Origin of the sequence: Thaumasiovibrio subtropicus, assembly GCF_019703835.1 — a bacterium.
GTDB classification, from domain to species: domain Bacteria; phylum Pseudomonadota; class Gammaproteobacteria; order Enterobacterales; family Vibrionaceae; genus Thaumasiovibrio; species Thaumasiovibrio subtropicus.
This window is the reverse complement of sequence record NZ_AP023055.1, coordinates 1-57,671: the sequence shown is the minus strand read 5'-3', so window position 1 is coordinate 57,671 and position 57,671 is coordinate 1. Positions and strand designations below refer to the sequence as shown.

The 57,671-nt window shown below is 46.9% G+C and carries 49 protein-coding genes and 4 pseudogenes (1 of these 53 running past the window's edge); 31 read left to right on the top strand and 22 right to left on the bottom strand.

Annotated elements, in window-relative coordinates:
• From TSUB_RS16570 to TSUB_RS16545, 6 genes are all read left to right on the top strand, one after another.
• A protein-coding gene (locus tag TSUB_RS16570; RefSeq protein ID WP_087024260.1) for a vWA domain-containing protein crosses the window boundary here: on the top strand, nt 1-469 show its final stretch. Its footprint begins 1,265 nt before the window's first position; the window shows 469 of its 1,734 coding nt (coding positions 1,266-1,734); its start codon lies beyond the left edge, outside the window; it ends in the stop codon at nt 467-469.
• Between the two features lie 3 nt (nt 470-472).
• A complete protein-coding gene (locus TSUB_RS16565) occupies nt 473-1,060 on the top strand; it encodes a sigma-70 family RNA polymerase sigma factor (protein ID WP_246616502.1) in 588 nt (195 codons plus the stop codon).
• Nucleotides 1,057-1,734: a hypothetical protein gene (locus TSUB_RS16560; RefSeq protein ID WP_087024264.1), complete on the top strand. Its 678-nt coding sequence runs from the start codon at nt 1,057-1,059 to the stop codon at nt 1,732-1,734. The genes TSUB_RS16565 and TSUB_RS16560 overlap by 4 nt, the downstream gene beginning before the upstream one ends.
• A gap of 351 nt (nt 1,735-2,085) precedes the next feature.
• Nucleotides 2,086-4,059 (top strand): methyl-accepting chemotaxis protein, encoded by a 1,974-nt coding sequence (locus tag TSUB_RS16555; protein WP_159064826.1) that lies wholly within the window; start codon nt 2,086-2,088, stop codon nt 4,057-4,059.
• Nucleotides 4,060-4,212: 153 nt separating this feature from the next.
• Entirely contained in the window at nt 4,213-5,094 is an 882-nt protein-coding gene (locus tag TSUB_RS16550) for an alpha/beta hydrolase (RefSeq protein ID WP_087018026.1), read from the top strand.
• A 213-nt stretch (nt 5,095-5,307) separates the two neighbouring features.
• Nucleotides 5,308-6,768 carry an HD domain-containing phosphohydrolase gene (locus TSUB_RS16545; RefSeq protein ID WP_087018028.1) on the top strand — a complete coding sequence of 487 codons (1,461 nt, stop codon included), beginning with the start codon at nt 5,308-5,310 and terminating at the stop codon, nt 6,766-6,768.
• Between the two features lie 55 nt (nt 6,769-6,823).
• Here TSUB_RS16545 and TSUB_RS16540 read toward each other — a convergent pair whose 3' ends face one another.
• Nucleotides 6,824-8,365 carry a glutamate synthase-related protein gene (locus TSUB_RS16540; protein ID WP_087018044.1) on the bottom strand — a complete coding sequence of 514 codons (1,542 nt, stop codon included), beginning with the start codon at nt 8,363-8,365 and terminating at the stop codon, nt 6,824-6,826.
• A gap of 193 nt (nt 8,366-8,558) precedes the next feature.
• On the opposite strand from TSUB_RS16540, the gene TSUB_RS16535 reads away from it, so the two are divergent.
• Nucleotides 8,559-8,777: a hypothetical protein gene (locus tag TSUB_RS16535; protein WP_087018030.1), complete on the top strand. Its 219-nt coding sequence runs from the start codon at nt 8,559-8,561 to the stop codon at nt 8,775-8,777.
• Nucleotides 8,778-8,787: 10 nt separating this feature from the next.
• Nucleotides 8,788-10,008 carry an MFS transporter gene (locus TSUB_RS16530; protein ID WP_087018032.1) on the top strand — a complete coding sequence of 407 codons (1,221 nt, stop codon included), beginning with the start codon at nt 8,788-8,790 and terminating at the stop codon, nt 10,006-10,008.
• A gap of 70 nt (nt 10,009-10,078) precedes the next feature.
• Here the strand turns inward: TSUB_RS16530 and yghU are convergent, their stop codons facing one another.
• Nucleotides 10,079-10,939, bottom strand: a complete 861-nt coding sequence (yghU, locus tag TSUB_RS16525; RefSeq protein WP_087018034.1) for a glutathione-dependent disulfide-bond oxidoreductase — start codon at nt 10,937-10,939, stop codon at nt 10,079-10,081.
• 468 nt (nt 10,940-11,407) lie between these two features.
• On the opposite strand from yghU, the gene TSUB_RS16520 reads away from it, so the two are divergent.
• Nucleotides 11,408-12,943 carry a DEAD/DEAH box helicase gene (locus TSUB_RS16520; RefSeq protein WP_087018036.1) on the top strand — a complete coding sequence of 512 codons (1,536 nt, stop codon included), beginning with the start codon at nt 11,408-11,410 and terminating at the stop codon, nt 12,941-12,943.
• A gap of 121 nt (nt 12,944-13,064) precedes the next feature.
• Here the strand turns inward: TSUB_RS16520 and TSUB_RS16515 are convergent, their stop codons facing one another.
• From TSUB_RS16515 to TSUB_RS16495, 5 genes are all read right to left on the bottom strand, one after another.
• Nucleotides 13,065-13,421 (bottom strand): YibL family ribosome-associated protein, encoded by a 357-nt coding sequence (locus tag TSUB_RS16515; protein WP_087018038.1) that lies wholly within the window; start codon nt 13,419-13,421, stop codon nt 13,065-13,067.
• Nucleotides 13,422-13,498: 77 nt separating this feature from the next.
• Complete coding sequence (locus TSUB_RS16510; RefSeq protein WP_087018040.1) at nt 13,499-14,062, bottom strand: DJ-1/PfpI family protein; 564 nt, start codon at nt 14,060-14,062, stop codon at nt 13,499-13,501.
• Between the two features lie 206 nt (nt 14,063-14,268).
• Nucleotides 14,269-15,462, bottom strand: coding sequence for a Na+/H+ antiporter NhaA (gene nhaA, locus TSUB_RS16505; protein ID WP_221274622.1), 1,194 nt, complete (start codon nt 15,460-15,462; stop codon nt 14,269-14,271).
• A 194-nt stretch (nt 15,463-15,656) separates the two neighbouring features.
• On the bottom strand, nt 15,657-16,682 hold the full coding sequence (locus TSUB_RS16500; protein ID WP_221274520.1) for an IS110 family RNA-guided transposase: 1,026 nt from the start codon (nt 16,680-16,682) through the stop codon (nt 15,657-15,659).
• 829 nt (nt 16,683-17,511) lie between these two features.
• Nucleotides 17,512-17,862, bottom strand: coding sequence for a phage integrase N-terminal SAM-like domain-containing protein (locus TSUB_RS16495; RefSeq protein ID WP_087018770.1), 351 nt, complete (start codon nt 17,860-17,862; stop codon nt 17,512-17,514).
• A gap of 285 nt (nt 17,863-18,147) precedes the next feature.
• On the opposite strand from TSUB_RS16495, the gene TSUB_RS16490 reads away from it, so the two are divergent.
• Together TSUB_RS16490 and TSUB_RS16485 are read left to right on the top strand one after the other, a co-directional pair.
• The gene (locus TSUB_RS16490) at nt 18,148-18,501 is read left to right on the top strand and encodes a DUF6864 domain-containing function (RefSeq protein ID WP_087026384.1); all 354 of its coding nucleotides are present in this window, start codon (nt 18,148-18,150) and stop codon (nt 18,499-18,501) included.
• Nucleotides 18,494-18,835 (top strand): hypothetical protein, encoded by a 342-nt coding sequence (locus tag TSUB_RS16485; protein WP_087026387.1) that lies wholly within the window; start codon nt 18,494-18,496, stop codon nt 18,833-18,835. The genes TSUB_RS16490 and TSUB_RS16485 overlap by 8 nt, the downstream gene beginning before the upstream one ends.
• 414 nt (nt 18,836-19,249) lie before the next feature.
• On the opposite strand, the gene TSUB_RS16475 is transcribed toward TSUB_RS16485, so the two are convergent.
• Entirely contained in the window at nt 19,250-20,368 is a 1,119-nt protein-coding gene (locus tag TSUB_RS16475) for an IS110 family RNA-guided transposase (RefSeq protein ID WP_087026393.1), read from the bottom strand.
• 103 nt (nt 20,369-20,471) lie between these two features.
• Between TSUB_RS16475 and TSUB_RS16470 the strand changes: the two genes are divergently transcribed.
• Complete coding sequence (locus tag TSUB_RS16470; RefSeq protein WP_087026396.1) at nt 20,472-21,056, top strand: hypothetical protein; 585 nt, start codon at nt 20,472-20,474, stop codon at nt 21,054-21,056.
• Between the two features lie 83 nt (nt 21,057-21,139).
• A complete protein-coding gene (locus tag TSUB_RS16465) occupies nt 21,140-21,421 on the top strand; it encodes a hypothetical protein (protein ID WP_087026399.1) in 282 nt (93 codons plus the stop codon).
• Nucleotides 21,422-21,889: 468 nt separating this feature from the next.
• Here TSUB_RS16465 and TSUB_RS16460 read toward each other — a convergent pair.
• A pseudogene (locus tag TSUB_RS16460) lies at nt 21,890-22,075 on the bottom strand (IS110 family transposase); the annotation flags it as partial.
• Nucleotides 22,076-22,150: 75 nt separating this feature from the next.
• On the opposite strand from TSUB_RS16460, the gene TSUB_RS16455 reads away from it, so the two are divergent.
• Both TSUB_RS16455 and TSUB_RS16450 read left to right on the top strand, forming a co-directional pair.
• The gene (locus tag TSUB_RS16455; protein WP_087026402.1) at nt 22,151-22,633 is read left to right on the top strand and encodes a MazG-related protein; all 483 of its coding nucleotides are present in this window, start codon (nt 22,151-22,153) and stop codon (nt 22,631-22,633) included.
• Nucleotides 22,634-22,809: 176 nt separating this feature from the next.
• The gene (locus TSUB_RS16450) at nt 22,810-23,154 is read left to right on the top strand and encodes a hypothetical protein (RefSeq protein WP_087026405.1); all 345 of its coding nucleotides are present in this window, start codon (nt 22,810-22,812) and stop codon (nt 23,152-23,154) included.
• 156 nt (nt 23,155-23,310) lie between these two features.
• On the opposite strand, the pseudogene TSUB_RS16445 reads toward TSUB_RS16450, so the two are convergent.
• Nucleotides 23,311-23,544: pseudogene (locus TSUB_RS16445) on the bottom strand (IS110 family transposase); the annotation flags it as partial.
• Nucleotides 23,545-23,641: 97 nt separating this feature from the next.
• Between TSUB_RS16445 and TSUB_RS16440 the strand changes: the two are divergent.
• Both TSUB_RS16440 and TSUB_RS16435 read left to right on the top strand, forming a co-directional pair.
• Entirely contained in the window at nt 23,642-24,013 is a 372-nt protein-coding gene (locus tag TSUB_RS16440) for a hypothetical protein (RefSeq protein ID WP_087026408.1), read from the top strand.
• A gap of 110 nt (nt 24,014-24,123) precedes the next feature.
• Entirely contained in the window at nt 24,124-24,525 is a 402-nt protein-coding gene (locus TSUB_RS16435) for a bleomycin resistance protein (RefSeq protein ID WP_087026411.1), read from the top strand.
• Here TSUB_RS16435 and TSUB_RS16430 read toward each other — a convergent pair.
• Both TSUB_RS16430 and TSUB_RS25070 read right to left on the bottom strand, forming a co-directional pair.
• Nucleotides 24,500-24,889, bottom strand: a pseudogene (locus TSUB_RS16430) (transposase); the annotation flags it as partial. The gene TSUB_RS16435 and the pseudogene TSUB_RS16430 overlap by 26 nt on opposite strands.
• Nucleotides 24,877-25,134, bottom strand: a pseudogene (locus TSUB_RS25070) (IS110 family transposase); the annotation flags it as partial. The pseudogenes TSUB_RS25070 and TSUB_RS16430, both read right to left, overlap by 13 nt.
• Nucleotides 25,135-25,233: 99 nt before the next feature.
• Between TSUB_RS25070 and TSUB_RS16425 the strand changes: the two are divergent.
• The 3 genes from TSUB_RS16425 (at nt 25,234) to TSUB_RS16415 (ending at nt 27,486) form a co-directional block, all read left to right on the top strand.
• Complete coding sequence (locus TSUB_RS16425; RefSeq protein WP_221274621.1) at nt 25,234-25,602, top strand: hypothetical protein; 369 nt, start codon at nt 25,234-25,236, stop codon at nt 25,600-25,602.
• Nucleotides 25,603-25,911: 309 nt separating this feature from the next.
• On the top strand, nt 25,912-26,883 hold the full coding sequence (locus TSUB_RS16420; RefSeq protein ID WP_202819718.1) for a DUF4241 domain-containing protein: 972 nt from the start codon (nt 25,912-25,914) through the stop codon (nt 26,881-26,883).
• 126 nt (nt 26,884-27,009) lie between these two features.
• Complete coding sequence (locus TSUB_RS16415; protein WP_087016378.1) at nt 27,010-27,486, top strand: HNH endonuclease; 477 nt, start codon at nt 27,010-27,012, stop codon at nt 27,484-27,486.
• Between the two features lie 109 nt (nt 27,487-27,595).
• Here TSUB_RS16415 and TSUB_RS16410 read toward each other — a convergent pair whose 3' ends face one another.
• Together TSUB_RS16410 and TSUB_RS16405 are read right to left on the bottom strand one after the other, a co-directional pair.
• Nucleotides 27,596-28,912 carry a DUF1501 domain-containing protein gene (locus TSUB_RS16410; protein ID WP_087016379.1) on the bottom strand — a complete coding sequence of 439 codons (1,317 nt, stop codon included), beginning with the start codon at nt 28,910-28,912 and terminating at the stop codon, nt 27,596-27,598.
• Nucleotides 28,909-30,594: a DUF1800 domain-containing protein gene (locus TSUB_RS16405; RefSeq protein WP_246616501.1), complete on the bottom strand. Its 1,686-nt coding sequence runs from the start codon at nt 30,592-30,594 to the stop codon at nt 28,909-28,911. Before TSUB_RS16405 ends, TSUB_RS16410 begins: the two co-directional genes overlap by 4 nt.
• A gap of 327 nt (nt 30,595-30,921) precedes the next feature.
• Here TSUB_RS16405 and TSUB_RS16400 point away from each other — a divergent pair, with 327 nt between their 5' ends.
• Together TSUB_RS16400 and TSUB_RS16395 are read left to right on the top strand one after the other, a co-directional pair.
• Nucleotides 30,922-31,341 (top strand): VPA0510 family protein, encoded by a 420-nt coding sequence (locus TSUB_RS16400; protein ID WP_087016381.1) that lies wholly within the window; start codon nt 30,922-30,924, stop codon nt 31,339-31,341.
• 133 nt (nt 31,342-31,474) lie between these two features.
• Nucleotides 31,475-32,338: an SMP-30/gluconolactonase/LRE family protein gene (locus TSUB_RS16395; protein ID WP_087016382.1), complete on the top strand. Its 864-nt coding sequence runs from the start codon at nt 31,475-31,477 to the stop codon at nt 32,336-32,338.
• 107 nt (nt 32,339-32,445) lie between these two features.
• Here TSUB_RS16395 and TSUB_RS16390 read toward each other — a convergent pair whose 3' ends face one another.
• The 3 genes from TSUB_RS16390 to TSUB_RS16380 form a co-directional block, all read right to left on the bottom strand.
• Entirely contained in the window at nt 32,446-33,915 is a 1,470-nt protein-coding gene (locus TSUB_RS16390) for a DASS family sodium-coupled anion symporter (RefSeq protein WP_087016383.1), read from the bottom strand.
• Nucleotides 33,916-34,658: 743 nt separating this feature from the next.
• The gene (locus TSUB_RS16385) at nt 34,659-35,327 is read right to left on the bottom strand and encodes a hypothetical protein (protein ID WP_087016384.1); all 669 of its coding nucleotides are present in this window, start codon (nt 35,325-35,327) and stop codon (nt 34,659-34,661) included.
• A gap of 378 nt (nt 35,328-35,705) precedes the next feature.
• A complete protein-coding gene (locus tag TSUB_RS16380) occupies nt 35,706-37,712 on the bottom strand; it encodes a DUF3857 domain-containing protein (protein ID WP_159064753.1) in 2,007 nt (668 codons plus the stop codon).
• A gap of 232 nt (nt 37,713-37,944) precedes the next feature.
• Between TSUB_RS16380 and TSUB_RS16375 the strand changes: the two genes are divergently transcribed.
• From TSUB_RS16375 to TSUB_RS16350, 6 genes are all read left to right on the top strand, one after another.
• Entirely contained in the window at nt 37,945-38,682 is a 738-nt protein-coding gene (locus TSUB_RS16375) for a 4'-phosphopantetheinyl transferase family protein (RefSeq protein WP_221274620.1), read from the top strand.
• A gap of 202 nt (nt 38,683-38,884) precedes the next feature.
• Nucleotides 38,885-39,820: a phosphate/phosphite/phosphonate ABC transporter substrate-binding protein gene (locus TSUB_RS16370; RefSeq protein WP_087025381.1), complete on the top strand. Its 936-nt coding sequence runs from the start codon at nt 38,885-38,887 to the stop codon at nt 39,818-39,820.
• Nucleotides 39,821-39,823: 3 nt separating this feature from the next.
• Entirely contained in the window at nt 39,824-41,983 is a 2,160-nt protein-coding gene (locus TSUB_RS16365; RefSeq protein ID WP_087025384.1) for a putative bifunctional diguanylate cyclase/phosphodiesterase, read from the top strand.
• A 159-nt stretch (nt 41,984-42,142) separates the two neighbouring features.
• A complete protein-coding gene (locus tag TSUB_RS16360; RefSeq protein ID WP_087025387.1) occupies nt 42,143-42,610 on the top strand; it encodes an OsmC family protein in 468 nt (155 codons plus the stop codon).
• A gap of 199 nt (nt 42,611-42,809) precedes the next feature.
• On the top strand, nt 42,810-44,033 hold the full coding sequence (locus tag TSUB_RS16355; RefSeq protein WP_087025390.1) for a serine hydrolase domain-containing protein: 1,224 nt from the start codon (nt 42,810-42,812) through the stop codon (nt 44,031-44,033).
• 217 nt (nt 44,034-44,250) lie between these two features.
• Nucleotides 44,251-45,135 carry an alpha/beta fold hydrolase gene (locus TSUB_RS16350; protein WP_087025394.1) on the top strand — a complete coding sequence of 295 codons (885 nt, stop codon included), beginning with the start codon at nt 44,251-44,253 and terminating at the stop codon, nt 45,133-45,135.
• 69 nt (nt 45,136-45,204) lie between these two features.
• On the opposite strand, the gene TSUB_RS16345 is transcribed toward TSUB_RS16350, so the two are convergent.
• Both TSUB_RS16345 and TSUB_RS16340 read right to left on the bottom strand, forming a co-directional pair.
• The gene (locus TSUB_RS16345) at nt 45,205-47,646 is read right to left on the bottom strand and encodes a beta-mannosidase (RefSeq protein WP_087025397.1); all 2,442 of its coding nucleotides are present in this window, start codon (nt 47,644-47,646) and stop codon (nt 45,205-45,207) included.
• Nucleotides 47,647-47,862: 216 nt separating this feature from the next.
• On the bottom strand, nt 47,863-48,198 hold the full coding sequence (locus TSUB_RS16340) for a hypothetical protein (RefSeq protein WP_087025400.1): 336 nt from the start codon (nt 48,196-48,198) through the stop codon (nt 47,863-47,865).
• 420 nt (nt 48,199-48,618) lie between these two features.
• On the opposite strand from TSUB_RS16340, the gene TSUB_RS16335 reads away from it, so the two are divergent.
• From TSUB_RS16335 to TSUB_RS16325, 3 genes are all read left to right on the top strand, one after another.
• Nucleotides 48,619-49,785, top strand: coding sequence for a glutathionylspermidine synthase family protein (locus TSUB_RS16335; protein WP_087025403.1), 1,167 nt, complete (start codon nt 48,619-48,621; stop codon nt 49,783-49,785).
• Between the two features lie 186 nt (nt 49,786-49,971).
• Entirely contained in the window at nt 49,972-50,367 is a 396-nt protein-coding gene (locus TSUB_RS16330; protein ID WP_087025406.1) for a glycine zipper family protein, read from the top strand.
• A gap of 78 nt (nt 50,368-50,445) precedes the next feature.
• Nucleotides 50,446-50,982, top strand: a complete 537-nt coding sequence (locus TSUB_RS16325; RefSeq protein WP_087025409.1) for an outer membrane beta-barrel protein — start codon at nt 50,446-50,448, stop codon at nt 50,980-50,982.
• 45 nt (nt 50,983-51,027) lie between these two features.
• Here TSUB_RS16325 and TSUB_RS16320 read toward each other — a convergent pair whose 3' ends face one another.
• The 3 genes from TSUB_RS16320 to TSUB_RS16310 form a co-directional block, all read right to left on the bottom strand.
• Nucleotides 51,028-51,969 carry an alpha/beta fold hydrolase gene (locus TSUB_RS16320; protein WP_087025412.1) on the bottom strand — a complete coding sequence of 314 codons (942 nt, stop codon included), beginning with the start codon at nt 51,967-51,969 and terminating at the stop codon, nt 51,028-51,030.
• 252 nt (nt 51,970-52,221) lie between these two features.
• Nucleotides 52,222-54,477: a patatin-like phospholipase family protein gene (locus TSUB_RS16315; protein WP_087025414.1), complete on the bottom strand. Its 2,256-nt coding sequence runs from the start codon at nt 54,475-54,477 to the stop codon at nt 52,222-52,224.
• A 156-nt stretch (nt 54,478-54,633) separates the two neighbouring features.
• Nucleotides 54,634-56,610 carry a replication initiator protein RctB domain-containing protein gene (locus tag TSUB_RS16310; RefSeq protein WP_087025418.1) on the bottom strand — a complete coding sequence of 659 codons (1,977 nt, stop codon included), beginning with the start codon at nt 56,608-56,610 and terminating at the stop codon, nt 54,634-54,636.
• Nucleotides 56,611-57,671: the final 1,061 nt, after the last annotated feature.

The following is a 57,671-nucleotide window of genomic DNA, read 5'->3' as shown; positions in this document are numbered from 1 at the left end:
TCAACTACGCGATGAAGACTTTAACAACGATCACGTCGATGCGGGTGAAATTGGTGTAGGTCATACCGTCACTGCACTTTACGAGCTCACGCTCGCTGGCGACAGAGGGCAGATTGATGCGCTTCGCTATCAACATGGCCACGCCTCAGAAACGTCCGTGCCCACACCGCATGCCAACGAAGTGGCGCAGATTAAAGTGCGCTATAAATTACCCGATGAAAAGCACAGCCAATTAATCAGCAAGCAAGTTGAACTTAGCGACTTACATACGCGGTTTGAACAGGCGAGCACGGATTTTCAATTCGCCACCGCCGCGGCCGCCTTCGCACAAAAGCTGAAGACCGAACGCTATGTGAATGCGCTGACCTTCCAAGAAATTGCCGACATCGCTCGCAAAAATCGTGGTGAAGACCCCTTCAACTATCGCGGTGAGTTTGTACAATTAGTGGAACTAGCACAGAACCTCTAACCAATGCGCCTGTTAAACCAAGCCGAATGCACATCAAGACCGATGACAGAAACCAGTGATGAAGTCCTGATGACCCAATACTGTGAAGGCGACCATGCTGCCTTCACAACTTTGTATCATCGGCATAAAGGGCCGCTTTATCGCTATTTCTGCCGCCAACTGGGCTTATCTCAACAGAGTAGAGCCGAAGAGCTATTCCATGAAACATGGGCGCGTTTAATCGAAAAGCGACACACTTATACGCCGACAGCCAAGCTCACTACCTTGCTTTATCGGATTGCGCATAACCTAGTCATCGATGAATCACGTAAAACTGCCCACGCCGATCACTACCTCGAATCGGCAGAACCCGAGCATCAAGGCATGGATACAGACATTGCGGCGCGCAAGTCAGAGGCAATTCGATCCTGTATGGCCCTGCTACCTGACAAGCAACGTGAAGCGTTCCTGCTCCGCCATGAAGCAGGTCTCAATAGCGACGATATCTGCTCAATCGTATCCATCAAAGCAGAGGCATTGAAAACTCGCCTTCGCTACGCGATGTCCCAACTACGAGAGTGCCTGACGCGTAAACTAGGAGATCGGCAATGAAGACACCATTTACCGATGAAGAGGTGCTCACTCAATACCGCAAGGATGCAACAGAATCTCCCTCGGCTGACCTTGATAACCGCGTCCTTCAAACCGCAAAAGCGGCATTAGAGAACGCATCCAATGTCACCTCTTTACCCAAAAAGCGCCGTTGGCCGCATCGCGCTATCGGCATCGCTGCTGGCATCATACTCGTCACCTTACTCGCGCCATGGCGTTGGCTAGACGATAACCCCAGCATGGAGTTGCAAGGACTACCACCAGAAAATCAGCGTGGGTTAAGCGAGGAAACTGAGCTACAACAAGCGCCTTTGTTTCTAAAAAAGCGCAGCTTATCCGACTCAGAAACACCTGAAGCAGCGCTGTCTGCCCCCGCCTTATCGGTAGGTACTCAGATGCAAAGTGGCGATGTCCTTCAAATGGGAGAAGTCCAAGAACAACACGGCACAACACCTTTTTCTTACGGTACTGAGGAGGGTCGAGTCCCAACACTGTTAGCTGTAGAGGCTGGCGAGTATTTTATCGCGCAGGAGAAACTCAGACGCTTGCTCATCAAGTTAGACAATCACCCAGAAAGTGATGCGCTCGAGGAAATCAACGCGCTTTTAAGCACGTACCCAGAACTCGAAGACGCCATCCCCGAAGAGGTACGAGCGCAGTTAACATCGCAATAGCGTGCGCGTCATAAGGCTCATGTTGAGCTCTGCTCTGCAATTAGGACAAGACACTGCCCATTGTGCCTGCCAGTGTCTTGCCCTTGTCAATCAATAGGTGGAAAGAGAGTCACAACGCAACAACGCATCACTCCAAACCTATCCAAACGTATGCACTCAAGCCCACCCGCTAAAACCCACCCAAACCCGCACAACATATAAAAAATGATAACGTTTACATATAGACGCTACCTTTATGACAAAATAGCAAACATTCTCTTTCATATAGTCAATATCACCAGTAACATCAACAAGTTCCAGTTTCATAATCGAAACAAATAAGCGTACTTGATATTTTTTATTGGAGGGGTTGTGTTTAAGGATTCAATCATCAAACGAACCATGGTTATCGTCGCGCTGATACTGTTATGTAATGCCGCGGTGATCAGTTTCTATTCGGTCAATATGGTGACAAAATCGACGCGTGTCGGCATCAACAACGCGCTCGCCTCAGAAGTCACAGAAAAAGCGACCTTTACTGAAGGCTTCTTCAGTAAATACAACGCTTACGTCGAGTCACTCATTGCCAGTCCAGAACTGCGAGCGCTCGTCACCGCGAAACGAAATGGTACTGCCACGGACGCAGACGACCAAGCCATGATGGCACTTATCGCTGACCTTAACCGCCGCGATGACAATATCGAGACCTTGTTCTTCGCGCTGCCAGATCGCGATGAATACTTCAACAAAGAAGGGAGCTATCAATCACCCGACTACGTCATTGCCAACCGGGGTTGGTATCAGGAAACAGAGCGACTTAGAAAACCCTTTGCCATCACCTTGATGGACATTTTGACTGGCGCTTTTGGCACCTCCATCTACTCTCCGGTGATCATTGATAATCGCATCGATCATGTGGTTGGTATCGACATCAACAGTGAAGAAGTGCAGCAGCTCGTGCTCAACAACATGAAGTATCAAGGGCAAGGGATCGCCTTCATCTACGATGACAATGGCAATGTCATGTTATTTAGTGGCAAAACGGGTAAAGAAGTCGAAAATCTCACCCTGGCACAACTTGATCGACAACATAATGGCTTTAACACATTGCCACGACAAGCGGGCCGCAGTGTCGCGTTCCATGACGTCAACTGGCAGGGTGAACCACAAACTGTTGCTATTCATCCTATTCACTCCGAACAACCACACCTACGTTGGCATCTCGCCTTAATGGTACCGACATCAGTGCTAGAAGATGCCGTTACATCAGCAGCCATGGGTGAACTCACCATTATCCTCGGCGCGGCCATCGTGCTGATTCTCTTGATTGCTTTCTTGCTCTCCAAAATGTTGGCGCCGATCATCACAACCCGTGATGCCATTTCACGCGCAGCAAGCAGCGAGGGTGACTTAACGGGTAGACTCGACGAGAGCCGAGCCGATGAGCTAGGACAACTGGCTGTCTCCTACAACGCATTTGTTGCAAAGATAGGGCAATCGATCAACGAAACCCGTTCTGTCAACAACGCGCTGAATCACTCTTACCAAGGATCGCAATCTGCCATTCATGCGGCACAAAGTGCATTAACTGAACAGCGCACGGGCATTGAGCAGGTCAGTGTTGCGGTAGAGCAGATCAGCAATGCCGTTGAAGGGATTTCTGACAATGCGGAACAGACAAAACGCATGGCAACGGAAACGGATAAGCTCGTCGGAGAGGGCGTCAGTCACCTTCAACAAACGTTAGCCGGTGTCAGTACGTTAAGTGAAGAAGTTCGCCAATCTGAGCTACTCATCAACCAGCTTCAATCTGATGCCGATAGCATTGGCGGTGTGTTACAAATCATTCGCGAAATCGCTGACCAAACCAACTTGCTGGCGCTAAATGCCGCGATTGAAGCCGCACGTGCCGGCGACGCTGGGCGAGGCTTTGCTGTGGTTGCCGATGAAGTTCGCCAACTTGCAACCAAGACCAGTGAATCAACCGACAGTATCGAAACCTTAATCGCTAACCTACAACAGAAAACGGGTGCTACCGCTGAAGCGATGGTGAACACTTTAAGTAACGCGCAAGCCATGGATCAAGATGCCAATAAGGTACAGGGATTACTCGGCGATATCGCGGCCTCCGTCTCTGAAGTGCAAGCCCAAGCAGAACTCATCGCCGTCTCCACCCATCAGCAAAATACCGCGATAGACGATGTGAACAAGAACACGCATCAAATTCATACTCTTGCCCAACAAACGGCAGAATCCATGGCGGCACTCGAAAACGCGAATGATGCCCTAAGCAGCCACATTCACGCGCTCACCACCGTCGCCAACTCGTTTAAAACACTCGACTAATCGCCCTGCTAGCAGCAACCCCAGCGTTGCTGCTTCTTCCACTGTCTCTGCACTGAGAGCGCGAGGCAAACGAGTCAACTCACCAGTTGTCACCTTGGCCTAAAAAATGCAACTATATGCATTCTTTTTATTTTCAAGAAGCATAGCCTTGCCATGATCAAACAAGAGTTTATCGCAACACAACACGGTGATCTTGAATGCCTCAGCTTGTGTCCGCCGGAAACGGTGGCCTCGGCGTCACCCGTCATTCTCGTTCATGGCATTTTTACCGGTGCATCGCTGTTTTCTCATCACTTTATGCCAGCCATCGCGCATGCGGGTTACCCTTGCTACGCACTTAGCTTACGCAGCCATGGCAATAGCCACAATAATGCCAGTGACAGCCCGTTGGAAAGCTATGTCGAAGACTTACGCTCGCTCTTCGACCTCGTGTTACAACGACATAAGCAGCCACCCATTATTGTCGGATACTCTATGGGAGGACTGGTCGCGCAACATTTTGCTTCAAAACTCAGTACCAAATACCCTGTCATGCCGCTCTCCGGCCTCTGTCTGCTCGCGTCAGTGCCGCCACACGGTTTTAATCATCTCAATAATCACTTGGTGTGCTCACAGCCTTTTGAGGCCAGTGTGCTCAGCCAGTTTATGCTCATGCCAGAACTCTTGGTTCAAAACGCCTATGTGCGTCGTTCTCTGCTCAATGCCCTGTTCCATGACGGAGCAACAAAGGCCCAAGCGGAGAAAATTTTGGCCGGCTTCTGTCCTGAAGACCTGAATTTATTCTCCTCGGCGCAGCCCGTCGCCTTAGACTTTGCACAGAAGCTCCCAGTCTTGGTCATAGGGGCGCAAAACGACAAGATTGTTCCGGTTAAAATTGTCAACGATACCGCCAACGCTTATGGTGTGAAGGCGGAAATCATTCCGCTATGTGGTCATGCGATACCACTGGAAAATCAGTGGCCCAACGCGATGGAACGTCTGATTACATGGGTTCATGAGCGTCATCCAAGCCACCAGCTGATAAAGGCATCTTAACGATAGGTTGTCCGCTAAGGTATCACGACAACACATGTTGTCATTTACAAACAACAAACCCGTCTGCTTAAGTCGCGAAGTCAAGAAAGCGTTGCAATAATTAGTCAGAGGAATCGGTCTTGTTGGTGTGCGAATGACGTCGCACGCGTCAAGCCCGATGCATCCTGAGGTCGTTAGAGAATAAATTAAGCAACAAAATAGGCTAGGTACACTATGCAAACGGAACAAAGAGCACATCTGACTACCATCGTCGTGCATTACATCATCGCAGCGACTGTTTTTGGTTTTTATGGCGCGCGCGTTTGTCCCATGCTCGACTCATTATCCGCATGGCAAACTTTTCAATATGTCGCTGTCACCTTTGGCATTATGTTACCGCTGCGATTAGTGACACTCATCAAAGACAAACAAGACTGTTTTAGTTTGCGTAATGACCTTTTCATCTTCACTACATCAGGCATTCTCTTGGCCCTCGTCTTTAATCACAGTTACCTCTTTCCGCTCGATTCAAATCTCAAAACGGTTTTTGGTATGGCGGCATTGGGACTCCTTGCGGGGCTAGATATCCGCTGGCGTCAGCAACATCGTAACTATGTGTCCAACGTCGAATCTTGCTCAAGCAGCGAATTGGCGCAGAAGCAGCACTCTATTGCGACGCGGCTTGGATGGGCTTTTTCAGGGCTCATTGTGCTGCTGACCGTCATCTTAGGCATGATCGTCGTGAAAGACTTAGAGTGGTTAGCTCGCAATCCTTCCGCCATCCATGACGGCAGTGGCGGCCTCAGTATCATCAAAGAATTTTTTTATGTCGCTGCGGTACTCTTAGCTTATACCTCAACGATTCTCTACCAATGGCTGGCTTTTTTACGTGAGCTTATGCGTTCACAACAAGAAGTGCTCTCTGCCACCTCCTCAGGCGATTTCTCTAAGCGGGTCCCAGTCTTCTATCGTGATGAAATTGGTCATATTGCGACATTGACCAACCACATGGTGGAACAGTTGATCGCTCAAAAACAAGAAGTCGAAGACACGCGCGATGTGGCGATTGTCGGACTCTCCGCACTGGCCGAGTCGCGAGACAATGAGACAGGGGCGCACATCGTGCGTACCCAAGAGTACGTCAAAGCCATGGCGCTCAAACTGCAGCAACACCCGGACTTCAAAACTCAACTTGATGACGAAACGATCGAACTGCTTTATAAGTCCGCTCCCTTGCACGATATCGGTAAAGTCGGCATTCCAGACGCCATTTTGCTTAAGCCGGGTAAATTGACCGACGATGAGTTCGAAATAATGAAACAACACCCCTACATCGGTGCGCAAGCGCTCGAAACTGCGCAAGCGCGCGGTGGCAATAATGGCTTCCTCCACTTTGCGAAAGAAATTGCCCTTACTCACCATGAAAAGTGGAATGGCTCAGGGTATCCGGCGGGGTTAAGTGGCGATAACATCCCACTCTCAGGGCGTTTAATGGCAATAGCGGATGTCTACGACGCCTTGATTTCGAAGCGTGTTTACAAGCCGGCGTTTTCACACGAAAAAGCGATGGGCATCATTGAGGAAGGACGTGGCAGCCACTTTGATCCACGTATTGTCGATGCCATGTTTGAAATTGAGGAGCAAATCAAAGCCATCGCCGCCCAGCACAAAGATCAAGAGACGCTAGCGGCGTAGCCATCGGATAAATAGGGGGATCGCCACAAGGTTTTAATCCCCCAAGTTGAGAGGGTTAAGTGAGGTCTATTCCGCTATAGCGAATGCCAGCAAGGTGGGCCATCTCTCGCTGCCATGTCGCCAAATCATTCTGATCAAAATCCTTAAGGGCTCGATGACCACACGCTCTCGCCAACACCTGCATTAACTCCACGGAGGCATTAAAAAAATTCGCCAGTTGCTGTGCAGACTTATCGACATTCAAACGCTGACGCAAGTCCGCTTTTTGCGTTGCGATCCCTGCTGGGCAGTTATTGGTGTTGCACATCCTTGCTGCGACACACCCTATCGATTGCATCGCTGAATTTGAGACGGCGACCCCATCAGCACCTAACGCCATCGCTTTCACAAAATCAGTGGGGACACGTAGCCCACCTGTGATGATCAAGGTGACATCACCAGAGACGCCTTTCTCGTCGAGATAGCGCCGCGCCCTCGCCAGTGCAGGAATCGTGGGCACACTGATATGATCCCGGAAGATAACAGGTGCTGCCCCTGTCCCACCGCCACGACCATCCAAAATGATGTAATCTGCGCTGGCATCGAGTGCAAACTGAATATCCTCTTCAATGTGATTTGCGCTGAGCTTAAAGCCTATCGGAATGCCGCCAGACACCTCGCGTACTCTATCGGCAAAACGCTTAAAATCATCACAACTGTGCAAATCTCGAAAGGTGGGAGGAGAGATGGCGGATTCCCCCGCTTCTATACCCCGCACCTGCGCAATCTTACCAATGTTTTTACTGCCGGGAAGGTGCCCCCCCGTTCCCGTTTTTGCCCCTTGCCCTCCTTTAAAATGAAACGCCTGCACGCGCGTTAATAGTGATTCCTCATAACCAAACTGCGCGCTGGCAAGCTCATAGAGATATCGGCTGTTCGCTGCTTGCTCCTCGGGTAGCATGCCGCCCTCACCGGAGCAGATACCGGTCCCGGCAAGCTCTGCACCTTTCGCCAGTGCTGTTTTTGCTTCTTCGGACAGGGCGCCAAAGCTCATGTCAGAAACAAACAACGGAATGTCCAACCGCAACGGCTTATCCGCTCTAGGACCAATGATCAAAGAGGTATCGACCGTTTCTTCTTCCAGCAGCGGCTTGGTTGCCATCTGCGCGACCATCAACTGAATATCATCCCAATGTGGCAACAGATGACGAGGAACCCCCATGGATGTCATTGGGCCATGATGACCTAAACTTGACAGTCCTTCGCGAGCCAGTTGGTGGATTAACTCAACGGTTGGCTCCTCTTGCGTCGCTTGCGCAATCGGGGCTGCATCACTCGACGGGGCAACACCAGGCCCCTCTTGACCAACTTGCTCGGTAGTAAACTGCTTATGTGTCCCATCGCAATAAGGCAAGTTACGACTGTGTTTACAGCGACACAAATAGGCATCACCACTTTCCGTTGCCTTAAAGGCTTGTGGTGAGAACCCTGTGCCTTTATGTGAACCGTCACAAAAAGGTTGCTTAGCCGAACGGCCGCACGCGCAGAAGTAATAGTCCTCACCTTGATTCAATTGCACTTTAATCGGTTTGTTGTCAGCGATTATTGGATTGCTCATCATTGCGTCTCTTTATTGTTGTTGACATTGATTGCTCCAGTTAAGCGTAGGTCAAACCGACCTCAGACCAATAAAGCCCATGTCTCTTTATTAGAACATGCACAACATGCATGACTTACTTGCAAATAAGTCACTATTCGCATAGCAATGAAATTACTACACTCCGTGACTTAAATCACACTGGAGTCACCCCATGTTTCAGCAAACGCTTAGCGCCCAATTGGCGCGGATGGCCGCCTTGCTGTTGATGAGCTTGGTTGCTGTACACCATTGCCAACCTCTCCTCCATGCGCTCGCTGAACAAGCGATGGCAAGCGGCTGTCACGCGATGGAAGCAACAGAGCATCACGGTTTACATCACAGCATGCATCACGACATGTCGTCACCCGTACATCATTCACCTATTGAGTAACAACAACATTATGAGTATTTTCCGATTTCCATTGATGGTATGGCTAGGGATAGGCACGCTAATCATCAGCTTAGGGATTCGACAGTCATTCGGCATTTTTATGATGCCCATTTCCGACTTTTTTATGACCGGGCGAGAGTTCTTTAGCCTCACCATTGCGATGCAAAACTTGCTATTCGGTCTGTTCCAACCTTTTGTGGGCATGGCCGCCGATCACTACGGCGCACGCCGGGTGATCAGTTTAGGCGCCATCGCTTATGCGTTGGGGCTTTACCTTACCTCGATCACCACCACCTCATCGGTTCTTTACCTCTCTTTGGGTGTCTTGGTTGGCCTAGGGCTTAGTGCAACCAGCTATGTCATCGTGCTTGGTGCGATATCAAAAGTCGTTCCGCCGCAACATACCGCAAAAGCCTTTGGCTTGACGACGGCAGCAGGCTCCTTTGGCATGTTTGCCGTGATCCCCGGCGCTCAGTCTTTGCTGACACATTTTGAATGGCAAACCGCCATGCAAGTCTTCGCTATGGGCTGTTTTGTCATGTTGGCCTTTTCGGTATTTATGAAAAACAGCCATGGTGGTAGCGATACGACACAACAGAGCCAACCCGAACAGACACTAAAGCAAGCCTTAGCTCAAGCATTTCGTCATAAGGGCTACTGGTTGATCCACGCGGGCTTCTTCGTCTGCGGTTTCCATGTCATGTTCATTGCGACCCATTTACCCAGTTATCTCGGTGACAAAGGTCTCCCTGCCAATACCGCAGCCATGGCTCTTGCCTATGTCGGCATCTTTAATATCTTTGGGTCGTACTTTTGGGGCTTGATGGGTGACAACTTCAGCAAACGTCACGTTATGTCCGTACTCTACCTGGTCAGAACCGCTGTCATTGCAGGATTTGTTACCTTGCCCATTACCGAAACGACGGCAGCGCTTTTTGGGGGAGCCATTGGCTTTTGTTGGTTAGGCACCGTTCCGCTCACCTCTGGGCTTGTCAGACAAATTTTCGGGGCTCGCTACATGTCGACACTGTATGGATTGGTGTTCTTTACTCACCAAGTCGGTAGTTTCTTGGGCGCTTGGATGGGAGGGCGTATTTACGATTACTATGGCAGTTACGATCCTATCTGGTGGTCGACCGTCGTTCTCGCTTTTGCCGCCGCACTCATTCATTTACCGATCAATGACGCGCCTATCAATGACGCACCGCACAAGGCGCCAGCAAAAGCCTAATCGCGGCAAGCCATCAAATGAAAAACCCTCAGCATCACACTGAGGGTTTTTCATTCTCGTTACCGCATACTCAGTCTGGCTTTTTGCTCAGCACCTCATCAATATCAGCAGCGCTGTGCCTTGACGGCAACTGCTCCCACTCTTCGCCCCAAGTACGATTCACGATACGGCCACGTTGCACTGCTGGACGCATCTCAATCATACGTGCCCATCGCAACACGTTGGCATACTGCTCAACATCTAAGAACTCAGCCGCATCATAAATTTTACCGAGCACCAAGTTGCCATACCAAGGCCAAGTCACAATGTCTGCGATTGAGTAGGTCTCTCCGCCGAGATAGGTGTTTTTACTTAACTGCTTATCGAGTAGGTCAAGCTGGCGCTTGGCTTCCATGGTAAAGCGATTAATGGGGTACTCGAACTTTTCTGGTGCGTAGGCGTAAAAATGCCCAAAACCGCCACCTAAATAAGGTGCAGCGCCTTGTAACCAGAATAACCAGTTCATCACTCGGGCTCGCGCCGCTGCATCTTCAGGTAAGAAGTGCCCAAACTTCTCCGCCAGATACAGCACGATGGCACCAGATTCGAACACATTGATCGCCTCATTGCCGCTGCAATCAACCAGTGCCGGGATTTTCGAGTTGGGATTCACTGCCACAAAGCCGGTCGAAAACTGATCGCCATCACCGATATTGATCAGGTGTGCATCATATTCTGCTGCTTTCACCCCAGCGGCGAGTAACTCTTCGAGCATGATAGTGACCTTTTGACCATTTGGTGTCGCCAAAGAGTAAAGCTGAAGAGGGTGATCACCCGCCGGGAGTTTTTGATCGTGGCGCGCCCCTGCCTCAGGCCGATTAATGCTGCCCCAAGTGCCGCCATTTTCGCTTTCCATTTGCCAAACTTTCGGTGGAACGTATTCGTTCGTCATAGTGATTCCTTTTGAGACTGAGTGCGGTATCGCCGCGAAGAATCGATGCACGATGCATCGAGTGCCCTGCCTATCCCCGATGATGTGGGTTGCCATCTCGGAAGAAAATTATCGTTTACGCATAATTAGCATTGATGGTTCATTGGGTATTTTTCAAGTCAGGTACATCAAAAAATGGAGACCGCACTAGATGATTTTTGCTTTCACGCACGAAGAAAAAAGCCTCCTTGAAGCTTCAAACGCCGCCATTTCGGCTCGAAAGCCTTTAAAAGGAAGTGTCATCTCTTCACGCCTTGCGCGCGATCGGCGAGTCTGCCTCTGATTCCAGCAGCTTGAACTGGATATATTGATGATTCACACAGGTATTGATTGATGTTCCTCACCAAACCCTTCAGAATGTCGCCTCTTTTGCTCACCCGGCGGGAATAACGAGCAATACCTGTCCACTACTAAATGAGAACTTACACTATGGGTTTTAACTCCCTCGGCCTCTCTGCTCCTATTCTTAAAGCGATCGAAGAGCAAGGCTATGAAACGCCCTCTCCAATTCAAGCACAATCGATTCCAGCCGTACTTGAAGGCAAAGATGTGATGGCGGCGGCACAAACAGGGACAGGTAAAACAGCCGGCTTTACGTTGCCTATTTTGGAGCAATTAAGCCAACGACAAGGGGTAAAAGGCAATCACGTTCGCGCACTGATCCTAACGCCGACGCGTGAGCTAGCGGCGCAAATCAACGACAACGTCGTCAATTACAGTCGCCACCTTCGTCTTCGCTCCCACGTAGTATTTGGTGGGGTGAAGATCAATCCTCAAATGCTGACCCTGCGCAAGGGCGTGGACGTGCTGGTAGCCACACCGGGGCGCCTCCTTGATCTCCACAGCCAAAACGCGGTGAAGTTCTCGCAACTCGAAGTCTTAGTCCTTGATGAAGCCGATCGCATGCTTGATATGGGCTTTATTCGCGACATCAAGAAGATCCTTGCGCTATTGCCAGCCAAACGCCAAAACCTGCTTTTTTCAGCCACTTTCTCAGACGAGATCCGTGAACTGGCTAAAGGCTTGGTGAACAACCCCGTTGAGATCTCTGTCGCCCCTGCTAACTCAACAGCGCGCACGGTAGAGCAAAGTATCTATCCTGCAGATAAGAAAAAGAAAGCACCGATGCTTGCCAAACTCATTGATGAAGGTAACTGGCAGCAAGTGTTGGTATTTAGTCGTACCAAACACGGCGCCAACCGTTTAGCGCGCTTTCTCAATGAAAACAAGATTACGGCTGCGCCTATTCACGGCAATAAAAGCCAAGGCGCACGCACCAAAGCACTTGCTGATTTTAAATCTGGCGCAGTACGCGTGTTGGTTGCGACCGATATCGCCGCTCGTGGTATCGATATTCCGCAGTTGCCTCAAGTGGTTAACTTCGACCTTCCCCATGTTTCAGAAGACTACGTTCACCGTATCGGCCGCACAGGCCGTGCTGGCGAGACAGGCATGGCCATTTCTCTGGTTTGCGCCGACGAGTTGAGTGAACTAAAAGGCATTGAGCGTCTGACTAAGCAAGTGTTAACCCGTAAGGTCTTAGCCGGGTTTGAGCCGACTAACGCCCTACCGGAGACAACACTCGATACGCGTCCAATCAAACCTAAGAAGCCAAAGAAAGCCAAAAAGCCGCGCACTGAGCACCAAGATGGGCAACGCTCAGGTGAAAATGCACGTGGTCACAAACCGCAGGGCAAGAATCGTCGCCATCAAGGAAAGCAAAGTCAGGGGACAGAGCAAGGCAATCGCGGCAGAGCGCAAACACAGTCAGCGGCGTCGAATGGTAAGCCGAGAAACGCTAATTCTGCAAATAAGCCTCAATCGGAAAACCAGAAACCACGCCGCAGAAACAACGATAGTCGCAATCAAAGTGACGCGGGTAATACCGCACCTCGTCGTCCACGCAGGCCGAACAATCAATCTGGCAATCGACGTCCAAACAACAAGCAAAACCCGACATCGTAAAGACAACAAAGCCGCGGTCAATACCGCGGCTTTCTTCTATCCAGAGACCCCACACCAACACATGACAGCGATGCACCGTAGGCTTTGCTCAATCGGGTGAGGTCATTCGATACTTGTTCGTTTAGAACGCTTTAGGTGCGTAGCCTGTCATCACTTCCAAACGTAACTCTTTGCCCAACTTCGTCATCGGGTGAACAATCACTAAGCCACGCACTGATTTCTTCAGCTTACCGAGATCGGCTTGCTCTGCTTTGGTAATTTCACGTGAGAAAGCCATATCCATCAAGCTTTTACGCTCTTTGTTTAGGTCAAAGCTCTGCTTATGGTTCATTTGCGCTAACCGTTTTTCGATCTTAGCAATCTCTTCCACAAACTGCGTCACAATCGGTTGATCACCACGAGCGCGCGCTGCTGCGAGCTTGCGCTTGCAGTTCTCTAGGCGATTACGCTGTTTCTGCATTTCATTTTTCATACTCATGGTGATTTAACTCTCAGCAATAAAAAGGGCGCGAATTGTAGCACAATCGCACCCCTATTACCTACGCTGTTTTTCGACTAGCCAACGAGTAACTGTTGGAACTGACGCAGCCATTCGGGATGAGCTGGCCAAGCGGGTGCTGTCACCAAATGGCCATCCGTCACGGCGCCATCAATGGCGATATCGGCATAATCACCGCCTGCCAAAGTCACTTCTGGTGCACATGCCGGATAGGCTGAAATATGCTTACCAGAAACAATGCCTGCCGCAGTCAGTAACTGAGCACCGTGGCAGATCGCCGCAATCGGTTTTTTACCCGCATCGAACGCTTTAATGAGCTCAAGCACTGTTGGATTTAAACGAAGGTACTCCGGCGCACGCCCACCCGGCAGTAATAAAGCATCAAACTGGGATTCTGAAACATCAGAAAAATCGCCGTTCAGGGCAAATAGGTGGCCCGGTTTTTCGGTGTAGGTTTGATCACCTTCGAAATCATGAATGGCGGTTTTCACTGTGTCACCTGCCGCCTTGTCAGGACAAACCACAGTCACGTCATGACCAAGTACTTGCAGCGCTTGAAATGGCACCATTAACTCGTAATCTTCAACAAAATCGCCTGCAACAATTAATATCTTACTCATTGCTTCCTCTCTTTATTTAATGTCGGCAGTATCCTTGCCGTAGATGGAAACTCGTCGAAAACCGAATTTCCTAACCAAAATATCAAGAGTTATCCTAATGGCTATTGACTACTATATCGTTCACAAATGAAAACTTATCGAGACAGATCGCCCCCTTACTCAACAAGTTGAAATAGCTTGACCATCAATGTGGTACAAGTCGCATATCAGCGATGTCGCGCCGACTTCGTCGCTCGTACCACCAAAGTTGCGTGTTTCGCGCTTTGCGCTGAGGTTAACAGCACTGCCCCTAACAGGCACGATAACGACGATCCTATTAATACCGGAATTTGATAAGGAATCTGGACACTGTCTAAACTCAACTCGCCAATGAAACAGCTCATCGTAAAGCCAATGCCACACATGCAGCAGGTACCAACAAACTGGCTACGTGATGCGTCGGGCCTTACCGCAAACCCCAATCCAACCAGCAACATCGTCGTTAAAATAATGCCTAGCGGTTTTCCTATCACCAAGCCAAACACAACCCCCAAAGAGAAATCATTCAGCAAATCAGCTTGGCTGACGCCACCAAGGTAGATCCCCGCATTAACAAAGGCAAAAAGCGGTAATATAAAAAGTTCGACATAGAGTTTTAGTGCTTTAAAAATCAGCCTGCCATCTAATGCTGTGGCGATATTTTCGGTTCTTGTCGCCAATGGAAAAGTAAACGCCAGCATGCAACCGGCTAAAGTGGGATGTACACCACCATAGATAAGCAAAGACCAGATACAGATACCACCAGCAGCATAAACAGTGCCAGAAAACCGTTGATAATGATAAACCAGTCTCGTTTTGCTGAACTCCCTCAGAATAAAAAGCAAGATTAAAGAAAATAGTATTGCCAAAGCGTGCACACTACTGGAATAAAACAGGGCAATGATGATTAGCACATAGATATCGTCAAAAATGGCGATCGACAGAAGAAATATTTTCATCGATTTAGGCACTGTTTTTATGAAAGCCAGCATACTGACAGCAATCGCAATATCCGTGGCAGCAGGAATCGCCCAGCCTTGCTCCGTCGGGGTATCGGCATTAAAAAAATAGTAAATGGCTGCGGGTACGACAACGCCGCCGAGAGCCGCCAAAGCGGGAAGGGCAACGGCTTTACGCTGTTTAAACTCCCCTTCAATGAACTCCAACCTCAGTTCCAGTCCGACGATTAAAAAGAACAGAGAAAGGGCAATATCGTTGACGACAAATTTGATATCAAATGGCGCTAGTGCGTCAAAAAAGGGAACAGAAAGCGGCGTGTGAATGAATGATTCATATAAGAAATAGAAATAGCTATACTCATATATGGTCTTCCCTCTATTGGCAAGATACCAATGTCGATAAAAGGGACAGGTTGCTTTCATATATCCGGCCTATGCGTGAAGCTCGTGTGGCTTCTGGCCTTGATGACACTTCGCGCATATAGCCCTTATCAAATTAACGGTTTTGGTAAACCTTTGAGTATATCAGGGTCCCTATATGCTGGTCTTACCTGTTTTTCATCTAAACTGCTATCTACGCAATATCTGGTGTGTGACGCTTTAGTTAAATCTTTCTGTTAAACCGCCGCTGGCGCTTTATAGCTTTCTCCTCGACAGATAATGACCCACGCGATACGGATTATCTTATTCGCCAGCGCCACCACAGCCTTGTTAAAACCTCGCCTTTCAACCAGCCGCAATATCCATTGACTAAGCCTGTCTGTTTTGCCATCGGCTCGACTCACAACCGCTCTTGCACCATGAACCACGAATGACCTTAACTGCTGATTCCCTCGCTTTGTAATGCCAAGCAATACCTCTCGACCTCCCGTGCTAAATTGCTTGGGCACTAAACCTAAGGCTGCTGACGCATCACGCCCTCGTTTAAATTGCTCACCACTTCCCATCCAGGCTCTTAAGGAAAAACTCACCACGGGACCAATACCTGGCACTTTTATCAAACGCTGACAAACGTCTTTTTGCTTCACTTTTTCGGCCAACCTTTCGTCGTACCACTGTAGCTCTTCGTCAAGCCTTTCGAGTTGTGTGTATTGCCTGAATAAAAGCGCTCGAAATTCGTCGGTTAAGCCGTTCTCAACATCTTCTAGAATAAAAGGCAGCGATTTACGCAATACCTGACTTCCTCTCGCCAGCACTACCCCATACTCCGCCAGCAACCCTCTCACATGATTGATTAAGCGCTTTCTGTCACTACTCACGTGTTGACGCATGAGCAAAAAAGTTTGGTCGTCTTGCTGCGCTAGGGATTTGACCGCAACGGGGCGAATCGCACCGTGCTGACACGCTTCTGCGATGGCCTTTGCATCGTTATAGTCATTCTTTTGGCCTCGTAAATAGCCTTTCACATGCTGAGCGGGAAGTAATACAACAGAGTGCCCTAGCTGGCCTATTTTTCGTCCCCAGTAATGCGCTGTACCGCATGCTTCCATCGCAATGACACAAGTCTCTAGCTTCGAGAGATAGCCAATGAGCTGTTGTCGATTTAATTTCTTTCTCTCAACTTGCTTACCCTGTTTGTCCAACATGATGAAGTAAAAAGTATTCTTTGCTAAATCGATACCAATGGTTTTACACTTATTCATGGTCTTCCCTCGTTTTTAGATAGGCGATTTATCAACGCTATCTTGGCACATTGCGATGCCGATTAGTGCGAGGGAAGACCATTACATCAAACCACCTCAAGATGCAGGATTCAGAAGCGGCCTAGCGCGTCGAGTTCAAGGCAAAGGTGTGAAGGAATGGCTTTCCCTTTTAAACACCTTTAACGCAGAAATCGGGGCGCTAGTCGCTTCCCGAAGGGCGAGTTTTCTAGGCTCGCCACCGTCGTTACTGTTTTTTGATTTAGTCCACTAGATCTTCAAAACAGTGCCTTGTTGACAAGCCTAGAAACTCTCGCTGAACAAGCATCTTGAGGTGGTTTGAGTATATTATTATTTGAAAGAAGAATCGCGAATAACATTGAAAATATAAGAAGGATACCCGCTGTCGCTTCATGATGAAAAATATGTCGAGAGGTATGGATAGAATCTATTCATCACAGTAACCATATTGAAAGAATAAAAGAGGAGCTACATTATTTAATACGCCTAAAATCGAGAAATAGAAAGTTAGAAAAATTATCGATAGAAATGAAAAAATAGTCATCGCCCCATAATACGCGGTATGCAGGAATAACTATCAATTTCGAGAACTATGTTTTCTAAAAGTATCAAGTGCCCTCAAGAAACAACCTGACATTTGAAGAGCTTAAAACCGAAAAAAGCAGTGCCTCGCTGGCAAACCTAGAAATTCTGGCTGAATAAGCATCTGGAGGTGACTTGAGTATATGCGTGACGATTCACAAAATTTAGTCAATACGTGTATGAACGCATAACAATCTTTGTTATTGTCGAGTGATAGTAATCTGTTGATCTATAAGCATTCTCGCCAATCGTCATGGAGACTAACGTCCATCGCGATGGCGGTAGCGTGCGGTTTTATAGCTTTTCCCTGCCAAACCTTTTTCGCAAGGTAGTCATAGTCGATGTCTGCATACCTTAAACGGAGGCATTCCATCAGGCGTAAACCCGAGCCATACATTAGCTGAGCGATAAGTAAAAACACTTCGACCTCGGCACCTCCAAGGTCTTTAGGGTGGCGTTTATTGTGATAATAGATGAAGTGTTTAATCCAGTATATGTATGAGTCAACAGTGCTTTTAGCATAGTGGCGAGCGTACATATAAGTTTCAATTTTCCGTAAAAATGGAGAACGTTGAATCATGTTAGTTACCTGTTGTTATATACAGTAGAAGTGTAGACTAATAGATCGCAGGTTATGTGGATTTTTTCCGCATAATGTGACGAGCATGATTGTTATAATTAGTGGTAAATCCTTGTTTTTCATGGGTTAATGTTAATTATTCCACACTGAAGATGGCATGTTATACGGAAATAAATTTTGGGATATTATGCGGAAAAATTCCGTATATAAAGCGTTATAACTCCCACAATGACATCGTATATTCAATCAGTTAGAATTCACAAAAAATGAAATGAGTTAAGAAAAATGAAAATCACATCAGGCAACCTAGAAGTTTTTGAGTCTGGTTTGGCTCGTACCGGCTTCACGAATAACATTAAGTTTGATTTTCAGTCAATTTGGTTAGAGTTTACCTTTATTCTTGAGGGACAAGGGGATTATCGTGCTGACTATGTACCGGCTGAAGATAGTAAAGGGCTAAGAGTTAACATTTATAACAATGATAGTATCCATGGTGCTGGCATAGTAAAACCACTAAAAGTTGGCTCCTTGGATGGTCGAGAGTTGTGGCTGAGCTATCGCTCTTTTCGAGTGTCAATGGATCATGACGCTTGGTCTCTTGAGTATGTTTTTTATAAAGGGAACGAGGTCGATGAGTAAGATTAGTATTGAATCGATAAGAGATACTGAAGAGCCTCAACCTCGACGCAAGAAAAGTAATATCTCCGGAGATGTCCCAGGCTCTGTAAGCTATAGCATCGGCACTGGCAAGCATGCACAAGATTCCGTAGTTTGGCTTACTATCAGGTGGTCATTTATTTTAGGAATAACTCTTTCACTAGTATTAATTATCTTCATGTGGCCATCATCTCCTGATGGTATTCACCCTCCTTTAGACGCTGAATTTCCGATTGAGCAACTTAAAACCATATGGTCTATATTCGTTCCTATCGTAACTCTTGCTCTAGGGTATATGTTTGGCAAGGGAAAGTAGAGTTATAACAAACTATTTAAGAGTGATTCGCAACGTGTGGCATTTTTACTATGCGTTGCGTTTAGTGTTTAAGGTGGTATGCGGCAGCTTCAGTATTGCGTTGCTCACACCTTAACAGGGCGTTGCTATGATTCCCCCTGTCAACAGTGACGCAAGTATCCCTGCCGAGCAGAGTGCTCAGCATGATAACTTTAGCGAGAGAGCCATCGGCAAGTAAGTGTCGGCGGTTGACCTAGCTGCTACTCGCGGGTTTGGTTATCCGCATTACTTGATTACGCCGTTGAAGCCTTGCCTCACTCTATGCGCGTGGATTTAAAACACCTAACGCCCTCGAGGGTTGCTTGCACCGCTGCTTCAGGCTCTGCACGTCAAAGCTAATTCTGTCAGGTTTTAGTGGTGTCTAGTTCATCTCTTTCACTGGCGTACTTTGTGGGTTAAACGGCAATGCAATGTCCATATGTAGCCAACAAGTTCACGTGCGATCGCAACGACGATTTTGTTTTTCTCTTTGCCTCTGGCTCGCAGTTTGGCATCGCGTTTACACAGCCGCTGCTGTATCTCCCAAGACAGATTTTGCAGCTTAGCACTGTGCCCTTGAAGACGTTTTTGCATCTCTTCAGAGACCTTGGGTGAGAACCGGTAAGACCACGCAGCTTCAACTAAGATACGCCGAGCATGTGTGTTGCCTGTTTTGGTAATAGCGCCAAGTCGTTGCCGAGTGCCGGAAGAGTACTCTGACGGAGTTAACCCAACGAAGTTCATGAGTGAGCGAGGGTGATTAAAACGGCGTAAATCGCCCAGCTCCGCGACGAGAGTGACGGCAGAGAGAAAACGTATCCCACGCAATACACAAAGTCGCTGTACCAGTGGATACCATCGCCATGATTGTGCCAGTGTTTCCAACTCAATATTGAGGTGTTGTAAACGTTCGAACTGCTCAGTAACAATGTTGATGTAGTGCTGGTAAGCGATCTTCTGAGCGGGTTCGAGGAAATGAATTGCGCCAAGATGACGACGATATGCTTCGGTCCAGTTTTGTCGTCCTGTACATGGATGGCCATGGCGCAATAGAAACGACTTAAGGCGCATTTTGGCTTGCCGATAATCGAGCATCGCATCTTCTCGGCAGCGGATGAGGTCACGGATCGCTTCATCACAGCTATCAGGGATATAAATAGAATTGATATCACCTGTTCTGGCAAGACGCGCTAAGGTCATGGCATCACGCTTATCAGTTTTGACGCGATCGCCAGGCGCTTTAGGGGTTAGTGATGGCGCAACCACCCAGCATTCAATACCGTGACTATTGAGGTGGCGATAGAGCCAATAGCCGCAAGGTCCCGCTTGATAAGTAACACAGAGCTTGTTTGCTTTTGCTTTGAAGTAGCGCAGTAACTTGTTGAAAGCGCGTAGATTAGTATTAATGGTGCCGTGGTATTGCACACGGTCATCGAGTTTATCGGAGACATAGGCGACATCGGTTGTCTCCTTGTGCACATCTAAGCCGATAAAAAGTGTGTTAGATTTAGACATGTTAGCCTCCTGTTCTGTTATTGGCTTGTCACCTAACAGTGTGGCACTGGCTTAGCTAACCCACGATAAACGCAGGAGGCTAACACATGCTCAGGGAATCATTATGTCTAGATTTTTTATGTACTCAGAGAAAGAAGCTAGAGAAAAGTTCTTAGCCTATATAAATAGAGATATAGGCGGAACAGAAAGCGAATTCGAGATTAAGAGAATCCAACTTTCAGAGAGAGAGGATTTTTGGATCATCGGAGCAAACGCAATTTCGCCATTGCATCAAGCTGGCGGGGTATACGGCTACTTACTAGATGCCGATACTGGAGAAGTATTAGTAATGGGTTTTAATGGCCCATACGCTTATTTACAAGACAAATATGATGATGAAGAAGCGAATGGCTGCTCGTATGTCTTGAGTTGTGGCTTTGAGTCCTCAGACAAAGAGCAGATCGTTAACTTAAGAAAGAAGTTAGAAACGAGCTATTCGTTAGCGATCAAGTGTGTTAAAAGTCAAAATCAATGGTTTTGCGGTAAAAAAAGGGAGTTACTTCAACTTAAAAAACACTTCGATGATCAGGATATTCCCACTAAAATTGAGTTGGTTGAGATTTCAAGCGCGATGTTTCATCTTGATGACTGTAATGGCTTGTATTGGTGGAGCGAAGTAGTTGAGTTATTTGCAAGTAAGAAAATCTAACAAAGTGCAGCAACGGACTGTCAAACCATTATGGAATTGATGATATCGACCAAATTAGGCTGTCATTTGCTCAAAAAGTAAAGTTGCTTCCCGATAAAGGAAGTGCCGTTTCATATATTAAAAAAGGCATCGAAAGAGTTAACAAAATACGCAATCGCTTTGGGCACGAGTTAGACGCAACAATCTGTAACGGAGAGATAAATGAACTTGATGATGTCTTAAAAGCCATGAGACCTGAGGTTTGTTCCGAAACACCAATCAATAGAATAGAAAACTTCACTGCGATCGCTTGTACATTTTTAAATGTAGCACCGAAAGAAATCGAAGAAATCTTCTCGCAAACTTTCAAGAATGTGCAGGTGTGAAAATACCTATAACACATATGAGCCCCTTCGCTGTCAATAGAAAACACGCCTCCCTTGGCAGCGAAAGCCACTAAATTAGTCGAACAACGAAGCTGTCTACTTCGTTAGGTCACTTTGGCCATTAAGTCATTGCTTACGGCAAACACATATAGAAGGTCTCTTACTGTGGTCTCACCACTGCCTGTCGATCTAGCGACAGGGCCATTAGACATACATCGGTTAACCCAATCTGGCACTATTCAAAGAAGATGGCTGCTATCGCGCTAGTTAGTAAAAGGCTCAGTATGGGTGTAAGCAACTTTGTTGTTCGTACAATGCGCAACAATGGGATGACTAATCAAAGCAAAGGGGCTTGAACCGCGATTGCACAGCAGACCCAACATAGGCTCGTAGCCAAGAGTCATTAGGGCTCAGCAACGTGCTATCTCTCAGCACCAGTTAGACTAACAGTTCATCCCATTGTGCGACTTATTCGGGTAAAAAGCGTTTGTCATCAAACACGGTCTTGTTCCTCAGCATAAAATAGATACAGCGCCCTAGTTTGTGAGCCAACACCGATAACGCTTTGGCTTTACTCATTCGTTTTTGTAGATTGTTGAGGTACTTTCTGGCTTTGTCATTTCCTCGCAAGTACAGCACCGCCGCTTCTGAGAAGTGTGGCAGATCTTCATGGGGGGGAATCCATGTCATTCGTTATGGCGCAGAGCAAAATCCAGCTAAGGGGACTAGATGAGTGATAAAGTGAAAGTGGCCCTGAAATGGCTCAAAGATCTCTCAGAGGCAGAGGGTGTTGACTACCAAATTGTTGGTGGGTTAGCGGCAACTATTCATGGTGGAAGTCGTGAAATCGCTGATATCGATCTTTATATTCGCAATTCTGACGCAAATAAGGTCTTGGCTCGCGTATCGCAGTTCATATCTAAACCGTTAACTCATTACACTGAGTACGGTTGGGATCTAGAGTACTTCCAGCTGGTTTACCAAAATCAAAAAATTGAAATCGGCTTATCTCAAAACACGAAGATACAATCAGCTCTCGATGGTTCTTGGTATGAGCTTGAAATCTACTTTTCAGAGTCAGTGGTAAAACTCTATCAAGGTATCGAATTACTAGTGATTCCAGTCCATCGTCTCGTTGAGTACAAGCGAATACTGGGTAGGGAAGTCGACCTAATAGACATACAAGAACTAACGTTGAGTTCAGCGCCATAAAAAATTGTTCAACAGCGACTCAAAGCGCGTGCCATTTTCGCTTCGCTCAATAGTATGGCACACTAGTTTTTCTCTCGTTAACAAGGCCTGCCAGAGGGACCACAAAACCGCCGCTCCGCTCTGGTTTTGCGGCCTCTGCTGGCGGCGTTAGGCTTCTAAGTTAAAAGGATACTTCATTGATAGAAATTGAATTTAGTATTTGGTTAGCCAGCAAGTTAAATTGGGTGCACTTAGTAAAGAAAATTCATATGCCTTGTGTTCCTCGAGTCGGTGAATATATGAAATTTCGCAATAAGGAGGAAGGGGATTACTTTGGCTGGAAAGTTACTGAAGTGACATATCGAGAAAGCGGTAGTATCGAAGTTTGGACGGAGCTCTTGGATAATATAGATGATCGAATGTACTCTTTTGAAGAGGACGAAGAATTTCAAGAGTGTTACAAGTCGTACCTTGCTGAAGGTTGGACGTCTCCTCACGGTATAAAGGTTAATACACGATATCAAAACCGAACATCAGGTTGACTTTTAATCGGTCAAGAACAAGCTCTCTTTGATTGCTAGTTCATCGTAGGGCTGTCACACGTGAAAAAGCCTAACAAACGACTATGGCGTCAATAGCTAAATTTTGGCTATATTTTCATCCCACATGACGCCATCTCGTAACATTGAATTCAGTATTACAACCATCTTGCGAGCGTGATGGCCAAGTTTATTAAACTCTCTCGCCCAAAAGTGCGCGCCACTACAAGCTTCGAGCCCTATACGCATAGGCGGCATATTTGCTATGGTTGTAAGTAACTTAGCGCGAGAAACAGACTTGTGAAGAAGCGTAACGCCTCGTTCGTCAACCGCGTGCAAGCTAAAATGGTGCTTGGCAAGGTCAACACCGCAATAACAGATGGAATGTGACAGGATTACCTCCAGTACTCTCACAGCGATCACTTAAGTGTGGCAGATCTTCAGAGGGGGAATCCATGTCATTCGTTAAGCGGAAAAGGAATCAGACATCATGAGTGCTAGTAGAGCATTAGAAGAAGCAAGGCCAATGTTAGAGGATCTACTTCCCCAAATTGGAATTATTCCAAACGGTGCGCCATTGGATACCTCATCTTGCATCTCTTTCTTTAGTAAGTGGGTAGGTGAGCAGCAAGTAGGCCAAGAGGACATGGCATTTTTTCAAGGGCTAATTGGCGCGTTCATAACTATCTATCTAATCGACAATAAAGACGCAAAAGCCTATGTCAAAGACAATCGTATTTGCGTGGCAATTCCGTTCCAGCAAGGAATAATGCGAGAATTTGAGCCCTATGCAGTTGCACATGGCATCGCTAAGGGAAACGAAGGTGATCTTGAGTCATTCTTAACAAGTGTCGCCGCTTAACAAGCGCAGGAAATCGGACAGTCTAAAGTGTCACGCCTTTTGTTCCAAAAAAGCCGCCAACTTCACCATGCCGGTGTTTGAGGCGTTATGTGAACGGAGGATAAGTAAGCTTGAGAGTAGTTCCTGAGTTGTATTGTAACGACATTGATGTAAGTAAAGCTTTCTTTGTTGATGTCCTCAATTTTCAGATAAAGTACGAACGTCCAGAAGAGCAATTTGCCTACCTCACGTTAGACGGCGTCGATCTCATGCTCGAAGGCCTCAACAGCGGTGGTCGAAAATGGTTAACGGGCAACATGGATTTGCCATTTGGTCGCGGTATCAACTTACAGTGGGACGTTAGCGATATTGATAGGTTGTTTGAGCGAGTGTCTAGATTGGCTCCGAACTCAGTTTATATGCAGCTCGAATCTAAGGTTTACGAATGTGGCAGCCGCCAAGTGGAACAGAAGCAGTTTATCGTACAAAGCCCAGACGGATACTTGTTTAGGTTTTGCCAAGACACAGAATAAGATAGTTCTCATAACAAACGACTATGGCGTCAATAGCTAAATTTTCATCCCACATGACGCCATCTCGTAACATTGAATTCAGTATTACAACCATCTTGCGAACGCAGGCAACGATAGCCACTTTCTTAGGTTTCCCAGCTTCTAAAAGTCGTGAATACGTGGTTTTGAAAACAGGGTTACATTGCATGGCTGACATCATCGCCATGTATAAAACGGTTCGTACTTGCGCTCGACCGCCTTGGATTACGCGCTTACCTTTGTAGCGTCCACTTTCACGTGTGATTGGAGCGACACCTATCAGTGACGCCGCTTGTTTATTCGTGATGTAAGCAAGTTCCGGTACGTTGCTAATGTTCGATACGGAGCGACATACTTAGCCGCCATTATGCGAGCGTGATGGCCAAGTTTATTAAACTCGCTCGCCCAAAAGTGCGCGCCACTACACGCTTCTAGTCCTATACCTATAGACGGCATATTTGCTAATGTAGTGAGTAACTTAGCGCGCGAGACCGACTTGTGAAGAAGCATGACGCCTCGTTCGTCCACCGCGCGCAAACTAAAATGGTTTTTGGCAAGGTCAACACCGCAATAATAGATGGAATGTGACATGGTTACCTCAAGTACTCTCACAGCGATCACCTAAGTGTGGCAGATCTTCATGAGGGGAAATCCATGTCATTCGTTATGTGCTCCAAAAGGTATTTAGCTTTGGAAGAAAAAATAATAAAAAAGTTGTCAGAAACTCTGATAAGCCTCGAAGAAAAAGGTGAAATTGTAATTACTTCTACTAATGTTGACGGTATTTCCAGTGCTATTTTTGAATCAGTTTTAGAAGAGTATTTAAAAGAAACGGAGGAGCCAATAGAGATGAGCATACCATATCTTTTGGAAAAAATTGTTGTTGAATTATCACAAAGGTTTGACGTTGAGGTTGGGCGAGCCAGTGAAATTGTAAATACCTATTATAACGAATGGCTCAAATATAAAAGTGTACAAGAAATAGCTGATGCATACTGGCATGAAACACCTCAAGAAATAGCAAGAAGAGCGTATTATCATATAGAGTTAAAAACCTGACAATAGAGATCTTGAATATATTGAGTGGCGTAAAGATTGGTAACGCACATAACAAAGCCAGTCAAAGCGGACACATACGCACTGTCTCGTTTTTTGCAAAAAAAACGCAAAAACCAAGCCAGTAAGCATGTGCCGTTGCTGGCGGCGTTAGATGAAATCGGAGTTCAAAATCGAGCATGAAAAAAGTAATTGAATTATTCAAGAAAAAGAGCAGATACAGTGATTCAGTAAATTCTCCCAAAGACAGAGTCACACAGTATATTTCTCACTGGTATGAGCAATGGTCAAAAGCTCAAAAGGAAATGGGAAATGGGAAATGATGTGGATTTTAACTACTGGGCCGAGCTTATATCTAAAGTTGATGATGCTCACTTTATTTCCGGTAGTAGTTCAGGCTCTAGAAACTCATTTGGTTCAAAAGCCGATTATAATCCAAATGTAGAAAAAATTACTGAATGTGATATCAAAGAAGATTCTGCACAAGTATTTACAAAAATTTGTGAAGAGACTCTTAAGTCTACAAAGTATCGCGTTTACGACCTGAAACTTGTTCCCGAGAAAGGATGGTTGATTTCAGGACTATTTACTCTCTTCCATCCTCCCAAAGGCCCTGTTATCGACATAGATAAACAGGCTAACATTCTTGCAATGTGTAAACCTGATTCTTCATTTATGGAACGAGAGGAACATATTGATCTCAATGAAAATGTTCTTTTTCAAAACGACCGCAATATAAAGATTCCACATTTAGATGAAGGCTTAGCAAGGCTAGATGAAATTGGAAAGCTAAACACTAGCTCAGGCATCCTAGGAATTTTAGATTTCGGTTATGATATTGATGATTTTGAGCCTTTAGAAAGACAAGTTAAGCCAGGAAAGTATCCAGTCGAAACCGTTACAATACACAACAGGGTAGCGGGTATTCGAGTAAGATTTAGTGAAAGTGAGAAGCCTGTAAAATGGCACGCAGCGAATACACCAAGCGGTAATGGTGTCTATGGAGTTGATGCGGGAAATTTAGCGATTTTCGATGTTAGCAGTCTCTTTGGGCTAAGCAGAATAAAGAAAGATAGGATCTTTAATGACTGGTGTCTTTCTGATAAACCAGATTTACTTACAATGACAGAGTCAAATGATTGCGTTATAACATCAAGCGGATTTGGAGATGGGGCTTATCCTGCTTTCTGGGGCGTGAATGAACAGGATGAAGTAATTTCACTATATATCGACTTCATGATTCTTGTGCAGGAAACAGAAGAAGGTCAATTTGAGTCTGTATAGCATGTGCACATACCCAAAATCACCTAACAAGGCAATTAACTTCGCGCCTTTCGGCACCGGACAGCCTACGCTGCGCTCCGATTGCCGGTTATGGCGGCGTTAGGTACTAATTGAGTTCGGTAAGTAATGGCAAAAGATACGCCTTCAATGGCAAAAAATAAAATTAAGCGTTCACTTGGAGCGATTATCGATCCACATCCGACAGAACGTGACAAGACGATGTTGTGGGACTATTTCAATAATTCCTGCGCATATTGTGGTCTTACTATGGAAAGGAAATCGAGAGTCGGTCATCTTGATCATGTAGTCCCGACTTCTGAAGGTGGGAACAACTCTATATTTAACCATGTCTTATCATGTTCTATTTGCAATGGTGATGAAAAGAGAGAAATGGATTGGTTGGAGTTTCTAACCATTAAAGTAGATTGTACTGAAACATTAATCAACCGTAGGTCTCTTATCGAGACGTGGTTAGCTAAAAATACAATAAAGCCAATTGACGGTGCTGCTCAGAATCAAATTGATAGCATTGTTGAAAGGGCATTATCGCAGTTTGATGAGTCAGTAAGACTAATGAGAGAACTACGAGGAAAAATCACCTAATAAATAAGGATAAGTGCCGCGCAGCCGACACTTTATCTAGGTGTTGAACAAGCCCAATAAACTCATTTACTCAAGCCACCTCAAGTTGCTGGATTGACCTGCCACTCAATCATGTCAGTTTTAAGAAACCGAGATTCTTGACATCAAAATTCGGCAAGTTAGGGAACACAGTGTTAAGCATCGCTTCATTCGTCACCCCCATCCAACGGGCGATAGTCGCCCCAATTTGCTCGACAGAGGTTGTTGGTATCATCCGCCCTTTATTAAAGTCATTGTCACCATCTAGGATTAACGAAGGCCATTCCCCATAAAGCTGACCGCCATTCAATGCGCCTCCCATGATAAGGTGGTTACTGGCCCAGCCATGGTCGGTGCCCGTGCCATTGCTGGCTAAGCGACGCCCAAAGTCTGACATCGTCATGGTAGTTACCTGCGACTCAAGCCCAGCCGCATCCAGTGACTGCTGAAACGCAGCCAACGATTGACTCAATGCGGTCATGAGCGTTTGATGGTCGTTCAATTGGTTAGCATGAGTGTCGAAGCCCCCCATGCCAACAAAGTAGATCTGCCGCTGATGTTGAAGACGATCGCTAGACTTAATTAAACGCGCAACGGTATGCAGCTGATTGGCTAGAGAAAAATCGGGATAATGATCTTCTTCTGGCGATGATTCTAACGCCGCTGCGAGTTGATCTCGTGTGGTCAGCGACTCGCGCTTCACGCGGTCAAACTCTCGACCAAACTTGGTATCAGGGGTCAGGCTCATCACTTGGTCAAAGCTCTTGCGACGCAAAGTGTTATGGATGGCGTACATCGATGGCAAAGAAGAGGCATTGAGCAGGTTTGCGGTATAGGTACTGCCATTGAGCAACTGAGTATAGCCGTTCAAGCTAAAGGTTGGGCTCACCGCCGCTTTCTCTGATGACAAGACATCCATCAAACGCCCAGCCCAACCAAGGGTTGTCGTGTTCCCAGCCCATCCTCGCTGCCACTCTGTTTGCTGCGAGTTATGAGAGAACAGAAAAGGCGGCATTGCTTTCGTACCCGCGGATAGCTCAGCCTTGGTCGCCGGCTCAATCAACACGCCACTGTTTGCGACTGCCACCATTTTCCCGCTATCGAATAACGTCTTTAGCTCTGGCATGGCTGGATGAAGCCCAAGCTGCAAATCAGACCCGGTATTGGCGTTGATCGGCAATAGCGACGCTTGAGGTAACGCAATATCTGGCCGTGCATTGGCATATTCATCGTAATGAAGGTTATCGGTAGGGATGAGCATGTTGAACCCATCATTGCCGCCAAACAAAAAGACGCAAACAAGGGCTTTGTACTCTGTGCCCGGCGCTGCCGTCGCTCCGCCTGTGCCCATCATTGAGATCATCGGGGTCGCTGCCATGGCAGCCAACAATTCTCGGCGGGTGATCATTGTGCTATCTCCTCAATATGGAACTCCTGACTGGTCAACACGATATAGAGTGCATGACGGACTTTCAGCGCTTGCTGTGTATCGCGCAGATCCCCTAGTGCTTCTTCGATAATGGCTTTCAATGGGTCGCTCATGCGTTGCGATAGAAGGCGACGATCTATCTCTGCGATTAACGCCGCATGATCGTTTGCAATCGCTTCTAAGGGCGCTGCATTTATCACAATGCGTTTAGGATTTTCTTCATTGTCATAGTTTGTTCTGCCCGTCGCGCTCCAAAACTGGTTGTTAGTCAGAATAAAGTTGTTCCAATTGAGAATTTCAAACTCTGGTGCGACCTCTCCCGCCTGATTAATTTCACCATTTGGCGCATAATCGGGGGAAAAGAAGTTAAACACACTGGGCGATGACAGGGGCGCTTGTCCATAGGCCCAAAAAGTGCCGTTTGAGTTATGAAAGCGTCCAGACGGATCGGCTGATTTGGCTTCCATTGCCCGTAAAAAGTTCGCCATCGCTATCAAGGGCTCTTTCATTTTGACGGGCGCTTTTGTCGCGCCCGTCAAGGCTTCCTCATCCAGCAATACGGCTTTCACGACCGCTTTCAAATCACCGCGTACCCCGGCGCCGTTATCAGCAAAAACTGAACTCACTCTCTCAACATAAGCTGGCGACGGATTTGAGGTCACGAGTCGCTGAATTAAATGTTTACTTATGAATGGCGCGGTATTGGCGTGATCAAGCAACATATCCATTGCTTGTGCCATATCTTGCTCGGCCGTTTGCCCCGCAGGAAACACTTCACCCATCACCACTTTTTGACCGTCATCATGCTGCTCAGCATACGCCACCATCGGCAAGAACCAGTTGCCCTCTTTTGACCCCCACCAAGGTTTCGCCTTTTCAGCGACATGCCATCCTGTAAAGACACGTGCAAGATTCTCGATATCATCTTGCGTATACGTCGGTATTAACTGGCCTTGGTTATCCCGCTGTTCGGTACCGTCCATATTGAGGTGATAGAGCCCTATACTGAACAGTTGCATCACTTCCCGCGCATAGTTCTCATCTGGATAACGGTTTTTACTGGGATCGGCCTTCTGATTAGCCATCATCGACAGATAATCACCCATCGCTGCATGACGGGTTACGTCTTCGATCAAATCACGGTAGTTTCCGAATGCATGGTTAGCCAGCATGTCGTAGTAATGCATCATTTCTAATGGACGACTGCCAAGGTTGGCGCCGTAACGTGAGATGACAAACACTTCACTCAACGCAAAGGCGACTCGCTGGCGCAACTGATCTGGCGCGTTGATCACTAAATCCCACCACACTGCTGCGCGATCTGACTGGTTATAGGTTTCAGCATCCCCCAGCAATGGATATTCGTTCACACGGGCATAGTGTGAGCTGGTTGGTAGTGAAAATTGCTGCTCTAACCATGCCTCGTAACCTTGTTCCGCTAACTGCTGATAGGAATCAGGTCGAGGGCCAAAGGTGGCGCGATAAAGCAAATCATAACGTTGGTTCTGGCTCAACACTGTGGGCTGTACAGGTTCACCGCCGATACTACCGCCACCGCCATTATCGCCGCTGCCACTCCCACTACCGCCACTGTCTGAACCCCCTCCTCCACAGGCAATCAGGAGCGACAAACTGACGGCATAAACGCTTTTCCTTAACACTGGCATCCCTAGCATCTTATTCTACTCAACCCCAGACCCGACCATTGCAATGGGTCAAAAATCACTCACATATCACTGCACGCTAACTAAGTTTGCACTCAACAGCAAGTGACTCGGGTAAAAGCTGTGCTACGGATTCAGACTGCACAATGTCAAGGGAGGCTAACGCGCTTTCTGTCAATGTTCTGACAAAGCGCTGACAGTCATGTCTAGCCCAGTAGGTTCGACATAGTTGGACACATTTCATTCACCCAGCTTTACGCTGCCTTGACGGCACTATACATCCAGCGCGCTACGATGCCATCATCAATCAATGGGAGAGGCATTATGAAAAAACTTACCGCCATCGCACTCACCGCTTTTATCTCTTTTTCGACAGCAATGTCACTACCTGCTGAAGCGAGAGGCAAGGATGATCGACCGGGTTGGAGTCACAGCAAACCCGGCCACAATAAACCGGGACACAACAAGCCCGGACACAATAAGCCCAACAGACCGGGGCATCACCGTCCAGGGTACAATCGCCCAGGGTATGGCAAGCCGCCAGTCATCGTGGTTAAACCTCGTAAAGGTCAACGATATCGACCTTCTCCCACATATCGACCTCGCCACCACTACTATCACTATCGTAGCCTGCCACGCCATGCCACTTACATTCAGATTGGCGGGATCCGATTTGCACTTGTAGATGGCCACTACTATCGACGCCAAGGTGACAGATATATCAACGTCATTATTAACCGATAAGCGCTAAGGCGACTTGTGAGTTTCGATCCAATATGAGCACATTTCTGTCGACATAAGCTGCTGCAATAGTAAAAACAGCGTAAAGTGGCACTATTCGATAATGCCACTTGCGCATATAAGGCAGAGGTAAGCTATGGAACTGATTTTTCCGTCCATTCACAGACTGGTAGAGCAATCATTTAAACTCGCAGAGTGCCCTCGTTGGGATTGGCGGACTGAATCATGGCTATGGGTAGATATACCCTCTGGCACTCTCTATCGATATCGCAATAATCACATCGAACAGCAATCTTGGTCTGAACCATTAGGTTGTGTTGCCATGCAGGGGGATACGGGGTTCATCCTCGCATTTAAAAGTGGCATCTACTTTCTTGAAACATTCAACGCCGAACGCCAGTGTATAGCCCCTCTTCAATCCTCAGCGCCCAGAATGCGCTTTAATGATGGTAGAGCAACACCAGGCAGTCGCTTTATGGCTGGTACCCGCAACGGCGAAAAGCAAGGAGACAAGGGACAGTTTTACCTACTCCATCATGACGCAACCATGGAGCCTCTTCCCTTCTTTGCTTGGACTTGCAACGGCCTCGCTTTTTCACCCTGTGGCACGAACGTGTATTGGGCCGATACTAGCGAAAGTAAGATATACAAGGCCAATTACCATGTACAAAATGGCATTATGGGCGAGTCAGCACTCTTTGCTGATCTCTCAGAACATCGAGGTCGCCCTGATGGCGCTGCTGTCGATAACAAGGGCGGCTACTGGGTCGCCATGTACGCGGGCAGCCAAATTTTACGCCTCTCACCACAAGGCCGAGTTACTCATCAGATCGCTATTCCTGCAACGAACCCAACGATGATTGCATTTGGTGGCGAGCATTATGACGAGATGCTCGTCACGACCGCTGCAGACCAATATGCTGATGGGCAAGTGCTTAAACTCACGGAACTGGGCTGGCAAGGCATCAGCGAACCGCTGGTGGATGTGAATGATTTCTAAGTAAAGCGCCGTTTTCTTTCAACCTACTCCGGCACTTATACTCAAACCGTTTAAAATCAGCGCCAGCAACAAAGGCTGGCGCTGATAAAAAACAGTTCCAATACAACTTACAAACCCAGAATACCCCACCACGTCAATCCGACGGTCATAAAGAGGATGGCGCCAACGACTGAAATGACTAAGCCAATGCGCATCCACTCGCCATCAGTATGATATCCGTAACCCAACAGCAGTGGATTTCGAGCGTGGCTGTAGGTACTTAAGTTACAACCCAAGTTTGTAATACCCGCCACCGCCAGTACTGCAATTAAAGGCGAGACACCTAGCGTCATCAAAGCGCCAATAATGACTGGCCCTAACGCAACCACTTTTGCGGTCCCTGAGGCAAAGAAGTACGCGGTAAAGAGATAAAACGTCATCATAAATAGCAAAAAGACCATCGCACTGGCGCCATCTAAGCTAACCAGGAGCAAGTCAGAAACGTTGGTCCCTACCCACTCAGTAAAGCCCTGCTTTTTCATTTGGTTGGCTAAACCCATGAGTGCAGAGAACCACACTAACGTATCCCAAGCCCCTTTCTCCGACTTTATATCTTCCCACGTCAACACACCCATCAGCAGTAATGCAGATAAACCGACAAAGGCGGCGGTTGCTGAGTGTATGCCGAACGTTCTACCTCCGACCCAGAGCACGATCAAACCGACAAACACACCTATCAGTTTCCACTCACTCGACGCTACACTCCCCATTTTGTTTAACTCTTGGCGCGCAAATTGAGGCGCTTCTGGTGTTTTTTGTGTCTCTGGACGAATGACTTTGTATAGTACAAACGGCATCACCATCAGCAAGACAAGCGCAGGAAGTAGTAAATACGTCAGCCAATCCGTAAAGCTCAACGTAATCCCAGTGACTGTCGTCGCAATACCCACCAACGCCAAGTTACCTGCAAAGCCTGTTTGAAAGCCAATTGCAGAGGCATCATTCATCGCGCTCGCACTGGAGATAAAATACTGCCCCAGTTTTTTATCTTTCTCATTCGTCACTTTCGCTAGCGAGTCAGCAATGGGGGATACGATCGCAGAGCGCGCGGTATTACTTGGTGTCGCTGGCGCAATCAAAAAGTCTGCAACCCCTAAGCAATAGGCAATCCGCAGCGAAGATTGACCAAAACGGCTTAGCAGTAGCAATGCAATTCGTCGACCTAATCCTGTTTTGGTAAAGGCCCGTGCAATCATAAAGGCAATGACGATAAGCCAAATTAATGCATTATCGAAATCACTTAGTGCTGTCACTATCGCTTGTTTACCACTTGTCTCACCTCCTGCTTTTAATACGGCATATGCTGCAACACCCATGACGGCAACGGCGCCCGTAGGCAACACATTCGCTACAATGCCAGCAATCGTGGCAATAAACACGATCGCAGTATGATACGCGGTGATCTCTAGCCCTTCAGGGGGAGTGAGATGCCAACATATCGTCGCGATTACTAAAATAATGGACAGTGGGATAACTTTGGCGGCAATCAACGGCTCCTTTGCCGTCAAGGTTGCGCGAGGGGAAACACTCTCACTCATGCTGAACTCCTTAATCAGTGACATGGCTCAATGACAATCCATGTCACATTGCATGCACGGATTCACTGGGCTTCAGCAAAATTATGTTTCGAACACAACCAATAGAAATTAACAATGATCAATAAACAGGAGAAGATTTGGTTCGGCAAGCAGAGGATTTTTAACAATTGTTAGCTTAAGCCGTTACTGAAAGTAAGGTTTTACGAATATGACTATATTTTCAGGCTCTATCCGACGCACCTAAAAAACAAAAAAAACCAGACAATGAAACCATATAATTCAAAAATACCAACACAATGTGCGATTGTTACAAAAGAGAGCAACACAGACATGGATGGCGCTGACCTAGAATTAGGTGCGTGAGAGTGGTTAAAAAACGTCATTAAGACGGCAACAGCGTGCTGGCTCAATATTTACAAACAAAAACGCTGCCCTATGGCAGCATTTTCGCCAGCGCTAAACTGAATGGATGCTTCCGACAGGTGTCAAAGCATATCGGTTTAACGCTAAAGGAAGAAAGGTGCTTACTTAGCGGCCTTCTTTAGCGCTTTCTTCAGCTTTTTCACTTTCGCTTCTTGTTTACTGATTTTAGCCTTACGCGCTTTGATCTCTTTCTTCAGTTCTTTTGCTTTCTTAGCCATCATTAACTCCTTAAATTGTAATGGATGCGCTTATAAAACGCATATACAAAGTATATGCACTTACTGACCATGAATAGAGAAAAGGCTTAAATCTGTGAACTGTTACGAATCGATGAAACTTCCAGAAGAAAAAATGGGATATTGCGCCAAATTTTGAACTAACAGTTCATCAAAAGTTGCAGTGAACGCGAGATAGTTCGCATCCAAATAGTAGTGTGTCGAGATTTTATGGTACTGGCCCACCACCTGACATGTCGGGCGAAAAACAAACTGCCAATGTGTGTCTGTTTCTCGGATCCCAAACTCATCTAACCAGAGATCCGCTCGATACTCATCCAGCGCAGCCTCATAGAAGCTGAGCAACTCATGTGCTGACGGCGAATGAAATGTTTCCTGCGCCAGCGACACACCACAAGGATGAGAAATCATCACCTGAAAAGGATTCACACTGTATTTCATGATGCTAAAGATACGTTGCCGTTGCGCTGGTGTAGGCATTTTGACCAAATGCAACCGCCCTTTTGCTTCGTAGCGGATAATGCCCGTGGCCGCCATCACATGAATAATGGACACCTCATCCGCGACACTCAGCATCGCCTCTGGCAATAATTCAGCGATCGCTCGATGAAATTGCTTCTGTTCTGCTTTTGAACGCTTGAGGTCGAGTAAGCGCCCGTCGGGTAAGATGTACCCACCACTGCTAATCCACTCAGTTGTCCCAAAATGGCACTCTATCTTTGCCAATAGGTCATCACAACACACTGAACCCATACACGGCACTCCATAACGTTGTTGCGTCACTCTGCCGCTGACAGCCGCGAGAAGAAAAGTGACTCAAACATGAGACATGGCTTAAGTTTGAAAAAAGTATGAGTTTCCGTCTTTGAGATACCTCTCAAGCCTATAAAATTAAGGAAATGAAATAGTTAAAACCCGCTTTGACTCACGAATTAGTCAGTTTCGTATTGCAGGGTAGTCATGATAAACGTTAGGTTGGAAGGGATATGCAGTATAGAAATAGTCAGAAATTACGGATGATGTTTACGAAAGGAAGACGTTTCAACACGCTATATTCAGATAACCTCATGATGCAGGGCATGGTGCTCAAGCGATAGACATGTTCACCGCTTAAGCACCACATTGTTAGCGCTACTTACTTGTCTTCTTGTTTTCTACTGAACGCATTTCATCTTCCATCTCTTCAATGCTGCCAGCATAGCTAAAGACGTAAGACCAATTTTCATTCGCCTCTTCAACACTCTGGTGATAAGTCGGAAAATCACTGACGGAGACCGACCTCTCTTTGAGCGTTAGATGATACATAAGCTCAAAAGCGTTGTACTCTTTACGCACTTTTTCAAGTAACGTTGGCTCTACGGGACTAATTTGGAATCGATAATCCATTTGGTTATTCGTGATTTCGACCTGCTCTTTATTGTACGGCCATGGCATCGGCATGGTCAGATTGATCGCCTGATTGAGCTCAACTGGGCCGCCCACCCAATAAGGAGAGTCACGTTTTACGCGTTTAGGGGCAACCAAATAGCCATCAATCAGCTCACCATAAACAGAGAGCACAAGCTCTTCATCACCCGGCTCCCAAATCTCATCGATTTGATACCGCTCAACAACTGTCACGACATTCGCCGCGCGATCATCCTCAAACTCCAGCTCATCACGGGCATAGAGCTCTTCGTAGTACTCTTGATAGTACTCCTCGTAGTCTTCAGAAATTTGCTCTATACCATTGTTTGCAAATCGTCGACGTAAACGTTCTGCGCTGCGCCCTTCATAGACGGTCGTCACCGTCATCTGTCCACCGTCCTCCGCTTGTACAACCAAATCTGTGTTCACATTGATGGCATTACGTCGGGTCGAGTCCATCGCAGTTAGCGATTGCTCATCATCACGAATAATCAAACCAAATCCATAGTTGGCCTGAAACAGCGTATCAATATCCGTTGACTGTAAGTAGTTAGTCGGGTCGACCCAATAGGGTTTTCCTTCGTACTCAAAATAGGCGATTACGTGATTAAAAATGGCGTGCCCAGGCTCTTGTTCATCCATTTTGTCACTGAACGTAGTGCTAACCAACGCGGGGTAAGCCTCAATACCCAAGCCTTGTAACAACGAAACCAAAAGCAATGTTTTATCTTTGCAATCGCCATAACCTTGCCTCAGTATCTGCTCAGGCTGTCTTGGCGCATGCGAGCCGATGCCATTTTCCATCCCAAAGTAACGAATCTCATCTTGGACAAAATTGATCGCCTGCGCGATTTGGGTCGTTTTCCCCCTAACCGCTTTGAGTTCTGCCAGCTTGGTTTTATAGCGCGTCCCTTTCTGCGATGGCTGGTAGTAAGGCAAAGCCCACTGCACAACATCGCCCCAGTTATGATAAGAGGACGCGTAGATGTAAGGGTAAGGGTCATACCAACTCGGCTGATCTTCCTCATAATAACGATATCGACGTCGATCATCTTTAAACACATACTCTTGATGTGTTTCATGACTATGGTGGGTTAACTCCCCATGTGCATTGTCTCCGAGGCGCTTCACCACTAGCGCGTCATCATTGTCAAACAGTACTCGGGCATGCGTTGAAATGACGGGCACTCCCCATCCCACCGAAAGATAGCTATCAACTTCCTCACCAAACACCGGGTTTCGGCCTGCGACAGTGAAGCTATAAATGACAATATCATCCACTTGCACATCATTGGCGATGATGTGGAAACTCTCTTCTCCACTGTAAAGAAGGCGTTCAAGATCCTCCTCCCGCTGCAAACGCTTGACCTCCATGGTTGGCATAAGGTCAATGCGCTCACCGCCTCGCAAAACATACAACTCATGCAAAGCAACGGACTGATAGTGCGGATCAAAATCGATGGTAATCTGCGAAATACGCTCAACGCCCGCTGGACTTACCGCCTTTTTCGCATAGCGGTAATAGCTCGCCTCTTGATCGTTACGCAAGTTCTCTTGCTCATCGACAAGAAGGTATACCACACCATCCGCGCGGTCTTTACGGGTAAAATCAGTGGGAATTGCTTGCTGCGATACCCAATTGGGTACCTGTGCTTGAGGAATAACATCGGCTGCCAATACTGCACCTGACATGGCCATATGTAGCGCTAGTGTCTGCGCGATAGGTTTCATGCGTCTCATCATCATGACTGGAAATCACCATTATATGTTGCCTCGAGTACGGTAAGCGCTTCTCGCACAAGGCGTTATCAAAATGTTATCCATTAGTTTTGCGTTATAAGACAGTGAAATGCAACCCGTTAGGTAAACACTTTGAGAGCATTTCTCATTCTGATACTAAAGAGCTCACAAAAGTGTCAAAAAAAGGCATGATAGGGACATCACTTTTAACGATGTCTTGGTTATGTATTGGAAACTAGCGCCCTATCCGCTGCCCGACATGTCCCCTTTCGTGTCCCGATCCTTTCATGTTGTGACGCCAGATGAGAACCTACACATCTACGGCATTCATTATGATGCTAGTCACTACCATCACGGTCTGTTTGATCGCTATGGCATCACGGCACCCAACTTCCTCAATCAGGCAGTGGCAAAACGGAATAGTGAATACCTCGCGGGAAGGCTCGTCGCTCGACAAGCAATGGCAAGCGGCAGTCATTGCGAGATGCACCAAATGCCCCAAATCACCACGGGTCAACATCGAGAGCCACGTTGGCCACAACACCTGCTAGGTGCCATTACGCACAGTGACAACATTGCATTGGCGGTTGTGGCCGCTAAAGCGCGTTTTCGTTTTATCGGCATCGATTACGAAGAGATACTCTGCGAAAAAACCGCCACAAGCATTGCTTCTCAAATCGTGGATGAAGAGGAAAAAGCCATCCTAACAGCAAGCTCAATCCCCTTCGAACACGCATTAACCCTCGCTTTTTCGGCCAAAGAGAGCGTATACAAAGCGATTTTTGGTGAGGTTCAACAGGTTTTATCGTTTCAGGATGCCAAAATCGTCCACCTTGAAGAAGGACGATTAACGCTTCAACTCGGCAACGCTGTGATAAAAAGACTACGAGATAAAACGTGTTTATTCGTTTATTTTACTTTTAAATTCAATGGGGTAATAACACTTGTGGCGTCTGATTGACTTCAGCAATCGCATAACGGTCATCATTGCCGTCACTTTTCCGCCGACAAAAGTCAAACAATTGACTCACCGATCAACTTAACGTATTGATAATTTTGCCATTCTGTCTACGCATGAACTCAGACAGAATATAAAGTATTGGATATACTTTAATGAGCAACTATTTTAAGTAGTAATATAAACTAAGGCTCTGAAAATTAAGATGATGATTACGAGACTATGCTTCGCGTTTATTTTGGGGTTGTGTGCCGTTGTTCCCGCCAAAGCGGCCAGCAGCCTCGAGGATAAGATTCTTTCTATCGGTGTATTAAGTACTAAGCCGCAAAAGCATATTCGCTTTACGCAACCCTTAGGTGATTACCTTGCGGACAACCTGCGCGAATTTGGCTACACCCGTGCGGAAATAAAAGTGAGTAGCAACGTTGAGCAACTGAGCCAATGGTTTGATCAAGGCGAGGTCGACTTAATGTCTGAAACCTTGTTTACCAGCCTTGATCTTGCCAACAATCACAACGCGGAAATCATCTTGCGTCGCTGGAAAAAAGGGGTGGCAGAATACCGCTCTCTCTTCTTTACTCGTGCAGACTCTGGTATCACAAGCTTTGACGATCTGGTTGGCAAGCACCTCGCATTAGAAGATGTCGATTCTACCTCTGGCTATTACATCCCCCTCTCAACCTTGCTACAACGCGGCTATGCTGTTACCAAGCTGGCGAGTTCGCATACTCCCGTTCCAGAAGGGCATATTGGCTACGTCATTACCGCAGACACCTTAAGTGAAGCGGACGAACTCAGTCTATCCGCCTGGGTATTTCGCAAAAAAGTCGACGCGGCCGCTTTTAACGATGGTAACTGGAACAGCCCGAGCGACATGCCGAAAAGTATGCGAGACCATATGCACATTCTTTATGAATCGCCCGCTTTTCCACGCAGTGTGCAACTGATACGTGCAGACATGCCAGACAACATTAAAACCCAAATTCGCGGCCTTTTGCTCAATGCACACTTAAGTACAGCTGGACAAAAAGCGCTTGAAGCCTTTCAAGACACAAAGAAATTTGACAATTTTTCTGAGGAGAATCAAGAAGCCATGGCTTATGCCGATAAGTTGTTGTTGTTAGTAAAAAAGCATTTGTAGCCTATGAGATTAAACCTTCGCCTGAAAACACAATACCTCAGTGTCACGCTGACCCTTATCTTATTAGTGACGGGTTTGAGTGCCAGCACCTATTTGTACTTCTCTCACCATCAGGCGATGGATCTCAAGCAGAGCTTGATAGAACAAAACCAGATCACCTTTCAACGAGAAATTAAAAAGCGTGGCGAGCAGATAGCCAGTTATTTAAGCACCGCACTCTTTGACCCGCTTTACCACGTGAACCTCGAAGAAGTGAAATCGCATCTCACCCCTATCATCACATTGGGTGAAGTCGACAGCGTGATCGTTTTTGACTCCGAAGGGTACATTTTCCATGATGGCACCGATGATCTTGCTCTGTTCGGTCAACCATTCGCCGATCAAGCGTTAGCGAAACGTGTGCTAGCTAGCTTAGAGGCCGAGCAACGCTTTACCGCTAGCCATTTGATTATCACCACCCCCATTGTCAGTTATCGCAGTGTTTTAGGTGGCTTGCACCTTGAACTGTCCCTCGACAAGATGCAATCAGAAATTGCCGAAGTAAGAAGCATCGTCAATCGGTTAAACGACGAAAGTAATCAGGCACTATTTTGGAGTGTTTGTATCGCCGCCTCTACCTTATTTGCCATCGCGACGTTACTGGCTTTCGGCATTTCAACGTCACTGACTCGCCCATTGCAAAACCTTGCCCGCCATGCCGAAAGACTGGGTAGCGGTCGATACACAGCCAGCGAGACACTCGCTGAAGTTAAACGGCAAGACGAAATAGGCGAACTCGCCACCGCCTTAAACGCGATGGCAGAAAAAATTGAACTCCGAACCAACGAAATCAGTTTTTTGGCCTACCACGATACGCTAACTGAGCTCCCAAATCGGATTAAGTTTACTGAACATATACAAGCAATTAGCCAGCAATATCCACCGCCGTCATTTGCGGTACTCTTCATCGATCTCGACGAGTTTAAGCGTGTTAATGACAATCATGGTCATGAGCTTGGTGATCGTCTGCTCTGCCGTGTTGCAAGACGCCTCAGCGACTATTGCGAAACCTATGCCGCTGGCATGCCCGAAGAGGCAATGGTAGCGAGAATTGGTGGCGATGAGTTTTTGATGTTACTTCCGCTTCCTGAAGGCGCGATCTCAATCACGCAAGCAGCGGAAGATCTCTTTAAAGTCATCCGAGAGCCCATTCAGATAAAACACGACGAATTTATCATTGGTGGAAGTATCGGTATCGCCATTGCACCGGATGCGGGCCAAAATGCTGATGAGCTGATTAAAAACGCCGATATCGCGATGTACTGCGCCAAGGCGGCGGGTAAGAACACCTTCCGATTCTTTACTCAAGAGATGAATGAAGCCGTTGTCAAACGGGCTTTTATCGAAAAAGAGTTACGCCGAGCATTGAATGACCCCACACAGTTTGAACTCTGGTATCAGCCCCTCATCGATTTAAGCAGTGGACACATGATTGGTGCAGAAGCGCTGGTTCGTTGGCGTCATCCCGATATGGGACTCATCCCACCTATCGATTTTATCGATGTGGCGGAAGATACCGGCATGATCGTTCCCATCGGTGAGTGGCTGATCACGCACCTCTGCCAACAGTTAGCGCAATGGCAGCCCTATATTGAGGGAGACTTCCATGTTGCGCTCAACTTATCTTGCAAACAGCTTTATCACCCTAATCTGTCACATTACTTTTTGTCAGAGCTGGAGCACTACCAAATTCCAACGGCCTTAGTCCACCTAGAGATCACGGAAAGTATGCTATTTCGTGACGAAGGCGAAGCAGAGAAAACCCTGATGACCTTTCATGAGGCAGGAGTTCAGGTCTGGCTGGATGACTTTGGGACGGGTTACTCCTCACTCAGCTACTTACGCCGTTTTCAGGTTAGTGGATTTAAGATTGACCGCAGCTTCATTATGAATCTAGAAAACGACAAAAAAGATCAAAATCTCGTTCAAGCCATGGTTGCAATGGCTAAAAATCTTGACTTAAAAATTGTTGCAGAAGGCATTGAAAGCAAACCTCAAATTACCCTCCTTAAGGCTTGGAAGTGCGACTTTGGCCAAGGTTATTACTATGCGAAGCCGCTCCCCGCTAATCAGTTCACGCGTCAACTCCTCACTCGCGATGATTCACCGATTTATCATTCCTAATCCGTATTCCTTACTCAAGTCACCTCACCCAATAACCCAACCATTGGTGGGTTTTATTTCCGCCCTAGCAGGCTATACTCGCTGCTCTACATCGCGTTTGTTCTCATCAGGATAAACCGCAATTCAATCTGTTATGTGAGTTGATACAAGGAGTGTGCAATGGCAAACCATGGTGCAACAATTCGTTGGCAACGCAAGGCATCTGAACCGTTCAGCGATAATCAATATAGTCGAGGCCATACATGGGAGTTTGATGGTGGCGTCAGCATACCGGCCTCCTCATCGCCGCATGTTGTCCCACTGCCTTTCTCTGTAGAAGAAAATGTCGACCCAGAAGAGGCCTTTATTGCGTCTCTCTCTAGCTGCCACATGCTTGTTTTTCTCTCTATCGCAGCGAAAAGAAAGTATGTCATCGATAGCTATGTCGATGAGGCTATCGGGGTGCTGGAAGCGAACCAGGAGGGAAAAGAGTGGATATCAAGGGTAACACTTCGCCCCCAGATTCTCTTTAGTGGCGACATGCAACCAACCCGAGAGCAACTTGAAAAAATGCATCATCTGGCCCACGAACACTGCTTTATTGCCAACTCGGTCAAAACCGAGGTGGTCACTGAGATCATCGACTAGGCCTTCCCCCCATGGCTCAATGGGGGTGGTGTCACATTAACCATCATACCAATACATAAAATCAGTGCGGTGTTTCGCATATTTTGAACACACCGCATTCGCTGCACAGTATTCTTCCCCCGAATTATCTTACTCTACGGCACTGAGCTTAAAGCCCCAAAAAACATTTGGATTTCACTATCAATCAAGGAGTCGCGCTATGCCTTTCCAAACCGGCTTTGCTATGTCTCGTCTCTCGGTATTATTTCGCACCCTGACGATATTCAGTCTTTGCTGCGCACTTGCCGGCTGCAATACCACTCAGCAAACCGACGTCACATCAAAAGACTGGCAGCCTAACGTTGCCACAGACTGGCCCGTTGATACCGCAGATAGAGTCGGCTTTGACCCTGCTCAGCTCGACACCTTAGTCCAAGATATCGCTAATAACCGCTATGGGAACACCCATGCTGTATTGATTGCACACAAGGGCAAACTGGTTTTTGAGCGCTATTTTTCTGGCTCAGATCAACGCTGGGGGCGTGATATAGGCCAACGCTACTTTGACTTAAATAGCCTTCACGATGTGCGATCCATTTCCAAGAGTGTAACCAGTTTACTGGTTGGACAGGCATTCCAAGATGAGATAACTCAACATGGTGTTGATCACTTTGTTGCGACACCGCTTAACACTTTTTTGCCTTGGATCCAGTTTGACAACGATAAACTCGATATTACGTTAGAGCACACCTTAACCATGACTACAGGCTTGCAATGGTATGAGATGACAGAGCCTTATACCAGCGGCAAAAACGATGAAATTCGCCTTTATCGCCAACGTGACCCAGCCCAATTTGTCGTCTCTCGCCCGGTCGTCTATTTTCCCGGTAGAATGTGGTATTACAGCGGTGGCACCACACAAGTTTTAGCCAGCATCATCTCAGAAAAAACCGGAAAAACGATCGATGAGTACGCAGAAGAAGTCCTTTTTGGTCCCTTAGGTATCACGAACTATGAATGGCTTGGGAGCAACACATGGAAACCAAACAATCCCGCGGCGGCATCAGGATTACGTCTCACGGCGCGCGACTTAACCAAGTTGGGTCAACTGTTTCTCGATGATGGTCAATGGTTAGGACAACAGGTTATTGATCCAGAATGGTTGGCTGCATCGAGTCAACGCACCGTTTCTCATGTCGGCGATTGGAGCGACAATGGTATGTGGGGTTACGGCTACCAATGGTGGATTGGCGATACCGACTTAGCGCAAACACCGCAAAAACAGCGCATTATTGCTGGCGTAGGCAATGGCAATCAACGCCTCTATATTCTTCCCGATCATGAACTTGTAGTCACTATCTATGCGGGTGACTACAACGCTTTTTCTCAACATAGCCAAGATATCCTTTTTAAGATCTTAGCCGCCAAATCTTCACCAGAATAATCACCTCGGCAGGTTTGCAGTTTGCAGTCCTGCCGTTTTATACTCGTCCCATTCCCCTATCAATCGACAGGCAAAGATGAAACGCATTCATTGACGAGCTTCATTCCTCATACCAACGCGTTCGCCACTATTGGCGAGGAATGTTTATTTTCACACGACCAAACTAGTCATCTAGATTGCCTAGTTGTTTTGTTGTGTAAAATCAGAGATCAATGATATGCAAACTCATACTTTTGATAGCAATGGCTATCTGCTTCACTGTGTCATCGACGGCACAGGCCCTGCGCTGGTCGTGATTGGCAGCGCTACCTACTATCAACGCGTGATCCCAGCAAAATTGCGCGCGCACTTCACCTGTTACTTTATCGACCACCGCGGTTTCGCCCCCAAGCTCCCCATCGAAACTGATCCTGACGATGTGCATAGCACTGTGCAAGTAGCAGAGGCGATAACCCTCGCAGCGATCAGCGCCGATTTACTTGGTTTTTTCGACCAACTTGCCTTAGATCGCCCCACACTATTGGGGCATTCAGGGCACGGTTATATGGCTATCGATTTTGCTCATCGTTATCCAAATCGCGTTAGCCATCTTTTGCTTTGCGGTCTATCACCCCATCTTGGCGCGAGTATGCAAGCTAAAATGATGGCGCGATGGCAACAAGAAGCCGATCATCACCGCAAAGCCCATTTTGAACAGCAATATGCGTTGCTGGAGGCAGACATACTTCAACAGCCAGAGCGCAAGTTTGCCCATTTGTGTCGACGGCTAGGCGCAATGCGATGGCGAGATTATCAGTTTGACGAAATTTCACTTTGGACAGGCGTCATTACCCATACGGGCTTGTTTGATCAGTTATGGGGAGAGGTATTTGCAGATTTTGAGATAAAGGAATACGCGACAGCGTTTACCGTTCCAACGTTACTGATGTTGGGTAAACATGATTACAGTATTGCGCCACCAGCAAGCTGGAGACCCTACTTAACCCATTTTTCATCAATACAAACCCACTTATTCCTACACAGTGGCCATACGCCAAGCTACGAAGAGCCTGACGCATTCACTGAGATGGTTAAACAGTTCATTCACCAACATTCTCGCTGAAAAAGCACCATAAGGTGACTTAAGTCTAGTTAGCCGTGCTCTCTGCCAACGTGCGCAGAGAGCACTGACTCAATAACTTGCTGCGAGGTGATAAACCGCTAAAGAAGCCTGCAAAGCTTCCGCACTTTCTGGGCCATGATAGGTGAGTACTTTGGGTTCATTGGGAAGTAAGGTGACACTGTTGTCGCTGAAGCGACCGGTATACTCTGATTCAAGCGTAACAAAAAATGCGGGACTGTCTGCGGTCAGCGTAACCTCAACCCCCTGCTCCGTCTCGCGCACGGTTGCGAAAACCTCTGTCTTTACCAGCGGCAGCTGCTTAAAGAGCGAATCAAACCAGGTGTTTTCAATATGCTCATCGTCACACTGCAATGTGACATGATAAAAGCCTTGTCCCAGATTTGCTTCTCGTTGCGCGGTATCACACTGCCACACGGTTTCATTGCCATCCGCAGCCACGTCAACGTCAACTCGCCACTCTTTGCGACACACACCATGCCAATCAATATGGCGCACCACACCATGACAAGATACGGCCTCCTTCGCATCGTTAACGAGTTGCACTCGCACCCCTTGCTCATCACTCACAAAGGTGGCGAGTTGCGGCGCAAAGAAACGTTTAGCATGGTAGTGAAGCTGCTTCCATCGCCCAGTATATTCAATGCTCGACCAAGAACTGACTGGCCAACAATCATTTAGCTGCCAATAGAGAATACCCCGACAAATTGGCTTATTGGCTCGCCAATACTCACTGGCCGTTTTGATCGCCAACGCCTGTTGCACCTGACTTAAATAGAGCATTTGGGCAAAGCTTGCTGGGAATCGGAAGTATCGCGTGAACATTTCAGTAATAATGCTGTTTCCACGGCCATTTTTCTGGTGCTGCTCGAATGTTGGCGAGGTGACATTCCAATCTTCTTGTTCAGCGAACGTTTTCACCGTCGGTAGCGATGGCCATGATTGATAACCAAACTCACTGCAAAAGCGGGGTTTAATGGAATGGTACGCATCCAACGACTTCCCAGAATGCCATACATCCCAAAAGTGCATATCACCCTTGTTGTCATCATGCCATGCATCACCAAAATCAAGCTCACCATTACAAGGGGAACTCGCCCAAAAGCGGCGACTTGGATCTTCTCGCCTTACGGCTTGTTCAAGCACGCGATTTAATCGATCATAGTTCACGACATACTTTTCGCGGTTTTGTCGCGATTCAGGATACCAGCCGATCGCGCCAATCACTTCATTGTCCCCACACCAAAGTGCAAGCGAGGCGTGATCCCGCAAACGCCGAACCTGATCAACCACTTCAAGCTCAACATCATCAAGAAACGCGTCTGTCGAAGGATACAGCGCACAAGCAAACATCAAGTCTTGCCATACCAGCAAACCTAACTCATCACAAAGCTGATAGAAGCAGTCTCTTTCATACATACCGCCCCCCCAAACTCGGATCATGTTCATGTTTGCGTCTACCGCATCTTCGAGAAGCTGGCGGTATCGTTCAGGCGAGTGTGTGCCAGGCATTGCATCCAATGGAATCCAGTTCGCGCCTTTTGCCATAATGGGAACGCCGTTAACAACAAACGTCATCGACTGCCCCACCTCATCATCCAGCGTCTCTAACACGAGCTCACGCAAGCCAATGCGCTTTTCAATCTGTTGTCCATCCGCTGAAACACACAAGGTATAGAGGGGTTGTTCGCCATAACCAGCAGGCCACCATCGACAAGGTGAATCGATATCCAAACTCACGCGAAGGGTCTCACCCGTGAGCGTCCCCGTCGTGATAATTCGTTCCCCTGCTGGTGATGTCAACGACACTTCCACCGCTACCGGGCTCTCTGCCAGCAAGGTAGCTTCAATGGCGATATCGAGCCGACAAGCATCCTCTGTCCAAGTTTGTGTCGTCGTCGTGTTTTGCAATCGACACTGTTGACGAGGTATCAACGCAATCGACTCATAAATGCCAGCAGCAATTAAGCAAATGCCCCAATCCCACCCCGCATGACATTGGGTTTTTCGCAAGGTGTTCATATGAGGGACTTGGTTATTGCCTACGGCCCAAGGGACGGGAAAAGGAAGCGCAGAGGCACGTTCTGCCGCTTCCAAATCTGCACGCTTAAAGACGATACGAATGTGATTTTTACCCGCCACCAACATCGAACGAACATCCTGTTGGTATAGGCGAAACATATTGCGGCAAGCCAATACTGGCGTATTGTTAATGTAAACGTCAGCGACGGTATCGACCATCTGCAAACACAGGTCTATCGCCGAAGCCGTCAGCAGATCTTCACTAACCTCAAACTCACGACTGACCTGCCAATCATGTTCAGAAACCCATTGAACGTCACGCTCATTGCATCCCCAATAAGGGTGCGGGATCAAAGCTGCATCAAGTAACGCAGAATGTACATCGCCCGGTAAGGTAATCGGAGCTGTCAGTGTTGGATCGGACAGGGATTGCAGCTGCCAACCGCCATCCAAAGTAAAGGCTTTTTTCATTGGATTTCCGCTTATGATTCTCTGAAAAAAACATACTAAGCCACACTTCAAGCATGCAGAAGTAACCTAAATCAAACTTCAATCACTCGATAGGGAATCATCAATGAAAAGCAGAGATTGATCATACTTTTATCAACACAATGAATCTGCCAGAAAGCGGGGGGCAATACAAAAAGAGCACCTCGTAGGTGCTCTTCACAATAATTTATTGGAGGGTTAACGCGTCCAAATTTCGCGTTTGTCTAAACCAAACCGAACGCTGGATACGCCCTCGGGTACCGCCACATCAATTTCAAATGAGGGACGCCCATCCACACCGTCACTGATTTGCGCTTTTATGATTAAGGCATCCGCTTCTTGGGTTACCTCATGTTCAACAAGAACGAAACCACTGTCCATCACAATACCGGTGATACGTACAGTCGTCTGTGTTTGATTGGGCACCTCGTGTGCAGACAAGCCCCCGATAGACGAGCTGTGGATAGGAAGCTGTTTACTCAAGCACCCCGTTATCAACAACAAACAGATCGATAACACCCAGAACCGTTTCATTTTCACTCCAACTCAGCATGCTTTTTGTTAATAATGGCGCTACACGATGCCTAGGTACACTTTTTCGCCATCATCTGCGAAACACCTCTCAAAGCATCATGCCATTGTGTCTGTACCAACAAATTTCCACGATCAGCACGACAAAAACATCAAATTGTTAAGCGACTAAGATCAATAAATCATTACCTTGGCCTTATTCATGCTAACCATGTATTGGCGCTCACTTACATCGCTATTTTCGCTATCTTTCGACCCAAGGTTAAGATTCAACACTGTCTTGGTCGTTCTATCGCTCTTAACTCCCCCTATTAGAAAATCGTAATTTACAGTGTAAAAATGCGGCACATCGCAACCAGATTAAGTTCTGCCAATAGGGAACTGTGTTAGTATTTTTGCGAATTTAAACAATGGAATGACGTTATGCTCCGCCTCGACAGTAAACCCCGCTCACATTGGAAAACCCTTGCTGCGGAATATGGGTTTGGCTTCCACTCCATGTACGAAGAGCCTTACTGGGACGAAAGCGCTTATTATCAGTTCACCTTGGCGCAAATCGAACAGGACATTGAAGAACCCACCGCTGAAATACATGAAATGTGTTTAGATGTAGTGGATAAAGTAGTGAGAGATGAGCAGTTGATGCGCAAGTTCTGCATACCTGAAGCCATGTGGCAGCCGATCTTGGATTCATGGCAGCGTAAGGACCCATCTCTCTATGCCCGACTTGATTTTGCCTACAATGGTTCAGGGCCTGCAAAGCTCTACGAGAACAATGCCGACACGCCAACATCGCTATACGAAACGGGCTTTTGGCAGTGGCTCTGGCTCGAAGACTGCGTTCAAAATGGCCAACTGCGTCGTGATAGCGATCAGTTCAACTTACTACAAGATTTACTCATCGCTCGCTTTGCTGAGCTAGCTAAACACCAACCCGGACAAACCCTCCATTTTGCTTGCTGTAAAGACACGGAAGAAGACAGAGGCACAGTGCAATACATGCAAGACTGCGCCGATGATGCGGGGCTTGATACCGCTTTTGTCTTTATCGAAGATATTGGTATCAATACCTTAGGCGAATTTACTGACCTCAGGGACAGACCCATTCGCTGGCTCTTCAAACTTTACCCTTGGGAATTCATGTTTGAAGAGAAATTCTCGACTCACATTGCTTCGAGCAAGGTCAACTGGTTAGAACCTCTTTGGAAATCGGTTATTTCCAATAAAGCACTCTTACCTATGCTTTGGAAATTGTTTCCTAACCACCCTAACCTGCTTCCCGCCTATTTTGCGGATGACCCACAAGCAAAAACGCTCTCTGACTATGTCGTTAAACCTCTCTTTGCTCGCGAAGGCGCGAATATTGAGATAGTGCGAGGAGGCCAGTCGATGATGAAAACCGAAGGCCCCTATGGCCAAGAAGGGGCGATTATCCAACAGTTCCACCCGCTGCCAAAATTTGGCAATAACTACGCATTGATTGGGAGTTGGTTGGTCAATGACGAACCTGCAGGTATGTCAATACGTGAAGACTGTACCTTAGTGACGCAAGACTACTCTCGCTATCTGCCGCACATTATCATTGATTAGCCAAGTGTAAGAAGATATGTCACCCGTATCAAAATAAACGCCCTAACCCATTGATCTTATATAAACATAACGCCTAATTGTAACAGTGTTCAATTAGGCGTTTTCTTTGACTTCAATCTAGTATTGAACACTGTTCACTAAAAGGGTACATTTGCTTCATCTCAACTATGAACAGGTTATCGCGACATGAAAAAGAACATCGTTTTATTAGCAACCCTTCTACTCGCAGGATGCGCGTATAACCAAGCCCCTATCGTTGGTCCCCATGACAAGTCAGCTGAAGAATTTCAGCAAGATATGGAAGAGTGTCATTTCTATGCAGAACAAGTAGACAAAGGTGAAGCTGCACGTGTCGGAGCTGTAAATGCCGGTATTACTGGCGCGGCATTGGGTGCCGTCCAAGGTCTCTTTATTGCCGACAATGCCGCTGAAGGCGCACTCGTTGGCGCGGTTGCCGGCGGCACACTCGGTGCGGCGTCTGGCGCAGGTGCTGGTGCAATGGCAGCCACGCACGACCAAAGCTATGTATTACGCCGCTGTCTAGCAAGCAAAGGTTACGACGTCTTTGATCTGCGCGACTAACGCGCAGTATCAACCTAAACACGTAATTTCAGCGTTATTTTTCCTTTTTATTGAACATTGTTTTATAGAGAATTTGTAATGAAAAAGTTTCTCCTTGCCTCTTTAATCGCTGCTGTGGCTGCCCCTTCTTTTGCCTCTGACGTATTCATTGGCGGCCAGATCGCACGCTCGGCCTCAGACTATAAAGTCGGTTGGATTTCGGGAGTGCCTGATGACTCTCTCATGACGCAGTTTCGATTTGGTAGCTATTTTGGCCAACAACACCGTATCACCGGAACGTTAGAGTGGAGCGGGGCTGATACCGATGAGTTCGGTATGATCGCGCATTATGACTACATGATTCCTTTGAATGCGCAATGGTCGGCGAACGTGGGTGCACACCTGGGTATGCGTTGGATTGAAATGTATGACGACTACTATAACCGCATCGACTATGACTTTTCTGCGCTACAGTACGGCATTCAATTTGGTGCTGTCTATCACATGGCCCCGCAGCTCGATTTTGGTATTAACATGCGCCTTAGTAGCTATGACGGCAGCCAAACGGTTGACTTTGTAAAATTAGAAAAAGAAAACGACGCGACCTTTGGTCTTTCGATCGACTACCGCTTCTAATCAAAACAGGCAGCCCTCGGGCTGCCGTTTGCGAAACGACTCAGTTTAAAAAGACGCCTTGTCAAACTGCTGCCAAAAAACCCCTCGAATATCATCTGTCTCAAACAAAATTTCATGCCCGCTGTTAGGGAGCTCAACAAGCCTGACTTGTGCACTCTTCTCAGCAAACTGCCGGTAGCGATTCGGGTTAACAATCTTGTCTTCTCCAGCCGTAAACAAAACAACTGGCGTGTCAATGTACGCAATCTCTTCCCAAAGCAGATCCATACTTGCTGTGGCTTCCTGTAACCACTGCCAGCTAGGCCCAAACATGCGAAATGCCGGAATCTTGGTTGCCAATGTAAACCAAGCTGAAAAACGAGCGCGATCATGACAGAGCTTGTTATACAGTCGATCCACCTGCTGGCCATCTCGGTCATCCATTGGCCCCTCTCCCCACGCATAACCATCGCCCTTTCCACGCCCAATATACCCTTGTGCGACAACCGAAATAAGCCAGTTTGGGAGGGGCAGTGCCACCATAGGGGCTAGGCAATAGGCGATATCAAAATGGCCGCTGTAGCGTGAAAGATACCGCAGTGCCATGTGTCCGCCCATCGAATGGGCGATAAGGCACTTCTTACCGCTATAGTCAGCAAAATAGGCCGCATAAATATGAGCAAGATCAGCCAACTGCGCGGCAAACGTAATTCCGAATCCGCGATGTGGGTCATCATGAAAACGTGTCGAAAGTCCTTGCCCTCGCCAGTCAAACGTCACTACCTCCCATCCTCGCTCCAGCAAATCATTCAATGTCTCTGTGTACTTCTCTATAAACTCTGTAAAGCCATTAAGAAGAAGTACGCGCCCACGAATCACCTTTGGCGTCGCTATGGCGACTCGAAGAGTCACATCATCAGACACGGTGAGCGCTTCAAATCGAACATCAATACCGTTGAAACACGCTGGAGCTGGGGAAAGGTCAGAATTTACACTGTAAAGTGTCACGTTAAGTCCTTACTTAGAAGACGGTTTGCTCTGCGAATAGCAATAAACTACCCCGATGAACATAGCAAGACAAACAGCAAAGGAGTGGGAGACACGTTTAAATCGCAAAAAAAAAAGCGAGCCGGGGTAGGCTCGCCAATAAAACCATCACTGAACAAAAGGCTTACCGGGGGAAGTAAGCACTCTTTTGAATTGCTTATTCAGGACAAAGCCAATATATGCAACTCAGCACACTCATTTGTTAACACTATGTCAAAAATGCGTTCCAAGATAAAAATACATTGATGAGACGCCATTCTCGGCCTGCCCATAGCCTAAATATACCGGACCAAGTAAAGAGTCCGCCCCCAAGAAGACACTGCCAGCCGCAATCGCATTGTCCCAGCTTATCTGGCTGCTCTGATTCCAAGTGTTGCCTCGCTCCAGCGAGCCCCCAATGTACAGCGCAGATTGAACGAAGCCGTAGTCAATTTCAGCAAGGCGGTACTTATACTTCACAACACCGAGGGCACGGTAGCGACCATTGAGTTCATAACGACTATAGCCAGACAGGTTAAACAAACCACCGAGGTCTTTCACATGCACAGGTAGCGGTTCATCAGACTCCGAGCCTCCAAAGGTGAGTCCAGCAACCCATGAGTGACGACCAGCAGTAAAGGGTTTAATCCATTCAGTGTCGTAATAAAAGGCATAGTGCTTGCTCTTAGCGTCACCGATATCAGAATGGATCTGGCTTCGCCCTAACTTCACCGCAGCATAAACCCCTTCTTTTGGGAAAAAGCGATTGTCTAAAGTATCCGCCAAAAACGTGGCGTACCCTCCCCAGTGGGAGACATCCTGACTAAACGCAACATTCAACACGTCGTAGTTACCGGTGTTCCCTTCCACACCGAGCGTCATTTGAATACTCGGACTAAAGTTCCATCCTAACTCTGCAAAACTGCGCCATTCACTGTACTCGGTATCATAAATGAGTGCGGACGAAGGGATATCGATTGCCAATTGGGTCGGATCAACTTGTCCAAAGCGACGAAATTCATTATGCCAACTGAGCCCCGCAGCGGTGAAATATCGCTGCTCATAATCTAAAGGTAAATACACTTCGGTTGAAAAGCGCTTCCAACTACCAAGGTCAGCCTCGGTTAACCACTCACCGCCTTTGTCAGTAAGATTTGTGTAGAGATATTGAGCGCCAATCGAAAACTCAGAGCGACTGGCATAATCGTCCTCAATGGCGAGCTTAAAGTTTAAATAGCCCGGTCCCCAATGTTTTTCATTCACATCAACGACTAGACGATTCTCGCCTTCATTCTGCTCGATTGTATAGGTGATCCGATCAAAAATTTCTTGGGCATAAAGACGATCGAGTGCGGCTTCAATAGCGTCAGTTGACAGCACATCGCCACCTTGAAGATCGAGCAAAGACGCGATGGCTTGATCAGAACGGCTGGTGTTGTTCACGATCTCGATCTTGTCGATATAAAAAGCACTATTCGCGAAAAGCTGGCTACGACGATCGAGTTTATTCTTCTGGTATGCGGTGTAATCCTCTTCAGAGAGTTGCCATGCTAAGAGCCGAGGCAACATCGCTTCAGTGGCTTCGCGACCTGCAGCATACGCTGATGTCATCTGATCAAAATCCACCGCCGTCATATGGCTGACATCCGGCTTTATATAAACATCAGACGGCGACATCAAGGCGACCTGAGTATCACTCCCCATATTGGTCATGTGAGTAATCAATTGACCCGCAATGTTGAAACCAGATTGCAACTCTTCGCGATTATAAAGGGCATCCCGCAAGTCGACGGCAACGATATGTTCAGCGCCGAGCAACTGGGCTTGATCGACGGGCATGTTATTGACGATACCACCATCTACCAGCACGCGGTTTTCCAGTTCAACAGGCTTTAACGCGCCCGGCACCGTCATCGATGCTTGCATTGCTAATGCCAAATTCCCTTCTTTAAGCACGAAAGGAGTCACGGATTCGATATCGGTCGCCACACTGCGATAAGGAATCGCGAGCTGATCAAAACTCGATAAGGCAGGTAGATTTTGCGTCATTTCGCGTAAAATGCGTGCCATTGCATGGCCTTGAAACGCACTCGAAGGAATTTTGTGTTCACCATTGAGATCAATGCCAATCTCGGTACGAAGCTGATAACGATCACTTTGTGACTTTCTGCGCAAAGAGATCGCTTCCCTCCCAACTTGATCGTTGTAACCTTGGGTCCAATTGATCGAGAAAGTGCGACGCTTCACCTCTTCGGCAGATAACCCCATCGCATACATCCCAGCCACGTACGCGCCCATACTTGTGCCTGTAATCACGTCGACGGGAATGCGATTTTCTTCAAGCACCTCAAGCACGCCAATATGCGCTGCGCCTTTCGCCCCTCCCCCACTGAGTACCAATCCAACAGAGTCACGAGCCCATCCCGGAAACGTGATCAAGGCGCCTAGAACGATGATCATGGCGCGTGAATGCTTCTTTTCCCTGTACATCAAGAGATCAATCCTTTAGCGATTGTATTGAACTCACATTAGCTTAACGTGTTCATCAATAAAAAGCATACTCATACACAACACAAACGATGAAACTGCGGCAATAAAAAAACCCCACGCCAACGCATGGGGTTTTCCTTGATCATCGTTTCGTGATCAGGTGGCGATCTCATCAAGGGCATTCATCACTTGCTGATTGTAATGCCCTTCCAAGATCAACTTAGAGACCTTGCGCCTTACCGCTAAACCGGAGATCAGACGTTCTATCGACAAATGCCGTTGTTCGCTTTGCTTGTTATAGGTTTCGACAACCTGACTTAATAACTCGTAGCTAAGTTTGGTTTCCCCTACGCGTAGCCAATCGAGCTTCTCTAAATAGCCCTGACACTCTTCAGTGATTGCTGCTACCCCATGCCCAGTTAAAGCCGCTAACGCGGTTATAGAGCGTTTGAGGGCCTCTTCAGAGGTATATTTAGAGAGCACTATCGTCAACTCGTCAGCGTTGATCTCGACAAGGTGTTTACGGAGCTTCACACGACGCCCAAGTCGGCCCGGTGTTCGCTTCGCTTTGCGTTGAATTGGCTCGAACTCACCATCAATGATCTCGGAAAGTTGATCAAGCTGCTGCTTTGGCAATATTTCGTTGCGAAGCGGGTTTGGTAGCGTAGGGGCAAGGGTGCGTTTCCCTTGATTGGTCGTTTTTGCTCGGCAATAGCGAATCACCTCATCAGGATCGCACTTGATATCAATCCGAAAATCTGGGTACTTCTTATCGTCTTCATCAGGCAATATGGTTAAGTGATACCCCCAAAGGTTCACGGTAAAGACACCCTCTTTGACTTGGTGCTCCGCGAGCTTTCTTAACTCACGTACCATATCCACACTGAAGCGCCGCCACTCAATATTCCTCGCAAGCTTTTGATTTAGCTCACTTAAAAGCATGGAATCATTCAGTCGACGAGACATACGACTCCGGAAAAAGGTATAGAGTTGGAAGATCATGGTATGTTGACGCAGAATTTCTGGCGGGAACAAAAAGAAATAATCGCGCGTCAGAAGCTCTTCGAAAAAAGAAGGCTCCCAGACCAGAATGTAGAGATTTGGCTTGATCTTTATGGATCCATCTTCGCCTTCTCTCGGGGCTTCCTCAGAAGCCGTGATGGTTCTCGCAACAAATCGAAATCGATCCGACTTAAATCCTTCCGGCATGTTTTCACTTAGCCAACGCCCCGTCAATTCATGCAATTGGAAATCCGTAAACTCGATACGATCGATACTTTCACGTATTGAATCTCGTGCTGGACCGCTGTCTTTTTTGCCTCGTAATGCTAAAACATCCGTAATGTAAACGGGCGTTTTATTGTCTAACCTTTTGTTCTGTAACTCATATTCTGAAATATGATGCTCATGATATTGAACGGTTAGGGTAAACAGTGCAAAGAGCGTCATAAGATCATCGACCGTCATGATCGACTTTGACGATCGTGTTTCGATGATCGCCTTGGTTCCGGAGATAGCGACCATCGATTTTTGATAGCTCTTACGTGTTCTCGGTGGCGCGAGCGCTTGATCAATGATCCCAGCCCAGCTTGTCGGTGACACCACGAATTGATCAGCTTCATCAGGCATTGTCGGCGGTATACCTAGGCCGTGCTCGTTAAGCAGACGGCGATTAACCTGCGTTTGTGCTAACGCCTTTGATTTTTTTTGTTTTTGCTTTTGCTGATGTTGTTCGGAATTGAGTACATGAGAACCAAGCTGCGAGACCAACTGCGTTGGATTAACAAAGTGATGCAGCATGGTTTTGCCTGCTAATCCTTCTTCAAATTTCACACCTTGTTGTTTGAAGAGACCGATATTGACGGCTGCTCGCAAGCGTTGTTGAATGGCTGCTCGCGTGAGCTGTCCTTCGGTCGCTTCAACGAGTTCTGTTGTGGAAACAATGCCGTCTGGTGACGACAAACCTCGCAAAGAAATGAGGTTCAGTAGCTCGATAATGCTTTTCGTCACGCCTTTAAAATGCTGATACTGCGGAAGCCAATCAATCAATGCTGGTGGAATTTGGAAAAGGTGCCCATCTTTGTGTGTACGTGGAAGGGGTATAAGAATTTTAGTATCGAGTGGGCTTTCCATTTGCAAATCTTCGTAATTCCGCCATATTTCCGAAGATTAATAGATCAATTAAAAAGAAAAGATCTTTTGCTGTTTTTATCTAACTGATCTTATTGTTTAATTTTGATCTTAATGTTTAAAGTGATCAATTGATCTGGCAGTGGATAAGTCTCTATGTGTTTGTTTTTACGAACTTAAAATATGCACGTTTTCGAAAGCATGATCAAAAACCTTTCGAAAGTGTGATCATGAGATACAGGGAAAGATGATCATTACGCTCTCGAAACAATGATCATTGTCGTTTCGAACAAGTGATCAAGTGTGTTTAGGAAGTATGATCAAGCTGTATTCAACACTCATTCACATGCTTATCCACAGGGTGCCGCTTTTGAGTGTATAAATTGCGTGAAAAATAGCACCGAAAGCATGATCAAGTTGATAGTAGTGGTATCGCAACGCTTCCTTGATCATTTTTCCATGATTTCCCTTCGGTAGTAGGAACGATGATCAAGTTATAGTCACGAAAGGATGATCAAGGCTTACCACAGAATCACGCCATAACGTCTCAGATCATAGCCATGGCTCAAAAAACGCAGTGTCAGACCTCAAACAACACATTTCAGTAAAATTGAATATGCATTCTCCGTAAGTGGTGAATACTTTTTCATGCTTCCGGTCACATTCATCTTGGATGACGCTTGATGAATTTCTCTTCTTTGTTTCCGTACAACGCAAAATCCATTAGTAGCGAATAAGATTGCAGCGATCAGTCTGCTGAACTCGAATTTAATTGGAATGACATTGGCCGTAGTTTCAGTGCTATTTTTCATGCTTCCGATGAAATATGATTTACATTGTAAAAAAGTGACGTTGTACTATTTTAAATCTAATGAGTTCATCTTTGTGATGATAAGTAAAATGTATCGCAGCGTTGTTACTTGATTGGTGAATATTTGTACACCCAATTGGAAATGTGATGCTTGTTGGTTATTTGAACGGAATTTAATAAGTGTACAGCAAAACATTGTATGAGGCTTAGTATGCTGTACAATGAGGGTAACATTGTTTGAGGTGAGTTATTC

Bases quoted from the DNA above. Each gene is read 5' to 3' on its own strand.
- TSUB_RS16565 (WP_246616502.1), top strand. From the start codon at position 473: ATGCGCCTGTTAAACCAAGCCGAATGCACATCAAGACCGATGACAGAA.
- TSUB_RS16560 (WP_087024264.1), top strand. From the start codon at position 1,057: ATGAAGACACCATTTACCGATGAAGAGGTGCTCACTCAATACCGCAAG.
- TSUB_RS16550 (WP_087018026.1), top strand. From the start codon at position 4,213: ATGATCAAACAAGAGTTTATCGCAACACAACACGGTGATCTTGAATGC.
- TSUB_RS16545 (WP_087018028.1), top strand. From the start codon at position 5,308: ATGCAAACGGAACAAAGAGCACATCTGACTACCATCGTCGTGCATTAC.
- TSUB_RS16540 (WP_087018044.1), bottom strand. From the start codon at position 8,365: ATGAGCAATCCAATAATCGCTGACAACAAACCGATTAAAGTGCAATTG.
- TSUB_RS16535 (WP_087018030.1), top strand. From the start codon at position 8,559: ATGTTTCAGCAAACGCTTAGCGCCCAATTGGCGCGGATGGCCGCCTTG.
- TSUB_RS16530 (WP_087018032.1), top strand. From the start codon at position 8,788: ATGAGTATTTTCCGATTTCCATTGATGGTATGGCTAGGGATAGGCACG.
- yghU (WP_087018034.1), bottom strand. From the start codon at position 10,939: ATGACGAACGAATACGTTCCACCGAAAGTTTGGCAAATGGAAAGCGAA.
- TSUB_RS16520 (WP_087018036.1), top strand. From the start codon at position 11,408: ATGGGTTTTAACTCCCTCGGCCTCTCTGCTCCTATTCTTAAAGCGATC.
- TSUB_RS16515 (WP_087018038.1), bottom strand. From the start codon at position 13,421: ATGAGTATGAAAAATGAAATGCAGAAACAGCGTAATCGCCTAGAGAAC.
- TSUB_RS16510 (WP_087018040.1), bottom strand. From the start codon at position 14,062: ATGAGTAAGATATTAATTGTTGCAGGCGATTTTGTTGAAGATTACGAG.
- nhaA (WP_221274622.1), bottom strand. From the start codon at position 15,462: ATGAAAGCAACCTGTCCCTTTTATCGACATTGGTATCTTGCCAATAGA.
- TSUB_RS16500 (WP_221274520.1), bottom strand. From the start codon at position 16,682: ATGAATAAGTGTAAAACCATTGGTATCGATTTAGCAAAGAATACTTTT.
- TSUB_RS16495 (WP_087018770.1), bottom strand. From the start codon at position 17,862: ATGATTCAACGTTCTCCATTTTTACGGAAAATTGAAACTTATATGTAC.
- TSUB_RS16490 (WP_087026384.1), top strand. From the start codon at position 18,148: ATGAAAATCACATCAGGCAACCTAGAAGTTTTTGAGTCTGGTTTGGCT.
- TSUB_RS16485 (WP_087026387.1), top strand. From the start codon at position 18,494: ATGAGTAAGATTAGTATTGAATCGATAAGAGATACTGAAGAGCCTCAA.
- TSUB_RS16475 (WP_087026393.1), bottom strand. From the start codon at position 20,368: ATGTCTAAATCTAACACACTTTTTATCGGCTTAGATGTGCACAAGGAG.
- TSUB_RS16470 (WP_087026396.1), top strand. From the start codon at position 20,472: ATGTCTAGATTTTTTATGTACTCAGAGAAAGAAGCTAGAGAAAAGTTC.
- TSUB_RS16455 (WP_087026402.1), top strand. From the start codon at position 22,151: ATGAGTGATAAAGTGAAAGTGGCCCTGAAATGGCTCAAAGATCTCTCA.
- TSUB_RS16440 (WP_087026408.1), top strand. From the start codon at position 23,642: ATGAGTGCTAGTAGAGCATTAGAAGAAGCAAGGCCAATGTTAGAGGAT.
- TSUB_RS16420 (WP_202819718.1), top strand. From the start codon at position 25,912: ATGGGAAATGATGTGGATTTTAACTACTGGGCCGAGCTTATATCTAAA.
- TSUB_RS16415 (WP_087016378.1), top strand. From the start codon at position 27,010: ATGGCAAAAGATACGCCTTCAATGGCAAAAAATAAAATTAAGCGTTCA.
- TSUB_RS16410 (WP_087016379.1), bottom strand. From the start codon at position 28,912: ATGATCACCCGCCGAGAATTGTTGGCTGCCATGGCAGCGACCCCGATG.
- TSUB_RS16400 (WP_087016381.1), top strand. From the start codon at position 30,922: ATGAAAAAACTTACCGCCATCGCACTCACCGCTTTTATCTCTTTTTCG.
- TSUB_RS16395 (WP_087016382.1), top strand. From the start codon at position 31,475: ATGGAACTGATTTTTCCGTCCATTCACAGACTGGTAGAGCAATCATTT.
- TSUB_RS16390 (WP_087016383.1), bottom strand. From the start codon at position 33,915: ATGAGTGAGAGTGTTTCCCCTCGCGCAACCTTGACGGCAAAGGAGCCG.
- TSUB_RS16385 (WP_087016384.1), bottom strand. From the start codon at position 35,327: ATGGGTTCAGTGTGTTGTGATGACCTATTGGCAAAGATAGAGTGCCAT.
- TSUB_RS16380 (WP_159064753.1), bottom strand. From the start codon at position 37,712: ATGAAACCTATCGCGCAGACACTAGCGCTACATATGGCCATGTCAGGT.
- TSUB_RS16375 (WP_221274620.1), top strand. From the start codon at position 37,945: ATGTATTGGAAACTAGCGCCCTATCCGCTGCCCGACATGTCCCCTTTC.
- TSUB_RS16370 (WP_087025381.1), top strand. From the start codon at position 38,885: ATGATGATTACGAGACTATGCTTCGCGTTTATTTTGGGGTTGTGTGCC.
- TSUB_RS16365 (WP_087025384.1), top strand. From the start codon at position 39,824: ATGAGATTAAACCTTCGCCTGAAAACACAATACCTCAGTGTCACGCTG.
- TSUB_RS16360 (WP_087025387.1), top strand. From the start codon at position 42,143: ATGGCAAACCATGGTGCAACAATTCGTTGGCAACGCAAGGCATCTGAA.
- TSUB_RS16355 (WP_087025390.1), top strand. From the start codon at position 42,810: ATGCCTTTCCAAACCGGCTTTGCTATGTCTCGTCTCTCGGTATTATTT.
- TSUB_RS16350 (WP_087025394.1), top strand. From the start codon at position 44,251: ATGCAAACTCATACTTTTGATAGCAATGGCTATCTGCTTCACTGTGTC.
- TSUB_RS16345 (WP_087025397.1), bottom strand. From the start codon at position 47,646: ATGAAAAAAGCCTTTACTTTGGATGGCGGTTGGCAGCTGCAATCCCTG.
- TSUB_RS16340 (WP_087025400.1), bottom strand. From the start codon at position 48,198: ATGAAACGGTTCTGGGTGTTATCGATCTGTTTGTTGTTGATAACGGGG.
- TSUB_RS16335 (WP_087025403.1), top strand. From the start codon at position 48,619: ATGCTCCGCCTCGACAGTAAACCCCGCTCACATTGGAAAACCCTTGCT.
- TSUB_RS16330 (WP_087025406.1), top strand. From the start codon at position 49,972: ATGAAAAAGAACATCGTTTTATTAGCAACCCTTCTACTCGCAGGATGC.
- TSUB_RS16325 (WP_087025409.1), top strand. From the start codon at position 50,446: ATGAAAAAGTTTCTCCTTGCCTCTTTAATCGCTGCTGTGGCTGCCCCT.
- TSUB_RS16315 (WP_087025414.1), bottom strand. From the start codon at position 54,477: ATGTACAGGGAAAAGAAGCATTCACGCGCCATGATCATCGTTCTAGGC.
- TSUB_RS16310 (WP_087025418.1), bottom strand. From the start codon at position 56,610: ATGGAAAGCCCACTCGATACTAAAATTCTTATACCCCTTCCACGTACA.